This window comes from Vibrio sp. B1ASS3 (assembly GCF_905175355.1).
GTDB lineage: Bacteria > Pseudomonadota > Gammaproteobacteria > Enterobacterales > Vibrionaceae > Vibrio > Vibrio owensii.
In genome coordinates, this window is the sequence record NZ_HG992742.1 from 1 (window position 1) to 57671 (window position 57671).

The window sequence follows — 57671 nt, forward strand, 5'->3', positions numbered from 1 at the left end:
TTAAGCGGTAAAGCGTGCCAGATTCTCCTTCAACCACACCTCTGCGGCGTCTTCAGGTACATCATGGCTGAGTACATCAATCTTCAAGCAGTCAGTGATAGGCGTTGCACCAATGTCTTCTAACAGGTCATAAGCATGCTGGCCTGCAGCGCAGAATGTATCGTAGCTTGAATCTCCAATCGCAATCACTGCGAACTTCACATCGGCCATCTTAGGTGGTGTGTTTTGTAACGCAGCAATAAAAGGTTGGATATTATCTGGGTATTCGCCCGCGCCGTGAGTTGAAGTGATTACTAGCCAAGTGCCTTGGTTCTCGATCGATGACAATTCTGGTTGGTTGTGGATCGTCGTTTCTAAACCGTTTTCATTGAGCAGATCACTCAGGTGATCACCTACGTATTCTGCGCCACCTAACGTACTGCCTGTAATAATGTGGATCATGTGTCTTCCTTTATTGAGCCATACTCACGCCTTGGGTAACCACAGTGCGTCAGTACAAAAAGAAACGCGGCGTTAAACTTATGCTTAACACCGCGCGTTTTGATTATTTACCGATACAGAATGAGGAGAAGATTCTGCCGAGGAGGTCATCAGAGCTGAACTCGCCAGTAATCTCATTCAAGTGCTGCTGAGTAATACGCAGCTCTTCTGCCAAGATTTCCCCCGCCATATAGCCTTCAAGCTGTTCTTGGCCGATTTGAAGATGCTGAGCCGCACGTTCTAGCGCATCTAGGTGACGACGACGAGCCATAAAGCCGCCTTCGGTATTGCCTGAGAAGCCCATGCACTCTTTTAAGTGAGTACGCAAAGCATCCACACCTGCGCCTGTTTTTGCTGAGAGGCGAATCAGTGTCGGATCGTTTACATGGCAGATCCCCATATCTTCGCCCGTTTGATCCGCTTTGTTGCGGATCACCGTCATGCCAATACTGTTTGGCAAGCGATCAACGAAGTCTGGCCAAATGTCTTTTGGATCCGTTGCGTCGGTTGTGGTGCCATCAACCATAAACAGAACACGGTCTGCTTGGGCAATTTCATCCCATGCACGCTCGATACCGATTTTCTCTACTTCATCAGAAGCATCACGCAGACCTGCGGTATCGATGATGTGTAAAGGCATGCCATCGATATGGATGTGTTCACGCAATACGTCACGCGTAGTACCGGCGATATCCGTAACGATAGCGGATTCTTTGCCGGATAGAGCGTTCAATAGGCTTGATTTACCTGCATTAGGACGGCCTGCAATCACGACTTTCATGCCTTCACGCATGATCGCGCCTTGGTTGGCTTCTTTACGTACTGCATCGAGGTTATCGATGATAGCTTGTAGGTCACCAGACACTTTACCATCGGCCAAAAAGTCGATTTCTTCTTCTGGAAAGTCAATAGCCGCTTCCACGTAGATACGCAAGTGGATCAGAGATTCCACCAGCGTTTGGATGCGTTGTGAGAACTGGCCTTGTAGTGATTGCAGTGCTGATTTTGCTGCTTCTTCTGAGCTGGCATCAATCAGGTCGGCAATTGCTTCTGCTTGAGTTAGGTCCATCTTGTCGTTTAGGAAGGCGCGTTCTGAGAACTCACCAGGTCGAGCGGCACGTACGCCGTCGATACCTAAGATACGCTTAATCAGCATATCCATTACCACAGGGCCACCGTGGCCTTGCAGTTCAAGTACGTCTTCGCCTGTAAACGAATGTGGGTTAGGGAAGTACAGGGCAATGCCTTGGTCTAGCACGGTGCCATCTTCCGCTTGAAATGGCAGATACTCTGCGTAGCGAGGCTTTAGCGTCTTACCTGTGACTTCTAGTGCCACTTGATTGGCCTTAGGGCCAGAAACACGAATAATGCCGACACCACCACGACCGGGTGCGGTAGCCTGAGCGACAATCGTATCTGTAGTCATAATCTTGCCTTTTGAGCTGGGCTATAGGGTTTACACCCCTAGGGAGCCAGAACCAATTAATTAGCTGAATTGTAATCAGCCAAAAACAAAAAGGCGACCTTTTGGCCGCCTTTCTTATGCTTTTCTATCAAGGTTACTTAGTGTGTAAGCCTTTTTTCTCCAGCGCTTTGTAAATCAAAGTTTGCTGGATAAGCGTAACGATGTTCGACACCAACCAGTATAGAACTAGGCCTGATGGGAAGAACAAGAAGAAGAAGGTAAACATAACCGGCATAAAGGTCATGATCTTCTGCTGCATTGGATCCGTTACTGTTGTTGGGCTCATCTTCTGGATTAGGAACATTGACGCACCCATCAGTAGAGGCAGGATGTAGTAAGGGTCCTGCGCTGAAAGGTCATGAATCCAACCGAAGAATGGAGAGTGACGTAGCTCAACCGATTCCATTAGTGCCCAGTAAAGCGCGATGAAGATAGGCATCTGTAGGATAAGAGGTAGACAGCCACCCAGTGGGTTCACTTTCTCTTTCTTGTACAGTTCCATCATTTCTTGGCTCATACGCTGACGGTCATCACCGATGCGCTCACGCATTGCTTGCAGCTTAGGCTGTAGCATGCGCATTTTCGCCATAGACGTGTATTGCGCTTTCGTTAGTGGGTACATTGCACCACGAACGATGAAGGTCAAACAGATGATTGCCACACCCCAGTTACCCACAAAACTTTGGATGAAAGCAAGCAGTGAGTGAAGTGGTTTAGCGATGAACCATAGCCAGCCGTAATCCACTACTAGGTCTAGGTTTGGTGCCACAGCTGCCATTTCGTTTTGTAGCTTAGGACCAACCCATAGTGTTGCTTCAAACTTCGCTTGGTCACCCGTTGCGATAGTTTTGTTTGGCATACGTACGCCGATGTCACCTAGGTTACCAATCACGCGAGTGTACAGGTTAGTACCTGGTTCGTTGCGTGGGATCCAAGCTGCAGCGAAGTAGTGTTGGATCATTGCTGCCCAACCTTGGCCATCTGCTAGGTTGATAGACAGGTTACGATCCTGCATATCTTCAAAGCTGTATTTCTTGTAACGAACGTCTTCTGTTGAGTAAGCACCGCCACGGTAAGTTGGCATTGTGATGCTACCACCAGCGTCCATTAGGTTTTGACGCAAGTGAGCGTACATACCAAATGTTGCGTTGTTACCAGAGTTGTTCACAACATCGTATTCTACGTTCAGCGCGTAGCTGCCACGTTTGAATACGTAAGTCTTGATGTATTCGATACCGTTTGCAGTGAATGTCATTGGAACGCGTAGTTCGTCTTGACCGTCAGCTAGAGTAAAGCTGTCTGCGCTCACGTTGTAGTGAGGACGGTTAGTGCTGCTAAGGTCGATACCTTGAGGACCCACTAGACCGCTTTGTGCGATGAACTGGTGGCCTTTAGTGTCTTTTAGCAGAACGAATGGGTCTGATGAATCAAGTTCAGCAGCGTATTTGTTCAGGTCGGCATGTACCACATCGCCACCAACGGTGTCGATCGACAGAGTTAAAACATCAGTCGTTACTGTGATAGTTTTTGCAGAAGCTTGCTGTTGGCCAGGAACTGGGTCCAAGTCATCAGCAAAAGATGGTGCAGGTAGAGTACTGCTTGATTGAGCCTGTTCAACCGCTTGAGGTGCTGGATTCTTTGCTACTTGCCATTGTTGAAACAGCAAGAAAGAAACCAGTGCCAGAGCGATAAGCAGGATATTACGTTGAGAATCCATCGTTAGTTATCTCTGTCTTGTTTTTGGACTGGTGGAACGGGGTCATACCCCCCTTCATTCAAAGGGTGGCATTTTAATAGACGTTTGCCTGATAACCAACATCCTTTTACAAAACCGTGAGCTCTCAAAGCTTCTAGCGCGTAAGTGGAACAAGTTGGAGTGAACCGGCAACGAGGACCAATCAGAGGGCTGATAAACCAGCGATATAGATTAATGAGCCCAATGGCTATCCACGTGAAGGGCGAGACAGGCGATGCCATAGCTTATCAAACAACTTAAATAATTCCTCATTGCTTAAATCTTGCGCGCTTTTCTTTGCAATCACAACAAAATCTTTATTTGGAAGTTGATGTTGATTGTTACGAAAGCTTTCACGAGCCAAACGCTTAAAGCGGTTACGACCAACAGCAGTTTTGATTTGCTTTTTCGGAACAGCTAAACCTAATCGAGGATGAGAAAGTTTGTTATTGCGTGCAATGATGGTGAAATGAGGCGAGCCAGCTCGATGAGCTTGCTGGAAGACGTTTTGATAATGCTCGGGAGTTAACAAGCGTAACTCCCGATTAAACGCGTACGTGTTCAAAATAAACTAGCGATTATTTTGATAGGCGCGCACGGCCTTTTGCACGACGTGCGTTGATAACTTTACGACCGTTCTTAGTTGCCATGCGAGCACGGAAGCCGTGAGTACGCTTGCGCTTTAGAACTGTAGGTTGAAAAGTGCGTTTCATGATAATTACCTTTACTGATCAGTAGTTTTAGGTTCTTGTTAAACCCGGCGTGGGCATTTTGCTTTCTTTATATAAAGAAGCTCTTTATTAAAGAAGAACAACCGACGCCTCTCAACAAAGAGGCGGAATTGTAATCACACTCACATAATGTGTCAATGACTCATGAGTACGAAATTCCGGCCGGGCGATTATACGTAGTGTGAGTAAAATCTCAAGGATCGATTGATCTTGATGCTTGATCTTTACTCTATTCCAACTTGGTTAAGGAATTTTTTCAAACGAGGATCTTGTGGATTGTCGAAGATATCTTGTGGAGAACCTTGTTCAACGATGTTGCCTTCGGCCATAAAGATCACTCTATCCGCCACTTCTTTGGCAAATTGCATCTCGTGCGTGACCACTAACATGGTTTGATGTTGATTGGCTAACTTCTTCATTAATGAGAGAACTTCTCCAACCCATTCAGGATCCAATGCAGAAGTTGGCTCATCAAAAAGCAGCAGTTCCGGTTGCAGTGCCATCGCTCGGCCGATACCCACACGTTGTTGTTGGCCACCAGACAGAGCCGCTGGATAACTTTCTCCTTTATCGCCAAGACCGATGTCATCCAGAATTTCTTGAGCACGCTTGAGAGCGTCTTCTTTTTTCCAACCGCGTACCGTGATCAAGCCTTCTGCGATGTTCTGACGCGCATTCATATGAGCAAATAGGGCATAGTTTTGGAAAACAAACCCAGTTCGGCGGCGTAGAGCTAATACTTCGGCTTTGGTATGTTTTTGTGTATCGACGGAGATGTCATCGATGGTAATGCGACCTTCATCGGCTTGCTCTAAGAAGTTAACAGTACGTAGAAGTGTCGATTTACCCGTACCGCTTGAACCAATGATAACGATGATCTCACCTTGTTTGATATCGAGATCAATACCTTTGAGGACTTCTGTTTCGCCAAAGCGTTTGTGGATATTTTCTAATTTGATCATCGTACGTACGCCTTATTCAATTTCGCTTCTGCCCAAATTTGTACTCGAGTCAGAATCACCACCACACCCCAGTAGATAAGAGCGACGGCAAGGAAAGCTTCGAAGAAGCGGAAGCTAGAAGAGGCTTCCATTTGCGCTTTAGCCATGATTTCAGCCACACCCAGCGTGAAGGCGAGGGAAGTGGACTTAATCATATCGATGAAATAGTTCATTAAAGAAGGCAGTGCGACTCGCGTTGCTTGTGGCAAAATTACCCGACGCATCGCTTGAGGTGTTGTCATCCCCACTGACAAGCTCGCTTCCATCTGGCTGCGATCAATACCAATGATGGCGGCGCGAATACTTTCTGCCATATAAGCAGCAAAGTGGAGCGTTAAGCCAATCACTGCCGCGGAAAAGGCATCAATGCCCACCATGAATGGGAAGATTTGCGGTAAGCCGTAGTAGAGCAAAAACAGTTGTACCAAAAGTGGAGTACCACGGAAGAAGCTGATGTAAAGTTGGCTCAATTGGTCGAGAACTGGCAGCTTAAATACGCGAATGTTCGCTAAAATAACGGCTAGAATCAGTGAAAAGACCAATCCCCATGTGGCCATTTCCATGGTTGTGCCAAGATACTTGAGCAGTATCGGCAACAGTTCCAACATGTAATTAAAATCAAATCCCATACGACTTACCTTGAGAAAAGAAAAGGTGGAATACGAAGTTCCACCTTGTCATTGAGTTAAAAAGGACGCGAGATAAAGCTCTGCGTCCTAAAAGAAGAGAAGTTTTACTTAGTGATGTCGGCACCAAACCATTTCACAGAAATCTTCTCTACTGTTCCGTCGGCACGCATCTCTTCAAGTGCTTTATTCACTTCTGCCTGTAGCTTACGACCTTTTTCGTTATCAACGAATGGCCAAGCGTTTTGAATCGTTTCAAATGGTTCACCCGCAAGTTGTAGCGGTAGACCGGTTTTCTTAATCAGTTCTAATGCAGACAGACGGTCCATAACGAACGCATCAGCACGGCCTAGCGCTACATCGTGCTCAATACCAGTATCGTAAGTCTTGATGTTGATCTTGCCGTCTTTGTCGTAGCTGCGAAGCAACTGCTCAAAGTTAGAGCCTAGGTTAACCGCAACGGTTTTGCCTGCTAGATCTTCTACACCTTGGATGCTGTCGTTGCCTTTACGTACGGTAATTTGCGCACCGTCTACTACGTATGGGTCAGCAAATAGGTATTTCGCCTTACGTGCGTCTGTCATGGTGATCTGGTTTGAGATGGTATCAATACGGCCCGTTTCAAGAAGGCCAAACAAACCAGAAAAGTTCGCTGTAACGTATTCGATCTTGTAATCGTTACGTTTACCGATCTCATCCCACATATCCACTTCAAAGCCTTGCAGCTTATCTTGCTTCACAAAGGTGAATGGGAAGTAACGGCCAGACATGCCTACTTTTACTTCAGTAGCGGCTTGAACGGTCGCGGCAGACAAAGCGATGGCTGCAACAGCAACCTTAATCCAGTTTTTCATAATACATCTCCATACTTTTATGGTTGGAAATACTACTGTCAGTTAGCTCAATTAAAGAAATAACCAAGTGCAATAACCTAGACCTCATAGTAATAAGATCTTATTTGGTATAGATAGTAGCCAAGATATAGGGATAAATGATGAAAAAACGATCGGAAAGAGCAGAAATGACGATCGAAAAAAATCGATGAACCGAAATTCATTCACAGAGTTATCACCAATTGCTCGATCTAGCTGATTTTGCCCAAATGTGGATCAATGTGTGGGCAAATTTGGGGCAAGATGTGTTGATCTCGCTTAGTTGGGCGAAATAATTGTGAATAACTTAGATCTTATTCACTGGATCGTCGATCAATTGCTGGCGATCTTGGTTATCAACAGGTAAAATTGCCAGTCTTTTCCGATAATTCAAATACTCAGTGGGGGCACCGTGTCATCTTCGCTTTGGTTGCAATGTTTGCAGCAGCTTCAAGAAGAGCTACCAGCTACAGAATTCAGCATGTGGGTTCGTCCGTTACAAGCGGAGCTCAATGACAATACTCTCACTCTGTTCGCTCCAAACCGCTTTGTTTTGGATTGGGTTCGCGACAAGTACCTGAACAGCATCAATCGTCTACTGCAGGAATACTGCGGTAACGACGTTCCTAGCTTACGCTTTGAAGTGGGTAGTCGCCCAGTTGCAGCTCCTAAGCCGGCACCGACACGCACGCCAGCTGATGTGGCCGCTGAATCTTCAGCACCTGCGCAATTGCAAGCTCGTAAGCCTGTGCATAAAACGTGGGATGACGACGCTCAAGCGATCGCGAACATCAATCATCGTTCAAACGTGAACCCAAAGCACAAGTTCAACAACTTCGTGGAAGGTAAGTCGAACCAACTCGGTTTGGCTGCAGCACGTCAGGTTTCAGATAATCCGGGCGCAGCCTACAACCCGTTGTTCCTTTACGGTGGCACGGGTTTAGGTAAAACGCACTTGTTGCATGCTGTGGGCAACGCGATTGTGGATAACAAGCCAAACGCGAAAGTGGTGTACATGCACTCTGAGCGTTTTGTTCAAGACATGGTAAAAGCACTGCAAAACAATGCGATTGAAGAATTCAAACGTTACTACCGCAGTGTTGATGCGCTTCTTATCGATGACATTCAGTTCTTTGCTAATAAAGAGCGTTCACAGGAAGAATTCTTCCATACCTTCAATGCGTTATTGGAAGGCAACCAACAGATCATTCTTACTTCAGACCGTTATCCAAAAGAGATCAGCGGTGTGGAAGATCGTCTAAAATCACGTTTTGGTTGGGGTCTAACGGTTGCGATCGAGCCGCCTGAATTAGAAACCCGCGTAGCGATCTTGATGAAGAAAGCGGAAGACCACCAAATTCACCTAGCGGATGAAGTGGCGTTCTTTATTGCGAAGCGTCTACGTTCTAACGTTCGTGAACTGGAAGGTGCGCTGAACCGCGTTATTGCAAACGCCAACTTCACAGGTCGCCCAATTACGATTGATTTTGTTCGTGAAGCGCTGCGCGATCTGCTTGCTCTACAAGAGAAGCTTGTAACGATCGACAACATTCAAAAGACGGTCGCGGAATACTACAAGATTAAAGTGGCGGACTTGCTGTCTAAACGCCGCTCTCGCTCGGTTGCTCGTCCTCGCCAATTGGCGATGGCGCTGGCAAAAGAGCTGACCAACCACAGCTTGCCTGAAATTGGTGATGCATTTGGTGGTCGTGACCACACCACGGTGCTGCATGCATGTCGCAAGATTGAGCAGCTGCGTGAAGAGAGCCACGATATTAAGGAAGATTACTCTAACTTGATTCGCACCCTGTCTTCGTAATCGGTTAGAATGACAGTATTCTAAGCAAATCATTAATTGAGCTGACAGCGTAAAGAGCCAAGCATGAAATTTACCATTGAACGTAGTCATTTAATCAAACCGCTACAACAGGTTTCGGGTGCACTAGGTGGCCGACCAACCCTACCAATTCTTGGTAACCTACTGATTAAAGTAGAAGAGAACGTGTTATCCATGACCGCAACCGATTTGGAAGTGGAATTGGTGAGCAAAGTGGCTCTAGAAGGGGATTTTGAAGCGGGCAGCATTACCGTTCCTTCTCGTAAATTTCTTGATATCTGCCGTGGTCTACCAGATGACTCTATCATCACCTTCGTACTAGAAGGCGATCGCGTACAAGTTCGTTCAGGCCGCAGCCGTTTCTCACTGGCGACGCTTCCAGCGAACGATTTCCCGAACATTGAAGATTGGCAAAGCGAAGTTGAAGTATCACTGACTCAGTCTGAGCTACGTACGCTGATTGAAAAAACACAATTCTCGATGGCGAACCAAGACGTTCGTTACTACCTAAACGGCATGTTGTTTGAAATCGACGGTACGACGCTACGCAGCGTGGCAACCGATGGTCACCGTATGGCAGTGTCTCAAACACAATTGGGTGCCGACTTTGCACAGAAGCAAATCATCGTGCCACGTAAAGGTGTACAAGAGTTGGTGAAACTGATGGACGCGCCAGAACAACCTGTTGTGCTACAGATTGGCAGTTCAAATGTACGTGCAGAAGTAAATAACTTTGTCTTCACATCTAAGCTTGTTGATGGTCGTTTCCCTGATTATCGCCGCGTAATGCCACAAAGTACGACCAAAACACTAGAAGCAAGCTGCGATGAATTACGCCAAGCGTTTTCTCGTGCAGCGATTCTTTCTAATGAAAAGTTCCGTGGTGTTCGTGTGAACCTTGCCGGCAGTGAAATGCGTATTACTGCAAATAACCCTGAGCAAGAAGAAGCGGAAGAAATGCTAGACGTGACCTTCGAAGGTGACGCTATTGAGATTGGCTTCAACGTAAGTTATGTGCTGGACGTACTTAACACCCTACGTTGCGATAATGTGCGTATATCGATGTCAGATGCCAACGCCAGTGCGTTGATTGAAAATGCAGACTGCGACAGTGCCATGTACGTGGTGATGCCAATTCGTCTGTAAGTCATCTGAATGCCACTTTCTCGCCTCATCATTCAGCAGTTTCGAAACATTAAAGCCTGTGATATTAACCTATCAGCAGGCTTTAACTTTCTTATTGGACCGAATGGCAGCGGCAAAACCAGCGTCCTAGAAGCGATTTATTTGCTCGGACATGGCCGCTCTTTCAAGAGCTCATTGACTGGCCGAGTTATCCAAAATGAGTGCGATGAACTGTTTGTTCATGGTCGTTTTTTGAACTCGGATCAATTTGAGCTACCTATTGGCATTAATAAGCAGCGTGATGGCTCAACAGAGGTTAAAATAGGCGGTCAATCTGGGCAAAAATTGGCGCAACTTGCACAAGTTTTGCCTTTGCAGTTGATACACCCAGAAGGGTTTGATCTCCTTACGGATGGTCCAAAGCATCGTCGTGCATTTATTGATTGGGGCGTGTTTCATACTGAGCCAGCTTTCTATGATGCATGGGGGCGCTTTAAGCGTCTCAACAAGCAACGCAATGCTCTACTTAAAACTGCCAGAAGTTATCGCGAACTCAGTTACTGGGATCAGGAAATGGCACGTTTGGCAGAAAATATCAGCCAATGGCGAGCGCATTACATCGAACAGATGAAAACCGTAGCGGAAACCATCTGTCAGACATTTTTGCCAGAATTTGAGATCCAATTAAAGTATTATCGTGGATGGGACAAAGATACCCCTTATCATGAGATACTAGAAAAAAATTTCGAGCGTGATCAGTCGTTGGGCTACACCTTTAGTGGTCCGAATAAGGCTGATCTGCGCATTAAAGTGAACGGAACGCCTGTTGAGGACGTTTTGTCACGCGGTCAATTAAAACTCATGGTGTGTGCATTGCGTGTAGCGCAGGGACAACACCTTACCGAAATGACCGGAAAACAATGTATTTACCTAATTGACGACTTTGCGTCGGAATTAGACAGCCAACGTCGCAAGCGTCTTGCTGACTGCTTGAAAGAGACGGGCGCACAAGTATTTGTAAGCTCTATCACTGAAAGCCAAATCGCCGATATGTTGGACGATACGGGCAAATTGTTTCATGTGGAACATGGCAGGATAGAGTCAAACTAGAAGAGAGAAACTCATGTCTGAAAATTACGATTCATCGAGTATTAAGGTACTGAAGGGTCTGGATGCGGTACGTAAGCGTCCAGGTATGTACATCGGCGACACGGACGACGGCACTGGTCTTCACCACATGGTCTTCGAAGTGGTGGATAACTCAATTGATGAAGCGTTGGCAGGTCACTGTAAAGACATCGTTGTGACAATTCATGAGGACAACTCGGTTTTAGTTACGGATGATGGTCGTGGCATTCCAACAGAAATGCACCCAGAAGAAAAAGTATCAGCAGCAGAAGTTATCATGACGGTACTTCACGCTGGTGGTAAGTTCGACGATAACTCATACAAAGTATCGGGCGGTCTTCACGGCGTAGGTGTTTCAGTAGTAAACGCACTGTCTGAAAAAGTGGTTCTGACTATCCACCGCGGCGGTCATATCCATACGCAAACTTACCATCACGGTGAGCCTCAAGCGCCACTAGCAGTAATTGGTGATACTGACCAAACGGGTACACAGATCCGCTTCTGGCCAAGCGCTGAAACCTTCACAAATATCGAGTTCCATTACGATATCCTAGCAAAACGTCTGCGTGAGCTTTCTTTCCTAAACTCAGGTGTTTCTATCAAGCTGGTTGATGAGCGTGAAGCAGACAAGAGTGACCACTTCATGTTTGAAGGTGGTATTCAAGCGTTCGTTGAGCACCTAAACACCAACAAAACTCCAATCATTGAGAAAATCTTCCACTTCGATTTTGAACGTGAAGATGGCATTGCTGTTGAAGTAGCAATGCAATGGAACGACGGCTTCCAAGAGAACATCTACTGTTTCACTAACAACATCCCGCAACGCGATGGTGGTACTCACCTTGCTGGTTTCCGTGCTGCGCTGACACGTACGCTGAATACCTTTATGGATAAAGAAGGTTTCTCCAAGAAAGCGAAAACGGCAACATCTGGTGATGACGCTCGTGAAGGTCTAACTGCGGTTGTTTCAGTTAAAGTGCCAGACCCTAAGTTCTCTAGCCAAACTAAAGACAAACTGGTTTCTTCTGAAGTGAAGTCAGCGGTTGAATCAGCAATGGGTGAGAAGCTGTCTGAGTTCCTGATTGAGAACCCGACGGAAGCGAAGATGGTTTGTTCGAAAATCATCGATGCAGCTCGTGCTCGTGAAGCAGCGCGTAAAGCTCGTGAAATGACTCGTCGTAAAGGCGCACTAGACCTAGCTGGTCTACCTGGCAAACTTGCAGACTGTCAGGAAAAAGATCCAGCACTCTCTGAACTATACATAGTGGAGGGTGATTCGGCAGGCGGCTCCGCAAAACAAGGCCGTAACCGTAAGAACCAAGCAATCCTACCGCTAAAAGGTAAGATTCTTAACGTAGAAAAAGCACGCTTCGACAAGATGCTTTCTTCTCAAGAAGTAGCAACACTGATCACTGCACTAGGCTGTGGTATCGGTCGTGACGAGTACAACCCGGACAAACTGCGTTACCACAACATCATCATCATGACCGATGCTGACGTCGATGGTTCGCACATCCGTACGCTACTGTTGACCTTCTTCTACCGTCAAATGCCAGAGCTTATTGAGCGTGGCTACGTGTACATCGCTCAGCCACCACTTTACAAAGTGAAGAAAGGTAAGCAAGAGCAGTACATCAAAGATGAAGACGCGATGAACCAATACCAAGTTGCTTTGGCTCTTGATAACGCGTCACTACACGTAAACGCAGAAGCGCCAGCATTGGCAGGTGAAGCGTTAGAGAAGCTAGTTCAGCAATACAACGCAGGTATCAAACTGGCGGATCGTATGAGCCGTCGTTACCCAAGCGCGCTAGTTCATGAGCTAATCTACACGCCGCGTCTAACGGCAGAGCAATGTCACGATGCAGCAGCAGTAGAAGCGTGGACAAAACAGCTAGTTGAACAGCTAAACGCGAAAGAAGTAGGCGCAAGCCAATACAGCTTCGAAGTTGAGCAACACGAAGAGCTAGGTCTAAACCTACCTAAGATCATCGTACGTACTCACGGTGTGACGCACAACTACGCACTAAGCATCGACCTACTGAACTCGAAAGAGTACGGCAAGCTAGCGGATCTATCTGAAGCGCTAGACGGTCTGCTAGAAGAAGGCGCTTACATCAAGCGTGGTGAGCGTACTCAGCCAGTATCAAGCTTTGCATCGGCACTTGAGTGGCTAATCAAAGAGTCGCGTCGTGGTCTAAGCCTACAGCGCTACAAAGGTCTAGGTGAGATGAACCCAGATCAGCTTTGGGAAACCACAATGGACCCTGAGACACGTCGCATGATGCAAGTAACCATTGAAGATGCGGTAGGCGCAGACCAATTGTTCACAACGCTAATGGGTGACCAAGTTGAGCCGCGTCGTAACTTCATCGAAGAGAACGCGCTGAAAGTAGCAAACCTAGACGTTTAGTATCTTTGATACTTTGCTCTTTCGTTTAATTTCTGTGTCAGAGGTGCTCACATACCTTCGTATGCTCCGCGCCTCTTCCTTGAACTAAAACGAAATAGCTTCGTCTCAAAAAACTAAATTTTTAAAGGACTACCAGAAATGGTGGTCCTTTTTTGTTTCCGATGTTTTCATTATTTTTCAATTGTCTGGAGCGTCATCCTCAAGAGGGAGGAACGACCGAGTTGGGGATCTCTAAAAGCGTATAGAAAATTTTTTAATTCGATCCCTTGAAACTAATTTGCTCCAACCACATATCTATTGTTGAAGAGGAAAGCTGTCTTGCTCAACAAGAGAAGAACAGCGCCTCTGGAATCGCTAAACGAGATCGCTCAGGAGAGGATACTCAGTATTAGCACACAACTTTACCCTAGATTCGACTTCATGTCCCCGCACCTAAAGAGTAGGTCAGAGGAATGAATCATCGGATCCCTTAGCTCGGCGCTTTCTTGCATAAATGCGCCACGTGGATGACCTTCATCTGGGCTAAGACTATTGCTTAAAAGAGGATAGATTATGCGTAATGTAGATTTCTCACCACTATACCGTAATGCAATTGGCTTCGACCGTCTGTTTAACCTGATGGAAGCAAGCTCTGCGAAGAACACTTCTGGCGGTTACCCTCCATACAACATCGAGCAAAAAGACGAGCACAACTACCGTATTACTATGGCAGTCGCTGGTTTTGCTGAAGATCAGCTCGATTTGACTCAAAACGAAAACATGTTGATTGTGAAGGGCGAGCGTAAAGCCGAAGAAGGTAAAAACTACGTTTACCAAGGTATTGCGGAGCGCGATTTTGAACGTAAATTCCAACTTGCGGATTACGTAAAAGTCGTTGGTGCATCAATGGAAAACGGTCTACTTCATGTTGATTTAGTTCGTGAAATTCCAGAAGCGATGCAACCGCGTAAGATTGCTATCGGTGGTAACAACCTGATTGAAAACAGCTAATCAGCTAAAGACACTTCAGTTAACCACACGGTTATAGAATGAGAAAGAGCGCCTTCCATTATGGAAAAGGGCGCTCTTTTTAGTTTGGGGCTTTCAAAGCCGCAATTTCAAAGAGAAGCGGCTGTGTTCAATCGGTCTATTTACCTTCGCGGTAAGCCTTTTCCACTTCTTCTGCGATAATCGCAATGCCTTTTTGCATCATCTCATCATCTTGAACGTAGTTCATACGCAAGCATTGGTGTGCATGATCCCACTCGTCCTTCTGGCCAATAAAGAAGTATTCACCCGGAACAATCAAGACCCCACGCGCTTTCAAGCGTTGGTACAGTTCCATTGTCGTAATTGGCAGTTCATCAAACCATAGCCACAAGAAGATAGCGCCTTCTGGTTTGTGAATACGGAAGCGCTCATCGGTAATCGCTTCTTGGAGCAGTTCAACTGCACGTTGAGACTTCTGCTTGTAGAATGGCTTAATCACCTCAGAGCTCAGTTTAAGCAGGTCGCCTTTGCCAATGATGTGGTTTGCTAGCGCTGGACCAACACTGCCCGGTGCTAGGCTGATGATGCCGTTCATATTGGTCAACGCTTGAGTGATTTCCTCACTCGCAATCACAATGCCACAACGCACGCCCGGCAAGCCAAGTTTAGATAGGCTCATGCACAGGATGGTGTTTTCATTCCAGAATGGCTCGACATCTTCAAAGATGATATTTGGGAACGGCAGACCGTAGGCGTTATCAATGATCAGCGGAATGTTGTTCTCACGTGCTAGCTTGTCCAGCTTACGTACTTCTTCGTCTGTCAGTACGTTACCCGTTGGGTTGGTTGGGCGAGACGCGCAGATTGCCGCAACAGAGTCATCGACTTTTAGCTGCTCAAAATCGACGTGGTATTTAAACAGACCGTTATCTAACAGCTCGATCTCTGGGTGGTAAGAGACAAAAATATCTTCATCAATGCCCGCGTCGCCATAACCGATGTACTCAGGCGCGATAGGCAGTAGCACTTTCTTGTGCGAACCGTCTGGCTGTTTACCTGCCAACAAGTTGAACAAGTAGAAAAAGCCACTTTGGCTGCCGTTAGTTAGGCTGATGTTTTTCTCGGAAATATCCCAGCCGTAAGTTTCACGGAATAACTGAGTCAACGCTTTAACGAACGCGTCTTTGCCCTGCGGACCATCGTAGTTGGCGAGGGCGGCGACAAGCTCCCCACTGGCGAGCATTTCCTCACTGGCTTGGCGAAAGTAATCGAGCATGGCAGGAATGGCGGCAGGGTTACCTCCACCGAGCATGATGGCACCTGGTGTGCGCAGACCATCATTCAAATCGTCCATTAACTGCGTGATACCTGAATACTGATTAAATTTTTCACCAAACTTAGAGAACTGCATTTGTCGTTATACCTAATTCATTGTGATTGCTTTATGTGTCTTAACGCCAGTCTTTGACTGGTCAATAGGATAATCCTTGACCTTACCTTAATGTCTATACGACGCAAAGTGTGAATTAAGCCGAAAAAGAAAAAATCGGACCACAATGATTTTTGTTGTGATTAAGTAAACGTTTTCCTATGCGAAAACTGAATCCAACCTGAATGAAACCTCGCTATCTGTCAGAGCAGTGTCAGGTACCATCGTCTAGGTTTGCTCAAAATCTCCTCAATTCTTACTATCCCCTCCGTCATCTTTTTGACGTGTTAGAAAAATTGAGGAGTCAAAATGTTTACTAACCTATTTGTAAAAACACAACTGTTCATCGAATCATTCAAAAACGACGAGCGTGGCGTAACAGCAATTGAATACGCAATCCTAGGCGTGTGCATGTCTGCAATCGTACTAGCAGTATTTAACGATGCACTACGTGAATCTCTACAAGGTGCTATCGATACCATTTCAAGCAACATCACGGCTGCGAACTCTGCTCCCGCTGCTGGCTAATAGCTTGTTGGGAAAACTATGGTGGCTACTTCCCCTTGCCACCATGGCTTTTATAGCCAGTTATCAAGACATCAAATACCGAAAAATACCCAATGGAGTGGCGTTAAGTGTTGCTTTGCTGGGTGTTTTTTTTGTCTTGAATAAAGGGGAATACAGTCACGTTCTATCTTCAATGGCGATATTGGTGATGGGGGGCGTACTGTTTCAACTACGAATCCTCGCAGCGGGGGACAGTAAATTACTGGCGGCATTTGCACTGATGATTGCGCCGCAGTACTTGCCGTTGACGATTTGGTTGATTGTCACTTTGGGTGGAATGCTCGCTCTAACGCAGTGGCTCGTTAGCCAAATCGGTAATCATCCTGCTGGGACGGAAAGAGGTGTGCCTTATGGTGTGCCCATTTGTCTCGGAAGCCTGTTTGGCATCGCTGCATCTTTATAGGTGAACCATGAATTCAAAAGTCATTCTTGTTTTGGCGGCGATCGCCATTTCAGTCGGGCTTTATGGCGTGACTCAATCACAGCCACCCGCTCCGGTTGTTCAAACACAACATCCACAGAAAGAAGAGAAAAAATTTAAAGTCTGGACGTTAAAGCGCGACCTAAAACGAGGCGAAGCATTGCAGCGTCGAGACTTAGTGATTGAGTACTTAACCGAATCACAAGCGGCACAACAAGGGATTGATAGCGATATTAAGCTCGATTGGAGCAAGCGCCTAATTGCGGTTGAAGCTCTGAATCAAGGTGAATGGGTGACGCAAGAGGTGCTGACTTCGCCGGGAGAAAGTGATTACCTCTCGACCATGGCTAAGCCTGGTTACGCTCCGTTCAATATCACAGTGCCGGGTGATGATGTCGTAGGAGGAACGATTGCCGTTGGTGATTTGGTCGATATCTCAGTGATTTCCACCATGGATCAAAACCTCTCAGCAGACAACACCGTGTCGGATATTGAACACCTGACCATGACTCCGCTGATTGCTCAAGTTCCCGTACTGTACATGATCTCGAAGCAGCGCCTAGTTAGTACATTAACCGATCAGAAAACCACTGATGTCACTCTCGTTTTGCAAGTTACTAACCGTCAGTTGGCTAAGTTGTCGGTAGCAAAACGCATAGCAGAAATTACGGTACATAAATCGATTGGCGAGCAATTTGTGGATGAATTGCATGCGAACTCAAGCGATGTGATTCGCTTTGCTGATGAAAGGCAAACGACGAAAACCCAATCGATCAAAGAATATCGATTCAATTAGGAGGCAAGATGAAAACCATAACTCGATTTAGCATCTATTGCTTAATGCTTGTTTCCACGGCTTTACAGGCTCAGGGCATAACGACGCTTTCGGCTGGTGGCGCGAGAACCTTATCGTTTAAAGCTGAAGTTGATTCGGTGTTTGTTTCTAATCAAAAAGTGGCGGACTACCAAGTTATCGATACTCACAAGGTGGTGTTACTGGGTAAATCAGAAGGTGAAGCATCGTTCATTGTGTTTGACCGTGATGGTTCTGAGCTTATCAACCAAACCCTGATTGTCAGCAAAAGCTACCGCAATATTGAGCAGCAAATTCAAGTGCAGTATCCATATTCTGATGTTCAAGTTAACGGTATTGGTAGCAACGTTGTACTGAGTGGCAGTGCCGTTTCAGACAATGAACGCGATAACATCTACACCTTGGTGGGTGAGTTGTTGGGTAAGTCTTTCACTAACCATGATTTTGAAATGCCAGAACTCGATAGCTCGACTGACGACCTTCAAGTGGACTTTATGTCTCGCCCTACCTATCAAGGTGTGGTGAACAACATTGAAGTTACTGCGACGAAGCAAGTCAACGTTAAGTTGACCATTGCAGAAGTCTCCCACAGCTTTATTCAAGACTTTGGTATCAAGATGGGCTCTGGTGGTGATGTTGGCATCTTTGTCGATCAGTTAACCAGCTTCAGTGCTGATGACATTGTTTCTGTTATCTCAGCTGTCGGTTCAGACAAGGTCGGCCAAGTACTGGCAGAGCCAAATCTGTCGGTGATTTCTGGAGAGCAAGCAAGCTTCTTAGTCGGTGGCGAAATGCCAGTAGTAACGGTGGTCGATGGGGCTAGCGATGTCGATTACAAAGAATTCGGTGTGCGATTAGACCTGATGGCGAAAGTACTGCGTGATGACAAAATTAAATTGGCATTGTCCCCCGAGGTGAGCTCTTTAGATAACACTTACACCAGTGAAGTGTTTGATTTGCCGGCTTTCAAAACCCGCCGAGCACAAACCACGGTTGAATTAGGTGATGGTCAAAGCTTTGTTCTGGGTGGCCTGCTTAATAGTGAAGAGCGCGAATCACTGACACGAATTCCTTTTATTGGTGACATTCCTGTTTTGGGGGCGCTGTTTCGCCACACAGGAACAGAACGTAACAAAACTGAGCTGATTATTGTGGCAACCGTCAACTTGGTGAAACCAGTGAAAGCCAATCAGATCCAGCTACCAACCATGGAAAAAACCGGCACGCTACGACGTTTCTTCGCGCTTGATGGCAGCTATGACAAAGCTCAAGACCAATGGGCTGGTGAAGTTCTTAATGCGGGAGGTTTCCGTCAATGAAAAACTGGATGTTAACTCTACTGGCTATCGCGTTACTGTCTGGTTGCGCTGATCATATTGTTGAACCTCGCGGGACCAGTATCGCACTCAAACCAACAGAATTTAGCTTTGCGGTACAAAGCCAGGATGAAGTCTACGCCATGAATAAGCTTGCTCAGTTTGTTCGCAAGTACCCGAATCAAACGGGCAGTAAATGGAAGATCACTAGCTATAACGCACAAGGTAAGAAGCTGGCACAGCAATACCGTAATACGTTGATTAAGCAAGGTATTACTGCCGAACAACTGGTAGTCGAATACAGTACTGAGCCTCACCGTTTTGATGTGCAGGTATCGGTGATTCAGCTTCAGGCTCAACTTGAAATATGTCACCAAGAAGTTATCGGTGATTACGGTTTGGGTCACCTAGGTTGTTATACCGATGGCAGCCGCTGGCAGTCGATGGTTAATCCGCAGAATGCGCTTTGATATTGAGGAACACTCATCATGTTTGATTTAGTAGATAAGTTGAGTAAAAGCACGCCGAATCACACTCAACAAAAAGAAAATAAGTGTGCGTTCTTATATCAAACCGCTGCGTGCAAAGACTTAGTCCATAAGGCGTTTCGCTTTGAAGGTTTGGTCGAGCCAATTACGGTGAACAACCAAGAAAAAAACTACCCGGAACTGCATGCGCACTCAAGTGTGGAAGTGGTGATTGTTGAACTAAATAAAAGCCAAAGCGTGGTTGAAGACGCAAAAAACATTGCCCATCAACTGCCTACCCATGTATCAGTTGTTGTGGTTGGTTGCGAAGATGCGATCTCAACCATTCGTGCGTTGAAGCAGCTTGGTTTCTATTACCTATTTTGGCCTGCAACCGACAAAGAAATCATGGAGTTTTACCATGGTGTACGTCGGAACCGTCAGCAGCAAAGTGGTGTAGCTTCGAATCGAAAAGCAAAACAAGTGGCTTTTCTTGGCGTTAAAGGCGGTGTTGGAACGTCTCTGATTGCCAGTGAAGTAGCACGCTCATTGGGGCGTCATCATAAAACGCCTACCTTGTTGGTTGATCACACCTATACCGGCAGCAATATCGATGTGCTTTTAGGTTTGCAGAAGTTCAGTAAACGTAGTGTACGCAAAGGTACTTTGGTATCGAGCATTGATGGTGATTTCGCCACTAGCTTAGTGCAACGTCTGGAACGAAACCTAGCTATTTTGGGTTTGGAGTCGGATGCGTTTACGCGTGCTGAGCTGCATGAATATACCCAAGCGCTCAAAGAGCAAGTGGTTAAGAGCCATTCATTTGTGATTGAAGATTATTCACATACCGTCACCACAAATGAAGAGTTCGATCGAGCGGTGGCTGAGATTGATACGTTAGTGGTTGTGTTTGATGCCACGGTGTCGTCGCTACGAGAGTTAAACCGTGTAGTGTCCGAGCTAGAAATGCGCTATCCCGAGCTGCCGCTTCTTACCGTGATGAACCAATCGCGCCCAGATAATGCGGCCTCAATCAGTATGTCTGATGTCAGCAAATATTTCGGTCGCAAAGCCGACTGCAAAATTGAGTTTGACCACAAAGCGAACCACTACCTACTTCAAGGCCATCAACTGATTGATACTAAATCAGAAATGCAACAAGGCTTGAGTGACTTAGTCGCACTGCTGGTGGGTGATAAGCCGCAACAAAAACGTTCTTGGGTACAAGAACTGTTTAATCGCTAAGGGAGTAGGGAATGCAACATTCAAAACAAACCTACATCCATCTGCGTGACCAAATTTTTAATGCCTTGGATGCATCAGCACTAGAAAGCTTATCGAAAAGTGACTTAGAACGTCAGTTAAGTAACGCGGTAGATATGTTGGTTGGTCGCGACCAGCTATCAGTTTCTTCACTGGCGAGAAGTGAATACGTTGTTAGCATGATCCATGAACTGGTTGGTCTAGGGCCGTTACAGGTTCTGATGGATGATGACACTATCACTGACATCATGATCAACGGCCACCAGCAAGTGTATGTCGAGCGCTTCGGTTTAGTGCAGCAAGCAGATGTGCACTTTCTTGATGAAAAGCAACTGGCGGATATCGCCAAGCGTATTGCTAGTCGTGTTGGTCGTCGTGTTGATGAGTCGTCACCAACCTGTGATGCGCGTTTAGAAGATGGCAGCCGTGTGAATATTGTTCTACCTCCAATTGCTATAGATGGTACAGCGATATCGATTCGTAAGTTTCGGCATAAAAGTATTGGTTTTGATGACTTAATCGAGTTTGGTGCTTTGAGCCCTGAAATGGCGAAGTTACTGCAATTAGCAGCGCGCTGTCGTCTGAATATTCTTGTCGCCGGTGGTACAGGTTCAGGCAAAACGACGTTATTGAATGCCCTGTCGCAATACATCTCGCAAGGTGAACGAGTGGTGACGATTGAAGATACCGCTGAGCTGAGACTGCTTCAGCCTCATGTGGTTCGCATGGAAACTCGAACAGCAGGCATCGAAGGTACCGGTGAAGTGAACTCACGCGACTTGATGATTAACTCGCTGCGTATGCGTCCAGATCGCATCATCGTTGGTGAATGTCGTGGTGCTGAAGCGTTTGAAATGTTGCAGGCGATGAACACCGGCCACGATGGTTCAATGTCAACGCTGCATGCTAACAGCCCACGAGATGCCCTTGCTCGAGTTGAGTCTATGGTCATGATGGCAACCAATAACTTGCCACTAGAGGCGATACGTCGCTCTTTAGTGAGTGCGGTCGATCTGATTGTACAGGTTAACAGACTCCATGATGGCTCTCGTAAAGTCATGAGCATTACTGAGGTGCTCGGCATGGAGGGGAAAAATGTCGTGTTGGAAGAGTTATTCAGTTTCCAATCAAACCCTTATAACAACGATGGAAAAATCACTGGCCGCTATGAAACAACAGGGGTGATGAATCGCTCAGTGTTGTTCGAAAAAGCACGTTTCTATGGAGTGGACAAAGAGCTTGCTGACACCATCAGCGCTATCGAAGCAGTGGGGTAAGCCATGTATTGGTTCATTTTAATCGGTGGTGTTGCGCTGATTATTGTCGCCTTAATGGGCGAAAAAAATAAACGTCTTGATAGTTACCTAACTCAATACCAACAGCGTAACCGTGTAGAAACAAACTTGACTCGTCAAGCGGTGAACTTTGCCAGTTTGTCAGACAGAAGCTTACGCCAAGGCTTAAAAACGCGTTGGGATAATTTAAAGCGCCAACTGGGCCGTTTAGCTCTGCTTAAAATAACGCTCTACACCATGTTGGTCATGGTGCTGGCTCTAGTAGTGAATAGCACATTCACTCGCTTTGCGGTTTATGAGTTATTGCCCTTTGCGGTGCTATTTGGCTGGTGGTTTGGTTATCAATGGCTACAGAAGCGTGAGCAAAAGCAGTTTGATGAAACCTTTCCGGATGCATTGAATATGCTGGCAAGCGCCATCAGTGCGGGAGAGAGCATTGGCCGCGGCATCATGTACGTGGGTGACAATCTCGAGGGTGAAGTGGGACGTGAATTCAAGTTGATGGGTGAGCGTTTAAAGATGGGTGAGTCGATTGATGACGTGTTTCGTAAAGCTTGCCTACGCTTCCCAAACCCAAATTTCCATTTCTTTGTTATCACGTTGCGCGCCAATATGCAGCGCGGTGGTCAGTTGAAAGAAATCATGACGCGTTTGAATCGTCAGATGTTTGAAGCTCGAGCGGTGGAGAGAAAGAAATTTGCGTTGACGTCAGAGGCTCGTATTTCAGCAAAAATCGTTTCGGCGACGCCGTTTTTCTTTCTGTTTTTTGCAGTTTTTAAGTCCTGAGAACTTCGAGTTCGTGATGTTTAACCCCGAAGGTCGTCCGCTGCTTTATTACTTAGTAATTAGCGAAGCGATTGGTATGGCGATCATTTGGGCACTAATGAAGAGAGTGAAGTAATGATGACACAAGCGACGTTTTGGCTGTTTTTCTCTCTCGTTGGTGTCAGTTTCGGCGTACTTCTGCTCGTCTACTGGGTGCTAAACCACTTCGGCTATCAACGCCGAGTGGCAAGAATCGTTCGCCAACACAAAGGTGATCAACAAGAAGAGTCTCGACTAGAGTCGATACTGTCTCCGTTATCGAACTTAGTAGAGAAACGAGATGCGAGTTTGTCACAGCGCTTACACCTAGCTGGGATTGATAACCCCAGTGTCGCCGCTTGGTTTGCACCATTGAAGTATTCGGCCTTGCTGCTTGGTGAATTGCTGATTGCCGTGTTGGTCTTCACGTTAGATATCGCAACTAACTATTGGATTGCTCTTGCTGCCTCTTGGGCTATAGCAGCCATCTTATTGCCAGATATGTGGTTGGAGATGCGTAAGGTCAACCGTCAACGACGTATCAGTCGCAGTTTGCCGTATTTAATCGATCTCATGGCGATATGTGTTCAGACCGGCATGTCAATTGAAGCGTCGTTGAAATACTTGGCGATAGAGATTCAAAGTTTTAACCCTGAGTTGGGCAAGTTATTGGATAACACCAATCAGCGTGCCCGAATTGTGGGCATGGAGCGTGCGCTACAAGAGTTGTATCAGCAAGTGCCATCGTCTGAGATGCGCAGTTTTATGCTGACGCTAACTCAAAGCATGCAGCACGGCTCATCCATCTACACCATGTTGACGACATTGTCCGGCGATATTCGTGAAGTGCAGATGTTGGAGCTTGAAGAGCAAATAGGGAAGTTGGCGGCCAAGATGTCGATTCCGTTGATTGTTTTCATCTTGATTCCACTTGTTTTTGTTATCACCGCTCCTGGGGTGATGAGGATGATGTCCCATGTTTAAAAAAATTCTGATTTGTTTGTTACCAGCAATGCTCGCAGCGTGCAGTTCTACCCAGCAAGCGTGGCAACAGCAAGACTCCAAAGAAGCCATTTACCAGAAAACTAACAACCACACTCAATTGGTGGCTTTGTATAAACAACAACTTCAACAAAGCGATGATGCGCAAGTGCGTGAGAAACTGGCACAGAGTTATTTGATGTTAGGTGATGCCGAATCTGCGTTGTTCTACATCAAGCCTCTAACCGAACAGTCAACAGTGAGTGTCGATACCTTGCTAATCCAGGCGCAGGCTTATGGTGAGTTGGCGCAATACCCTGCGGCGATCAGCAGTGCAAAAGCGGCATTGGAAATCGAACAGAGCAATGCGGAAGCAGAAAATTTACTGGGAACTTATTACGGCTATAACTACCAATATGACTTGGCTCGTCGCTATTTTGAGCGTTCACGCGAACACTTCTTTGATGGGGTAACGGTCAACAACAATCTTGCGGTACTTGATATTGCTGAGGGTCAGTACAAACAAGCGATTCAGCGCTTACTGCCACTGTATAAAAATGGTCAGGCAGATGAACAAGTGATGGCAAACCTGACACTGAGCATGGCAAAGGAAGGCCAGTATGAGTTTGTAAAACAACTACTGAGTGAGAAGTACAGCAACCATCAAATAGACAGTATTTACCGTGCTCTACGCAGTTATGACCCATTAAAAGCACAACAGAAAGTACAAGTGTTATCCGGAGCTAATCGTGAAAGCTAAGCAACGTGGCGTTGCCAGTATTGAGTTTGCGATAGGGTTCTTCGCTTTTTGGTTAATGTGCATGGCGTGGGTTGAAATGAGCTATATGTCTTACATTTCAGCCGTTAATGATCTCGCGATTTCTGAAATCTCACGCATCGCTAAAAAGCGCAATGACGATTACATGCAAACGGTTCAAGCGGTGTTGAATCGAGAAGGCAGCATTTGGAATACCGCGGTAGATGTTGAGCGTTTTCGTGTTTCTATCCAATACCTCGACAACATCGAATCACTCACGGCCTACACCGAGCAGTGCGAGTTAGCTCCGGAGCAAGCCAGTAAAGAGTGTGGTGATGCGGAGAATGCGGCGCTCGCTGTGTACCACATCGATTACAACTTCCAACCTATCTTCAGCTACTTCCTTGGCTTACAAGGCACCATGAGCCGAGAGATGGTGGTGGTACAAGAATATGAGCGATCTCAATTTGGTATCTAATTATCGCCAAGGGCGACAGAAACAACGTGGCACCTTCAGTATTGAGTTTGCCATTGTCGGTATTTTCTTCAGCTTATTATTGGCCTTCAGTGGTGATGTGATTATTAAGCTGTCGGTAAAAGGGAAGTTGGACCGATTGACCTATTCGCTAGTTAATGTGGTGAAAGAGCGCACTCAACTTTATGGTGCGGATTATGAGCTTTCAAAAGAAGAAGCCGATGATGTCGATACCATCACTCGCCACTCATTGGAACGCACGTTTGGTAACTTTCAAGTCAGTCAGTATGGCTTACAAGTTGAAGAGTTAAGCTTTGCCGCAGTGGATAAACCCAATCCAGTGATCATCGAAAAACGTGGTGCGATAGATTGCCAAGTGGGGGAGCACATCAGTTCGTTGGGCTCCTTATCTGTGGTGAGTAATCGAGGTCGCCAAATGCCGCTGTATCGTGTTTCTGTTTGCTATGAAACCGACAACTGGATTGGCAGTTTGCTGGGTGTTGAGTTCACGCGGGTTGAATCTGATGCTGTCGTGATCGGGAGGTAACATGCCACATAGTATTCAAAAGTACTCTAGTTTGAAAAAGCAAAGCGGTCATGTCGGTATGTTATTCGCCATGATTATACCTATCCTGTTTGGTGTTTTCATGCTGGGCTCCGATGGGGCGAGAGCATTGCAGACCAAAGCCCGCTTAGAAGAAGCAGCAGAAGCGGCGGTGCTGGCGGTTTCTGCGGAAGATTCCGAAAATCACACGTTGGCACAGAACTATATTGAGCATTATGTGTATGACGTTGATGGAATTGAAAATTTAAAAGTGCAGCGTTTGTCCTGTGATGAGATGCCAGATTGCCAGGCTGGGCTATCAAAGGGGCAAGCGCGTTACTTTGAGTATCGTGTCGCGGGGGAAACTCGCCATAAATCTTGGTTTCCTGGTCAGGGGGTGATGGTTGGTTTTGGAGAAACTTTCGATGTTACTGGAAGCTCTAAAGCACGACGTTATCAAGGTCAGCCTGTCGACATTACCTTTATCGTCGACTTTTCTGGTTCGATGAATGAAAACTGGAGCGGTGGTAAGAAAACCAAAATCGAAGATCTCAAAGACATCATCGAAAAAGTAACCGATGAATTAGAGCAATACAATGTATTAAACGTTGAGCACCCACATCGAGTTGCTATCACGGGATTCAACCGCCGCACTATCAATACAGGTAATAACAACAAGCTGATTATTCGCGATCAGCGTATCACTAAGTATGACGCGGATGGTTGGGACAAAGACGATACGTTTTATCCGCAAAAGACCATTAATAACCAATTTGTGGTTAAGGGAGCAGCGAAGCGCATCCCAAATGAAGATGATTTAGCGGAGTTCTATGACATTTTCTATACCACGGACTTTAATAGCTTTACTCGTCAGGTGAATAGCTTTAAAGCCTCCGGTGGTACGGCCTCGCTGCAAGGCATTATTCGAGCAGGGCAAATCGTCACTCAACTAGCAAAGAACCCCAAGCAGTTGATCATTATTTTGTCCGATGGTGAAGATTTTAATCACTATGCTGGGCAAACCGAAGAACTCGTTGATCGCGGTATGTGTTCGAACATCCTCAATATGATTAATGGTGGAAAAGTGACGGCAGATGGAGCCAGTGATTCGATAGAGGTCATTAATGGCGTGAGCCAAGGCATGAAAACACCAGAGGGCGAACAGATGAGTGCCAGTATGTCGGTGATTGGTTTTGATTATGAATTGAATGCCAATGTGGGCTTACGTAATTGTGTTGGGGCGGACAACGTCTACAAAGCAGAAAATACCGATGACATATTGAATCAAATCTTATCACTGATCACCGAAGAAGTCGGTCACCTAACCTTGTAGAGAGCAATACAATGAACAAGTTAATTCTGGCATTAGCCGTGAGCTTATCTATGCCATCATTCGCACAAGATAACACTAATCAAGCGCTGTATTACTATTGCCAGCAAGGGCAGAATCAGTATCAAGAATCGATGTCTCTCGGGCATCAAACGGAAGTGAAATACCATCAAGGTCCGTTTATGCAGATTACCGTTAATGGTGAACAGAGTGCTCTTGAACCTATATTACTGTCTCAGTTGGAACAAACTGGCATCGATAAATCCTGTGCAACCTACCTATTGAGCCGTGCACAACTAACTGAGAATCAGCAGGGCGAACTTGCTGCCCGAGTGCTGTTTGAGTTTGATGAAGCGAGCTTAAACACTCAATCGAAGTTCATTCTCACTCAGTTGAATCAGCAACTGAAGCAGAGACCTCAATCTTCATTACTGGTGGTTGGGAATACGGATGCTAAGGGCAGTAATGGATATAACCTAACGCTTGGTCTAAAGCGTGCGAACTCTGTGGCTCAATATCTTGAAGGGCATGATGAAGTAGCGTCTTCTTCGCGCTCTGATGGCGAAACGCACCCAGTGAGTAGTAATGCAAATACTCATGGGCGCGAGTTAAATCGCCGTGTTGATATTAACGTACCAACGCAAGGCTAACGGTAAGGTAACAGTATCTTTAAGCTCGCACCCATGGATGGGTCGCTTGGTGTTTCAAACCAAATAGCGCCTTTGTAACTGTGTACAATCTCATCACACAACGCCAAACCCAATCCTGTTCCCGGATTTTGCTCATCAGCACGCACACCGCGTTTAAATAAAGTCTCGCTTATCGACTCATCCACGGCAGGGCCGTCGTTGTTAAAGGTAATGATAATCCCTTCCTCGGTGTTGTTGATGAACACATCGATCCGCTTTTTAGCATAGCGATACGCATTCTCCAATACGTTACCAAATACTTCCATCACGTCCGCTTTACTCATCGGCAGAGTCTGATCATTATTGATAAACTGTTCGACGCGAATACCTTTATCCATGTGGACTTTATCAAACATCAGCAGCAAGCTATTGAGGATAGGTTTGATTGGAGTGGCATTCTCTACAATCCCTTTCACGCCCAATGATGCACGCTTAAGTTGGCCTTGAATCACATCATCCATCTCTAATAACTGTTGGTTGATGTCGTGAATTTTACCTTCTTCAATATCGTCTAATAAGGCTTGCGATACTGCGACTCGTGTTTTCAAACTATGTGCGAGATCGTTTAATGCTCGGCGATAGCGCTGTTCGTTTTCTTTTTGCTGGAACATCAGTTCATTGAGGGCCTGCGTAATTGAAGTCAGATCTTCAGGGTAATCTCGTTCGAGTCTTTCTTGTTTGCCATGCTTGATGCTTTCAAGCTCCTTCTCTAGACGAGATATTGGAGCAAAGCTGGCTTTGTAGATAAGAATAATGAGCCCAGTCAGTATGATGAAAGCACCAAAAAGTCCGAAAATGACGTGATACTTTAATTGTTTGAGTGGGGCGACTTCATCCTCTACCCGTTTGGTGAAAATAAGCCGACCATTTGGATTGTACTCAGTTTTGTGAAGTTTAATCGTGTGCACAACGAAGGCTGCACCACTGGGTTTCTCAACGAGCTGAATCGAGTTTATTGGATAGTTCATATCCTCGCAGAAGTTATCGATTTTGGGTGGAGTAATCCCCATGGATTTGAGGTGTTTATTGCGCTTCTCAATATTAATCGATGTCCACAGTTGCTGGTTGTTTTCATCACACATGATGACTTGCGTTGTGGTTTTGCGCTCAGTGTAAACTCGCTCCCACTCAGAAAGTGGGGGGAAAATGTTCGAAGAAACGATCTTATTTATGGTGGGAGGTACATCAAATAGGATTTCAGCGGAGTATCGCTCGATCAATTGATGCTTTTTGTAATTGTAGTAGAACCAACTCGATACTAATAATGAGCTTAGAACCAGCAAAATGGCACCAGCAAAAATGTTTCGACGAAAGCGAGTTCGATACAACCTTCTCATTGGCTACTTTGCCTCTAGCTCAAAGCGATAGCCTTGGCCACGAATAGTACTAATTATTTTGTTGTCAGTATGCACAGCAAGCTTTTTGCGTAAACGTGAGATGATCACTTCGATATTGTTCAGTTGTACGCTCTCTCCGGCATCGTAGAGTGAGTCAGCAATCTGTTCTTTGGAGATAACTTTCTGGCGGTGACGGATAAGATACTCAAAGATTTGATATTCCAACGCGGTGAGATCCAGTACGTTGTCTGCATAGCTTATGCTTTTCGCTTGAGTATCTAATGCTACTTCACCTGCCCTGATGGTACTGGTGGAGAAGCCTTGATAACGACGGACAAGCGCTTCTAAGCGAGCCATTAACTCTTCAAACTGAAACGGCTTGGTGAGGTAGTCATCAGCACCAGAGTTCAGCCCTTCTACTTTATCTTGCCAATCGCCACGAGCGGTCAATATTAGGATTGGTACATTAATCTCTTTGCGGCGGATCTGCTTTATTAAGGTGATACCATCAAAATCAGGTAAGCCAAGGTCAATGATCATGGCATCCGCATTGGGGTGTTTTTGAATGGTTTGCAGGCAAGCGGATGCGGTTTTATCGGCATACACCGTATTGCCACGATCTTTGAGCTGCGAAGCTAATGGTGATTGAGAATTTCGTTGTCTTCGACCAGTACGACTAACATGAACAACCTAATCAATGGATTTCATAATTGGATTAACCTTAGCATTCAACAAAAAAAAGGGAAGCCATGCCTCCCTTTAAACCTTGTTAATTCACCACATTCTTGTTGCTGAGCAAGTTACTCACCGGTGTAAACAATCAGCACCTTGTCGTCTTGGTATTGGCGTTCAAATGCGTAGTAACCTTCTTGGTTACGAGTGATGTGCTTACCTTGAGCAACCGCTGGGTGGCGTTTACGGAATTCGCCCAACTTTTGCCAATGTTGCAGTAGATCTTCTCGCTCGCCATGAATCTTATCCCATGGCATATCTGAGCGTGTGCCTTGGTGGGCGTCTGAACCAGTAATGCCAAAATCACGAGCTATCTCATCACCGTAATAGATCTGTACTGCACCGGGAGCCAGCATCAGAGCATTTGCTGCACGTGCTTGGTCATCAAAGCTGCGGCTGCGCGCTGACCAAAACAGTTGTGTATCGTGTGAAGACAAGTAGCTCAACACGTTGAACTCAGGATCGGTATTGATGCGCTCTGCATAGCGGCGGTAATCATTATCAAGTTGAGCGAAACACTTCAGCGCTTTTGGTGCTACATCAGATTGGAACTCGAAGTTGATGATGGAATCGAAGCCGTTATCGAAATACGGGCTCTTCACTACGCTGTGTGCCCACACTTCACCTGTCATCCAGAAAGGTAGGTCATCCAAGGCTTTGTCCGGGTTGTTTTGCTTCCACTGAGCAAGCGCCTGAGTGGTGCTGGCTTTCAACTCTGCCCACGCTTCCATTTCAACGTGTTTAGCGGTGTCGACACGGAAGCCATCAATGCCATAGTCGCGCACCCAATCGGATAACCAGGTAATCAGATGCTCACGTGGGGTTTGTAGCTCATCTTGCGCATTGGTGTTTTTATTGCGGAAGAAGTTTGGTAATCCGGTTTTCTGAGTCGATTCGGTTTTGAGATCCGGTAGGTAGTTCAAAGACATGGTGATGTCGTTGTAGCCCGGAGCATCGTAGTCACCAATGTCGGTGCGGATCCAATCTTTGCCCCACCATTTATCCCACGCTTCGCTATCACCGTATTTGATGTAGTCGTTGAAGCTATGCCAGCTTTGCCCTGATTTTGGCTGCCAGTCGGTCCATTTTTCACCGAGGACTTCTTTGGCTTCTTGGGCATCAAGGTAAAGCTGACCAAATCCGAATTCCTGCATGTCTGCTAATGTCGCATAACCTGTGTGGTTCATGACGACATCCCAAATTACGCGGATGCCTTTCTTGTGGGCGGTATCGACGAAGGTTCTGAGTTCATCTTCGGTACCCATGTTGGCATCAAGCTTGGTCCAATCTTGGTGGTAGTAGCCGTGATAGCCGTAGTGCTTAAAGTCGCCTTTATCGCCGCCGCCAACCCAGCCGTGGATTTGTTCCAGTGGCGAGGTTATCCAGATAGCATTCACACCAAGTGATTCGATGTAATCGAGTTTTTTCGTTAGACCCGCTAAGTCACCACCGTGGAAGGTGCCAATCTCGTATTTTCCATCTTTGCTGCGACCGTAGCTGTTGTCGTTGTCTGGGTTGCCATTGTAGAAGCGGTCGGTCATGACGAAGTACACCGTCGCGTTATCCCAGCTGAAAGGTTTATCGGCTTGCTGTTCAACTTCTTCTAGCAGCAATAGACCTTGGCTCATAGGACCCGGTTGCATGGTGACGGTGCCATTGGCGACTGTGGCTTCTTGTCCGGTTAAGGCATCACGAACGACAGTGCCATCATTAAAGGTTTGAGCAACGTTGATGGTTTTTGGCGCGTCAGTTGCGACAGGGCAAGAGTAGGTGATGTCCTGAGTCTGTTTTGGTTTGATTTTTACCGTCAGCTCGTTGGTGGTTGGATTGAGCGTAAATTGATAGGTATTGGCTTTGAAGATGCGCAGCGGCATTTGTGCATCAGTGGCGCAGTTATCCATTTTTAATGGACGATTGAACTTGATGCGATCTTCTTCTGTTAGAGCAAAGCTACTGCCACAAGTTTGCTTGCTGTCAGCAATGGTAAAGGTATAACTGCCTTTTTCGAGTCTTTGCTCGGCGACAAGTAAGCCTTGTGAGTTTTCCTCAAAAACAGCGGTGTCATCACCAACGCTTAATACGATGGCATTTTCTGGAATCTGGCTGCAGGCGCTCAGTAGACCGATAGAGAGTGCGAGAATTGTTTTTTTCATTGTGTCCTTCCCCCGAATAAACAGTCCAGTTATAGCAAAACTGTGCCTCTACAATCGAGCTCTACACCAACAAGTTAAACGCGTCTCACCCTACAAATTTTAGTCTTGTTCACAAAATGAATAATAAGCGTCACCTTCATCGGTTTGAAGGCAACAAAAAAGGGAAGCATCTGCTTCCCTTTTACTTATTTCTTAATTACTTCTAAGAGTAATGAATTACTTTTGAAGCAAAGAAATGTCCGCGATCTGTAGGAACAGGTTACGCAGGTTGTTCAGTAGTGTCAGACGGTTCTTCTTAAGTGCTTCGTCGTCTGCCATTACCATTACGTTATCAAAGAATGCATCAACTGGTTCACGTAGGTCAGCTAGCTTGCTTAGGGCTTCTTGGTAGTTACCTGTAGCAAATGCTGGCTCTAGCGCTTCCGTCATTACTTCAACGCTTTCTGCTAGTGCTTTCTCTGCGTCTTCTTGTAGAAGTGCTAGGTCGATGTCTGCTGCTAGTTCGCCGTCGAATTTCGCTAGGATGTTACCTACACGTTTGTTCGCTGCTGCTAGAGACTCTGCTGCTTCTAGTTCACGGAAGTGAGAAACCGCTTTAACTCGTTGGTCGAAGTCTGCTGGTTTCGTCGGACGACGCGCTAGAACCGCTTGGATGATGTCTACGCTGAAGCCTTCGTCTTGGTACCAAGCACGGAAACGACCAAGCATGAACTCGATAACGTCTTGTTCAACGTTGTCGTTGGTTAGGCGGTCGCCAAACAGTGACTTCGCTTTCGCTACTAGGTCAACAAGATCTAGGTTGTAGCCGTATTCAACGATGATACGTAGTACACCTAGAGATGCGCGGCGTAGTGCGAATGGGTCGCTGCCTTTAGGCGCTTGACCAATACCGAAGATACCTACGATAGTGTCTAGCTTGTCTGCCATTGCAACTGCAGTTGAAACGCCGTTTGATGGCAGTTCATCACCTGCGAAACGAGGCATGTATTGCTCGTTCAGTGCTACTGCAACTTCTTCTGCTTCACCGTCGTGGCGAGCGTAGTGCATACCCATAACACCTTGAGTATCCGTGAATTCGAATACCATTGAGGTCATTAGGTCACATTTTGCTAGTAGACCAGCACGCTTTGATTTCTCAACGTCAGCACCGATTTGCTCAGCAATGTAGCCAGCAAGTTCTGTGATGCGGTCTGTTTTGTCTTTGATCGTACCCAGTTGCTTTTGGAAGATCGCTTGCTCTAGTTCAGGCAGACGGTCGATAAGCGGACGCTTACGGTCTGTGTTGAAGAAGAACTCTGCGTCAGCAAGACGAGGGCGAACTACTTTCTCGTTACCTTCGATTACGTAACGAGGCTCTTTTGATTCGATGTTCGATACGAAGATGAAGTTAGGTAGTAGCTTCTTGTTTTCGTCGTAAACAGGGAAGTATTTTTGATCACCTTTCATGGTGTAAACTAAGGCTTCAGAAGGCACTTTTAGGAACTCTTCTTCAAACTTCGCTGTTAGTACCACTGGCCATTCAACTAGAGACGTTACTTCTTCTACTAGGTCATCTTCTAGGTCAGCGATACCGCCAACCGCTGCTGCCGCTTTTTGTGCGTCAGCTAGGATGATTGCTTTACGCGCTTCGTAATCTGCCATTACTTTACCGCGCTCTTCTAAGATCGCAGGGTATTGTTCAGCAGAATCGATAGTGAACTCTTGCTCACCCATGAAGCGGTGACCACGGATAGTGCGGTCAGAAGCGACACCAAGGATCTCGCCTTCGATTAGGTCGCTGCCCATTAGCATGGTTAGCGTCTTAACTGGACGGATAAATTGAGTCGTTTTGTTACCCCAACGCATTGGTTTTGCGATAGGTAGGTTTGCTAGTGCTTTCGCTGCAAGTTCAACTACGATCTCAGACGTTGGCTGACCTTTCACTTCTTGTTTGAACAGTAGCCATTCACCCTTGTCTGTAACCATGCGCTCTGCTTGGTCAACCGTGATGCCACAACCGCGTGCCCAGCCTTGAGCCGCTTTTGTTGGGTTGCCTTCCGCGTCAAACGCTGCAGAAACCGCAGGGCCACGCTTCTCAACAACTTTGTCAGACTGGCTGTCTGCTAGTGCTGCCACTTTAAGTGCAAGACGACGAGGTGCTGCGAACCATTTCACGCCTTCGTGAGCAAGCTCAGCGCCTTTTAGTTCTGCTTCGAAGTTTGCTGCGAATGCTTCAGCTAGAGTGCGAAGTTGCGTTGGTGGTAGCTCTTCTGTACCTAGCTCGATTAGAAATTCTTTTGCCATGTTACTCTACCCCTTACGCTTGTTCTTTCTTACACATTGGGAAGCCTAGAGCTTCACGCGATGCGTAGTATGCTTCTGCAACTGCTTTAGTCAGGTTGCGGATGCGTAGGATGTAACGTTGGCGTTCAGTTACTGAGATCGCTTTACGCGCGTCTAGTAGGTTGAATGCGTGACCGGCTTTTAGGATGCGCTCGTAAGCAGGTAGTGGCAGTGGCTTTTCAAGCTCAAGCAGCTCTTTACACTCTTTCTCGCACTGTTCGAAGAAGCCAAATAGGAATTCAACGTCTGCGTGCTCGAAGTTGTAAGTTGATTGCTCTACTTCGTTTTGGTGGAAGATGTCACCATAAGTCACTTTGCTGCCGTCTGGTGCGATGTTCCAAACTAGGTCGTAAACAGAGTCTACTTCTTGGATGTACATTGCTAGACGTTCGATACCGTAAGTGATCTCACCAGTTACTGGCTTACACTCAAGACCACCAACTTGCTGGAAGTAAGTAAACTGAGTCACTTCCATGCCGTTTAGCCAAACTTCCCAGCCTAGACCCCATGCGCCTAGTGTTGGGTTTTCCCAGTTGTCTTCTACGAAACGGATGTCGTGAACAAGTGGGTCGACACCAAGAACCTCTAGAGAACCTAGGTACAACTCTTGGATATTGTCTGGCGATGGTTTTAGCGCTACTTGGAATTGGTAGTAGTGCTGAAGACGGTTAGGGTTTTCACCGTAACGGCCATCAGTAGGACGACGTGAAGGTTGTACGTAAGCTGTAGACATTGGCTCTGGGCCAAGTGCTCGTAGACAGGTCATTGGGTGAGAGGTACCCGCACCAACTTCCATATCTAGTGGTTGAACAATGGTACAACCATTTTGAGCCCAATAATCCTGCAGCGCGAGGATCATTCCCTGGAAGGTTTTGATATCGTATTTTTGCATAAGTCAGGTTCGCGCGATTCTCTTATTACTCGTGAATTCGTCTCTTTTTTGTTGGGTTTTCTTGCCTCAACAATAGCGATTCAAAGTAATTACGGTTGAATAAATTAACAATCAAGTATACCCAGATATTGAGCATGGGAGTAGAGCTAATCTTGATTAATTCGTGGGCAATTTTCTCCTTTAATGGATTTTTACCGCTTTATCTGCTGAATTTTTCCTAAAAGGGAGTTTTCACTGGCTTTCACTCTTGAGGTGATGAGGAAACATGGCTAGAATTGCGCCTGTCTTTGGGGAGTAGCTTACTCGATGAAATGTCTGTTTCATCCAGTTCGTTCGTCAACATAATTGGTGCAAAATCACCATGGCGTTCGAGACTCATCAGCCCGATGAGTTTAGCAAGACCTTAGACAAATCATCATGAACCGGGGTGGGGCGTGAGATTTGTCTTAGGTTAAAAATAATTATCCCGCCCCAATGAGCATGTTGTGAGCGTTTTAGCTATTTCAATTACTACTGTAGCGTTAGCAGAAATTGGCGATAAGACCCAATTGCTATCTCTATTACTTGCCAGTCGTTACCGCAAGCCAATCCCTATTATTGCAGCAATCTTTTTGGCAACCATTGCCAACCACGCTTTGGCTGCATGGTTAGGTGTGGTAGTGGCCGATTATCTTTCGCCTGAAGTTCTCAAATGGGTGCTGGTGGTCAGTTTTGTCGCCATGGCGGCTTGGGTGTTGATCCCAGATAAACTGGATGACGACGAGCAGATCTCCAACCGTGGTCCATTCATTGCCAGCTTTATTGCTTTCTTTGTTGCGGAGATTGGCGACAAGACTCAGATTGCGACTTCTATCTTGGGTGCGCAATACGCAGATGCATTGAGTTGGGTGATTCTTGGCACTACGATCGGTATGCTGCTGGCGAATGTACCTGTGGTCCTGATTGGTAAGTTGTCGGCTGATAAGATGCCTTTAGGATTGATTCGTAAAGTGACCGCATTCCTGTTTATCGCGCTAGCTATTGGAGCGGTATTGTTCTGATTTGTTGCACGTTAAATGGTGTGAATTATCAATAACTAGTGAAGTAATACACAACTTCAAACTCTGACTCAAAATCGTTCAAGACCGTGACGGATGACATATTAGTGTCATACTTGTCATGGTAATTTAATGGTGTGAATGATAGCGAGAGGGCAAAGGTATGCTTACACGTTACATGGGGATGACCCCAAAGAGTCAGAGTTATTTATTCACCTTTGGTTTGGCGCTTTGCTTACTAGCAATGGTGCTGACTGATATGTGGCTGCCAATTGTAGCAGGGTCCTTTATTCTTACTGGTTTAACGGTAGAAGCGTGGATTCGGGTGGCTCATATCATTCCGATGCATGAGGAAATGCGTGCAATGCGGAAGCAATTGAACAAGCTACAATCTGAAGTTCGCACACTAGAATACGATGAATAAACAAACGGCAGCCTATTGGGCTGCCGTTTTTGATCTTGCTGAGATTATTCCAAACCTTTCTTAATTAGGTACTGGTATGGAAGCTGCTCTGTTTGTGCCGCAATCAACTGGTGATCCATAAATCGGCAGAAGCTCGGGATATCTCGAGTAGTGGATGGGTCGTCCGCTTTAACCAGCAACACCTCACCATCTTGCATGTTTCGAATTGTCTTCCTGACCATCATCACTGGCTCTGGGCAGCGTAATCCTTCCGCCTCTAATGTCTTGGTCGCCAGTTCAGGATTAAAACTCATAATGTGATTCTCGTAACTAACTGAGCGGTGAATTTTACTTTCGTTGAAAAAATATTCAATAACCACTTGGCAAACCGAATTTTTTGATTTACCTTAAATTAACAATTTGGTAACAACTGGTAAGGGGACACGATGTTAACAGCGTTAGACAGACTAACCATCTATTCGGTTTTGTGTTTCATCTCGTTCTGCGCATTAGTACTCAGAACACCAGCTGAAACCTCATTGCTGCCTCTTGTAGGCATGAGTGCAACGATTATTGGGATTTGGATTGAGATGCACAAATGGTCAGGTGCATCTGAGCAAGAAAATTAGCGCTTCTTGCTGTAATCGGAACCTATTGATATACCGCTCACCAAGTTTAACGACACTTCATTCCGACACTATCCCCATTTTTCTTGGGCTTCCCCGCTGAAAGGCGGGATTTTTTTTGCCTGAAGAGTACAATTTACCTAAATCCCCTACATGGTAAGTGGCAAATCGTGGAATTAGAAGACATCTATCGTCGAGATCTGAACTTATTGGTCGCATTACGTGTGTTGATCGAAGAGAGCAGTGTCAGTAAAGCAGCAACGCGTCTCAATTTAAGCCAATCGGCAATGAGTCGTGTGCTAGGGCGTTTACGCGATCTGCTTGGTGATCCGTTGTTTACGCGTCAAGGTCAGCACTTGATCCCAACTCAAAAAGCGTTAGAAATTGATCGTTCTTTGGGTGAGCCTTTGGAGTCACTACGCCAATTACTTTCTCCACGTGAGTTTGATCCACGCAGTTGCGATCAGACGTTTAATATCGCCACGACTGACTACGCGATGCAAACCATTCTGCCCTTCGCTCTGCCACGTATTTATCAAGAAGCACCGAACGTGTCGTTTAACTTCTTGCCATTGCAACACGACCGCTTGTCTGATCAATTAACATATGAAGGCGCGGACTTAGCGATTTGTCGCCCTACAGGTCCTGTGGAGCCACTACGCAGTGAAGTGTTAGGACGAGTCGGTGTGCTATGTATGCTCTCCAAGCAACATCCATTAGCCGACAAAGAGATGAGTCTAGATGATTACCTCAGTCATCCGCATGCCATGATTGCCATCAGTGATGGGGTTAAGGCGCTGATTGAGCAAGCGTTGGTGGAGAAGCCGCAACGTCAGATGGTATTGCGCGCTTATCACTTGGAAGCGGCGCTGGCGATTGTCGATACTCTGCCCATTATTATTACTGTACCTGCCGATTTAGCGTACTTGGTTGCTGATCGTTATGACTTGGTGGTGAAGCCATTACCATTCCAATTCACACCATTTGAATATTCGATGATTTGGCATGCACGTTGCGAGCACTCTCCCGCTCAAGAGTGGTTGCGAGCAGTGGTTCGTGAAGAATGTAGTCGTCTTATTGCCAAGCGCATCGAAGATATGGGGTTGGACTGATTTTTCCAATAATCGAAATAGCAAAAAGCCGGGCAATGACCCTGTCTCTTATACACAAATCCCTAAGCTTGTAGCTTAGGGATCTTTTTTTGAACTCTTTCAAGTGTGTGCGATCTGATCACTTAAGAATCCTTACTGAAACACTAAGATGACACACTCAGACGCTAAACTTTGGGCGCAAGAACAATTTGGACAAGCACAACTTAAAGATCCTCGAAGAACACAACGCCTCATCAGTTTAGCGACTTCCATTGCTAATCAACCAGGAGTCTCCGTGGCTAAACTTCCTTTTTCTCCCGCCGATATGGAAGGGGCATATCGCTTTATCCGCAATGAAAACATCGATGCAAAAGACATCGCTGAAGCAGGTTTTCAATCAACGGTATCTCGAGCTAACGAGCATGAGGAATTACTCGCGCTTGAAGATACAACAACGCTCTGTTTTCCTCATCGAAGTATAAAAGATGAACTCGGGCACACGAATCAAGGCGACAGAATTCGAGCTCTCCATGTACATTCGACGTTACTTTTTGCACCACAAAGTCAGACCATTGTTGGTCTTATAGAGCAACAACGATGGAGCCGAGATATTACTAAGCGTGGGCAAAAGCACCAACACGCGACTCGTCCTTACGAGGAGAAAGAGAGTTACAAATGGGAGCAAGCTTCTCGCCGTGTCGTTGAGCGCCTAGGGGATAAGATGTTAGATGTTATCTCGGTCTGTGACCGAGAAGCAGACCTATTCGAATACTTAACTTATAAACGTCAACATCAGCAGCGCTTTGTCGTTCGCTCAATGCAAAGTCGTTGTCTAGAAGAACACGCTCAAAAGCTTTACGACTATGCGCAAGCGTTACCAAGTGTCGAGACAAAGGAGCTTACCATCCCCCAAAAAGGAGGGAGAAAAGCGAGAGATGTAAAGCTTGACGTTAAATATGGTCAGGTGACATTAAAGGCTCCGGCAAACAAAAAAGAGCACGCAGGCATACCTGTTTATTATGTTGGTTGCCTTGAGCAAGGGGCATCAAAAGACAAGTTAGCATGGCACCTCTTGACGTCGGAGCCAATAAACAACGTTGAAGACGCCATGAGAATTATCGGTTATTACGAGCGTCGATGGCTGATTGAAGACTTCCATAAAGTCTGGAAAAGTGAAGGTACGGATGTGGAGTCACTAAGACTCCAAAGTAAAGGTAACTTAGAGAGGTTAAGTGTCATCTATGCCTTTGTTGCGACTCGTTTATTGGCGTTACGTTTCATTAAAGAAGTTGATGAGCTATCAACAGAAAGTTGTGAAAAGGCCTTGGGCACAAAAGCTTGGAAGCTGCTGTGGTTGAAACTAGAAAGCAAGACATTACCTAAAGAAGTACCCGATATGAGCTGGGCGTACAGAAATCTTGCTAAATTAGGCGGTTGGAAAGATACCAAGAGGACGGGCAGAGCTTCAATAAAGGCACTATGGGAAGGATGGTTTAAACTGCAAACCATCCTTGAAGGCTACGAGCTCGCAATGTCTCTTGATCACTAGACTTGTGATCAAGAGACAGGGCAATGACCCGGCTTTGTTTATTCTATCGAAGGGTTAACGCTTATAGTTTGATAACCACACGACCAGTTACTTGGCCGTTTGTGATGTCTTCAGCGTATTTTGGTGCTTCTGCTAGTTCTACCTCGGTACAAGCTTGTTCGAAGTAGCTGTCTGGTAGTAGTTCAACCAATTTTTCCCACGCTGCAGTACGTTTTTCAAATGGGCATGAAACAGAATCCACACCTTGTAGACGAACGTTACGTAGGATGAACGGCATCACTGTCGTCGGTAGATCGAAGCCACCGGCAAGACCACAAGCTGCAACTGCACTGTTGTAATCCATTTGTGCCAATACTTTTGCTAGTACTTTGCTGCCCACTGTATCAACCGCACCTGCCCATACTTGCTTTTCAAGCGGACGTGCTGGCTCTTCAAATTCAACGCGGTCGATGATGCGACTAGCACCAAGTTTTTCTAGTAGTGGGCCGTTTTTCTCTACGCGACCTGTCACTGCAGCAACTTTGTAGCCAAGCTGTGCTAGAAGCGTTACTGCTACTGAGCCTACACCGCCACTTGCGCCAGTTACTAGGATTTCGCCGTTTTCAGGTTTGATGCTTGCATCAAGCAGTGCTTGAACACATAGCATGCCAGTGAAGCCGGCAGTACCCACCATCATTGCTTTCTTGCTGTCTAGACCTTTTGGTAGTGGTACTAGCCAATCCGCTTTTAGACGAGCACGTTGAGACATACCACCCCAATGGTTTTCACCTACACCCCAACCAGTAAGAACAACTTTGTCGCCTGCTTGGTAGCGGTCGTCTTCTGAGCTTACTACCGTACCTGCTAGGTCAATACCCGGCACCATCGGGAAGTTACGGATGATTTTACCTTTACCTGTAATTGCAAGACCGTCTTTGTAGTTCAACGATGAGTAATCAACGTCAATCAGAACGTCGCCTTCAGGCAGTTGTGTTTCATCGATTTGCTCGATGCTAGCGATAGTACGTTTGTCTTCTTGATTTAGAACTAGAGCATTAAACATAAGGTTCTCCGATTGTGCGGTAGCGTGACTCTGGGTCACATGCAGCAAGATATCAACTGCTGCTAAGTGTATGTCTTCTTTGTCTATGAATAAAATGAAACTTGAGCATTCAATGTATGCTTTTTGTGCATGTAAGCAATATTTGGCGTAAAACAAAGGGCGACATCAGATGCCGCCCTTAAGTGTAATACTAAAAATTTTCAGTATTGGTTCATTTGCTCGTGATTGTTGGATTGATCACTACAACCTAGCGTTTTTCAAACAAACTATGGTCGTTCAAATACCGTCGCAATACCCTGACCTAAACCGATACACATGGTTGCCAGGCCGTATTTCGCGTCTTTCGCTTCCAGTAGGTTAATCAGAGTCGTCGAGATACGTGAGCCAGAACAACCAAGTGGGTGACCCAATGCAATCGCACCACCGTTAAGGTTGACCTTCTCATCCATAACATCAAGCAGACCCAAGTCTTTAGCACATGGTAGAGACTGCGCAGCAAATGCTTCGTTTAGCTCAACCACATCCATGTCTTCAATTGAAAGGCCAGCACGCTTGAGCGCTTTTTGCGTCGCAGGTACAGGACCGTAACCCATGATTGAAGGATCGCAGCCCGCAATGGCCATACCTTTAATGCGTGCACGAATCTTCAAGCCAAGTTCATTGGCTTTCTCTTCGCTCATGATCAGCATTGCTGATGCGCCATCAGACAACGCTGACGATGTGCCGGCTGTTACTGTGCCGTTTGCTGGGTCGAAAACAGGACGAAGTTGAGATAGACCTTCAACGGATGTTTCAGGGCGAATCACTTCATCGTAATCTAGAGTGAACAGCGTGCCGTCAGCCGCATGACCTTCAATTGGTAGGATTTCGTTTTTAAAACGACCCTCTATGGTTGCAGCATGTGCACGAGCATGAGAACGCGCAGCAAACTCGTCTTGTTGCTCACGGCTAATGCCATGCAGCTTACCAAGCATTTCTGCTGTTAAGCCCATCATGCCTGCTGCTTTTGCAACTGTCTTTGACATGCCAGGGTTGAAGTCCACGCCGTGGTTCATTGGTACGTGTCCCATGTGCTCAACACCACCAATTAGGCAGATTTCAGCGTCACCCGTCATGATGGCACGTGTACCGTCGTGAAGCGCTTGCATGGATGAACCACACAGGCGGTTCACCGTCACGGCGCCAATCTCAATTGGTAGGCCAGCAAGCAGCGCTGCATTACGAGCAACGTTAAAGCCTTGCTCTAGTGTTTGTTGTACACAGCCCCAGTAGATATCTTCAATCTCGCTTGGGTTTACTTGTGGGTTACGCGCAAGAATACCTTTCATTAGGCGTGCGGATAGATCTTCTGCTCGCGTATGACGGAAAGCACCACCTTTAGAGCGACCCATTGGAGTACGTAGACAATCGACTACGACAACATTTCTTGTTTGATTAGTCATTTTAGAATCCCTCCTTAGATAGAACCTTGCTGTTGTGCACCGTAAAAGCTTTCACCTTTCGCCGCCATATCAATCAGCATCTGTGGTACTTGGTACATAGCACCAAGCTCTGAGTATTGTTTTGCCATTGCAACAAACTCAGCAATACCTACGCTATCTAGGTAGCGGAATACGCCGCCGCGGAATGGAGGGAAACCAAGACCGTAAACCAGTGCCATATCCGCTTCTTGTGGAGTGGCAATGATGCCTTCTTGTAGACACAGTACCACTTCGTTGATCATTGGAATCATCATACGTTGAATGATGGTTTGTTCGTCAAAGTCCTGCTTATCGGCACAAACGTCGGCGAGTACCGGCAAGATTTCTTCAGAGAAGGTTTTCTTCGGCTTACCTTTTCTGTCAATGGTGTAGCTGTAGAAGCCATTACCATTTTTCTGGCCGTATTTATCTGCTTCGAACAGCGCATCTATCGCGTCACGACCTTGTTTGCCCATACGCTCAGGGAAACCTTGCGCCATAACGGCTTGTGCGTGGTGAGCAGTATCAATACCAACGACATCGAGCAAGTATGCAGGTCCCATCGGCCAGCCAAACTTACGCTCCATGATTTTGTCGATTTTCGTAAAGTCAGCACCATCACGAAGTAGCATGCTGAAGCCGCCAAAGTATGGGAACAATACGCGGTTTACAAAGAACCCTGGGCAGTCATTGACGACAATTGGTGATTTGCCCATTTTCGCTGCGTAGGCAACAACACGATTGATGGTTTCATCAGAGGTATGTTCACCACGGATGATCTCAACAAGAGGCATGCGGTGCACTGGGTTGAAGAAGTGCATGCCACAGAAGTTTTCTGGGCGTTTTAGCGATTTCGCTAATAGATTGATAGGAATCGTCGAGGTATTTGAGGTGATAACGGTGTCGTCACCGACATGCGATTCGACTTCACTCAAAACTGCTGCTTTTACTTTCGGGTTTTCTACTACGGCTTCAACAATCACGTCTGATTCTTCGATGCCTGCGTAATGTAGGCTTGGTGTGATAGACGCTAAAATGCCAGCCATCTTAAAGCCATCAATGCGACCACGAGATAAGCGTTTATTCAGCAGTTTAGAGGCTTCAGTCATGCCTAAATCGAGTGAAGGTTGCGCGATGTCTTTCATTAACACCGGTACGCCTTTTAATGCAGATTGGTAGGCGATGCCGCCGCCCATAATGCCCGCACCAAGCACAGCCGCACGTTGCGTGTCTTTACTCGCTGACTTAGCTGATTTTTTCGCAAGCCCTTTAATGTATTGGTCGTTAAGGAACAAGCCAACCAGTGATTTTGCTTCTTCAGACTTAGCCAGCTTTACGAAGTGCTTACGCTCAATGTCGAGTGCTTCGTTACGAGCAAAGCGCGCGCCTTCTTCAATAGTAATAACGGCTGTCATTGGTGCAGGGTAGTGAGGGCCAGCCTTTTGTGCCACTAGACCCTTCGCCATGGTAAAGCTCATCATTGATTCAAGCTTACTTAGCGTTAGAGGTGATGTTTTTTGATTGCGACGCGCTTGCCAATCTAGTTTTTCGTTGATTGCTGATGTCAGTGTTTGTAGTGCTGACTCGTAAAGTGCGTCGCTATCGACAACCGCATCCAGAAGACCAATCTTTAACGCTTCATCCGCACGACACGCTTTACCTTGCGTGATCACTTCCATTGCACTGTCGGCACCAATAACACGTGGCAGACGCACACAACCACCAAAGCCCGGCATGATACCCAGTTTCGTTTCTGGTAGACCGATGCTGGTGGTCTTGTCACCAATTCGCATGTCAGTGGCAAGCACACACTCACAACCGCCACCTAACGTGTGACCTTTTAGTACCGAGATAGTCGGGACAGGCAAGTCTTCCAGCTTGTTGAAGATGCTGTTAGCAAATTGCAGCCACTGATCGAGCTCAGCGTCTGTCTTGGCAAAAAGACCTAAGAATTCGGTGATATCTGCGCCAACAATGAACGCGTCTTTATCTGAGGTGAGCATCAAGCCCTTCAGTCCTTGGTGCGCTTTTAGTGCATCAAGGGCTTTGTCGAGAGACTCTAGTGTTGCTAGGTCGAGCTTGTTAACGGATTTTGGAGAGCAGAAGCTTAGTTCTGCAATACCATCTTGTACTTCCTTTACCTGTAGGGTTTCGGCTTGGTAAATCATTGTCTATCTCCATGACATACAATCTTGGATTGTCTGTATACCAATTTGATGCGGGCTGAGCGCCTGTAGGGCAGCAAATCGATATAGAGGAAAGTCGTTTTATTTATTGTTCTGGTTAGACCAGTGAAGTTAGTTTGGACTTCGGATTGGTTAATTTCAATACATTTTTTAAACAAGTGTTTAACATTGTGCGCTAAGGCAGATCTTATGCGACTCACAATTACCTCTCGTGATAGACTCTGAACAAAGAGAAAAGTGACCTAATCCTATGAATGACCTGCCTTATCTGATTCCTGCTCAGCCTGCTCAATTTGAAGAAGAGATCAAAAAGAGTGTCTTTATTACTTACTTAGCACACACGCCAAGTGTGGAAGCGGCGAAAGCATTCGTTGAGCAGATCAAAACCAAGCATGCTGATGCAAGACACAACTGCTGGGGATTTGTTGCTGGTCGACCAGAAGATTCGATGAAGTGGGGCTTTAGTGATGATGGGGAACCTTCAGGGACGGCAGGTAAACCGATCCTTGCTCAGCTGTCTGGCTCCGGAGTTGGAGAGATTACAGCTGTAGTGACTCGATATTCTGGCGGCATTAAGCTTGGTACAGGTGGTTTGGTCAAAGCTTATGGTGGCGGCGTGCAACAAGCGCTCAAGCTGCTTCAAACAATTGAGAAAAAAATAACCACAAAACTCAGACTAGAGTTAGACTATGGGTTTATGCCTATCGCACAGTCGCTTATGCCCCAGTTTGGTGCGGTTGAAGTGGATGCTGAATACAGCGATCAGGTGGTATTAGTGGTGGAAATTGAGCTACGTGAAGTGAGCGCGTTTACCCAAGCTATCATCAACAAAAGTGGTGCAAAGGCAATTGTCACCCCACTAGACGGACAATAATGAAAAATAGGAAGCCACAGGGACAGCTTCGCTAGTCAATCAATCCATGCAATTTCGTTCAATTATTCGAATCGTCGGGCTATTGCTCGCACTTTTTAGTGTCACAATGCTCGCGCCTGCGCTGGTTGCGCTTATCTATCGAGATGGTGCGGGTGTACCTTTTGTCACGACTTTCTTCGTACTTCTTGTATGCGGTGGGATCTGTTGGTTCCCAAACCGCAGGCACAAACACGAGCTTAAAGCGCGGGATGGCTTCCTTATTGTTGTTCTTTTCTGGACTGTACTTGGCAGTGCTGGCTCTATCCCTTTTCTGATCTCAGATAACCCCAATGTATCTGTGACTGATGCTTTTTTTGAGTCCTTTTCTGCTTTAACGACAACAGGTGCGACGGTGATCGTCGGGCTCGACGAGTTGCCAAAAGCAATCTTATTCTATCGCCAGCTCCTGCAATGGTTTGGTGGTATGGGTATCATCGTGTTGGCGGTAGCCATTCTTCCTGTTCTTGGTATCGGTGGTATGCAGCTGTATCGAGCCGAAATACCAGGACCAGTAAAAGACACCAAGATGACCCCACGCATTGCTGAGACGGCAAAAGCACTGTGGTACATCTACTTGAGTTTGACTATCGCATGTGCCGTGGCATTTTGGTTGGCAGGTATGACGCCATTTGATGCTATTAGCCATAGCTTCTCAACCATTGCTATCGGTGGCTTCTCTACGCACGATGCCAGCATGGGCTATTTCGATAGCTATGCCATCAACATGATTACCGTTGTTTTCTTGTTAATCTCGGCATGTAACTATTCTTTGCACTTCGCCGCGTTTGCGTCTGGCGGCGTGCACCCTAAATACTATTGGAAAGATCCAGAGTTCCGCGCGTTCATCTTTATACAAGTTGTTTTGTTCTTGGTGTGCTTCTTATTATTGTTGAATCACCATTCTTACGACTCAACCTATGATGCATTCGATCAAGCGCTTTTTCAGACCGTGTCCATCTCAACCACGGCTGGCTTTACCACAACCGGCTTTGCTGATTGGCCATTATTCTTACCAGTGCTGTTGTTGTTCTCTTCTTTTATAGGTGGTTGTGCTGGTTCGACTGGCGGCGGCATGAAAGTGATCCGTATTCTGCTACTGACCTTACAAGGTGCGCGTGAGCTGAAGCGTTTGGTGCACCCTCGTGCCGTATACACCATCAAAGTGGGTGGCAGTGCGTTACCGCAAAGAGTCGTTGATGCGGTTTGGGGATTCTTCTCTGCTTACGCTTTGGTGTTCGTGGTTTGTATGTTGGGCTTGATTGCTACTGGGATGGACGAGCTAAGCGCGTTCTCTGCGGTTGCAGCAACGCTCAACAACTTAGGTCCAGGCTTGGGTGAAGTTGCGCTTCACTTTGGCGATGTGAACGATAAAGCAAAATGGGTATTGATTGTTTCTATGCTGTTTGGACGTTTGGAAATCTTTACCTTACTTATTCTACTTACGCCGACGTTTTGGCGTAGCTAAGGGGAAATCGTGGCAAAAGCATTATTTCTATATTCCTCCCGTGAAGGGCAGACAAAAAAAAATTCTCCACTATATAGATGAGAAGCTAACAGACTTCGAATGCGAGCTGGTGGATTTACATAATGTTGGGACGATTGATTTTAGCCAATACGACAGGGTATTGATTGGAGCGTCTATTCGTTATGGCCATCTCAATAAGAAGCTGTACCAGTTTATTGGCCGAAACCTCAATCAGCTTGAACAAAGTAAAGTGGCATTTTTCTGCGTAAATCTAACCGCTCGTAAAGAAGACCAAGGAAAGGATACGCCAGAAGGCAGCGCTTACATTCGCAAGTTCCTAATGAAGTCGCCTTGGAAACCAACCTTAATTGGTGTTTTTGCTGGTGCTCTTTATTACCCACGTTACGGATGGTTCGACAAAACGATGATTAAGTTCATTATGTCGATGACAGGTGGTGAAACCGATACGACCAAAGAAGTGGAATACACCAATTGGGAAAAAGTGGCTCTTTTCGCAGATAAATTCAAAGAACTGTAGAAATAACGTGCTCTTTTGACCGCTTTTGACGCAAATTTATCCGAACGATAAAAAAATCAAAAAAAACGAGAAAAAGGGCTTGCCAATGTGATCGCAATCTCTATAATGCCACCTCGCTGACACGGCAACGCTTCGAAAGAAACGAAAGCCAAGTTAGCAAGCCAATTAGCCAAGCGGAAACGCTTGAAAAAAGTTTGAAAAAAGTGATTGACACTAAACTTTAACTCGCTAAAATGGCCGTCCGATTTGAGCAAAGCTCAATAGGAAAGCTCTTTAACAATATAGACCTATCAATCTGTGTGGGCACTCGTTGATGATAATCCAATTAGATATTTCTTTCTTAACGGAAAGCGGTATCAAATTAGGTTTCAATGAAACGAAGTGACCATTGAATCGAAAGATTCAGCACAGTCAATTCAAACATTACTTATGTAATGTTCAGTATTCATTGAGCCGACAAAATCTTAAATTGAAGAGTTTGATCATGGCTCAGATTGAACGCTGGCGGCAGGCCTAACACATGCAAGTCGAGCGGAAACGAGTTATCTGAACCTTCGGGGAACGATAACGGCGTCGAGCGGCGGACGGGTGAGTAATGCCTAGGAAATTGCCCTGATGTGGGGGATAACCATTGGAAACGATGGCTAATACCGCATAATGCCTACGGGCCAAAGAGGGGGACCTTCGGGCCTCTCGCGTCAGGATATGCCTAGGTGGGATTAGCTAGTTGGTGAGGTAATGGCTCACCAAGGCGACGATCCCTAGCTGGTCTGAGAGGATGATCAGCCACACTGGAACTGAGACACGGTCCAGACTCCTACGGGAGGCAGCAGTGGGGAATATTGCACAATGGGCGCAAGCCTGATGCAGCCATGCCGCGTGTGTGAAGAAGGCCTTCGGGTTGTAAAGCACTTTCAGTCGTGAGGAAGGTGGTAGTGTTAATAGCACTATCATTTGACGTTAGCGACAGAAGAAGCACCGGCTAACTCCGTGCCAGCAGCCGCGGTAATACGGAGGGTGCGAGCGTTAATCGGAATTACTGGGCGTAAAGCGCATGCAGGTGGTTTGTTAAGTCAGATGTGAAAGCCCGGGGCTCAACCTCGGAATAGCATTTGAAACTGGCAGACTAGAGTACTGTAGAGGGGGGTAGAATTTCAGGTGTAGCGGTGAAATGCGTAGAGATCTGAAGGAATACCGGTGGCGAAGGCGGCCCCCTGGACAGATACTGACACTCAGATGCGAAAGCGTGGGGAGCAAACAGGATTAGATACCCTGGTAGTCCACGCCGTAAACGATGTCTACTTGGAGGTTGTGGCCTTGAGCCGTGGCTTTCGGAGCTAACGCGTTAAGTAGACCGCCTGGGGAGTACGGTCGCAAGATTAAAACTCAAATGAATTGACGGGGGCCCGCACAAGCGGTGGAGCATGTGGTTTAATTCGATGCAACGCGAAGAACCTTACCTACTCTTGACATCCAGAGAACTTTCCAGAGATGGATTGGTGCCTTCGGGAACTCTGAGACAGGTGCTGCATGGCTGTCGTCAGCTCGTGTTGTGAAATGTTGGGTTAAGTCCCGCAACGAGCGCAACCCTTATCCTTGTTTGCCAGCGAGTAATGTCGGGAACTCCAGGGAGACTGCCGGTGATAAACCGGAGGAAGGTGGGGACGACGTCAAGTCATCATGGCCCTTACGAGTAGGGCTACACACGTGCTACAATGGCGCATACAGAGGGCAGCAAGCTAGCGATAGTGAGCGAATCCCAAAAAGTGCGTCGTAGTCCGGATTGGAGTCTGCAACTCGACTCCATGAAGTCGGAATCGCTAGTAATCGTGGATCAGAATGCCACGGTGAATACGTTCCCGGGCCTTGTACACACCGCCCGTCACACCATGGGAGTGGGCTGCAAAAGAAGTAGGTAGTTTAACCTTCGGGAGGACGCTTACCACTTTGTGGTTCATGACTGGGGTGAAGTCGTAACAAGGTAGCGCTAGGGGAACCTGGCGCTGGATCACCTCCTTAAACGATGATTACTCACGATGAGTGTCCACACAGATTGATACGGTTTATAAGTAAAAGAGACGAAGATATCCCAATATCTTCAATCCAGTGTCCCGTTCGTCTAGAGGCCTAGGACACCGCCCTTTCACGGCGGTAACAGGGGTTCGACTCCCCTACGGGATACCATTGGGTCGTTAGCTCAGTTGGTAGAGCAGTTGACTTTTAATCAATTGGTCGCAGGTTCGAATCCTGCACGACCCACCATTCTTTAAGAATGACTCTCAAGATGGGGCTATAGCTCAGCTGGGAGAGCGCCTGCCTTGCACGCAGGAGGTCTGCGGTTCGATCCCGCATAGCTCCACCATTCTTGACGTCTACCACAAGACGAAAAACTTATGTGGGCGATTAGCTCAGTTGGGAGAGCACCTGCCTTACAAGCAGGGGGTCACTGGTTCGAGCCCGGTATCGCCCACCATCTTTAAGCATTCTCTCTTGAGAGTTTTTAAAAATGGTTACTTCATAAGAAGTGATTAGCTCTTTAACAATTTGGAAAGCTGACAAAACAAACTTTTAAGTTTGTTTGTAAAGTTCTCAATGTTTGTCTTTATGACAAACACCAAAAAACACATTCAAGTGTTCTTGGGAATATCACTTTTACAGTGATTATTCGAAATTGAGTCCGGCAAAATCGAAATGTCTCTCGCTCATTCAAATAATGAGAGACAACTTTGGTGATTTGAACATCAACTCGAAACTCCTTCGGGTTGTATGGTTAAGTGACTAAGCGTACACGGTGGATGCCTTGGCAGTCAGAGGCGATGAAGGACGTATTAACTTGCGATAAGCCCAGATTAGGTAGTAAAAACCATTTGAGTCTGGGATTTCCGAATGGGGAAACCCACTTACATAAGTAAGTATCGCTGCGTGAATACATAGCGCAGCGAGGCGAACCGGGGGAACTGAAACATCTAAGTACCCCGAGGAAAAGAAATCAACCGAGATTCCGAAAGTAGCGGCGAGCGAAATTGGACTAGCCCTTAAGCTTTTTATGCGTCAGGTGAAACTTCTGGAAAGTTGTGCGATACAGGGTGATAGCCCCGTAACCGGCAACGCATATAAAGTGAAATCGAGTAGGGCGGGACACGTGATATCCTGTCTGAATATGGGGGGACCATCCTCCAAGGCTAAATACTACTGACTGACCGATAGTGAACCAGTACCGTGAGGGAAAGGCGAAAAGAACCCCTGTGAGGGGAGTGAAATAGAACCTGAAACCGTGTACGTACAAGCAGTAGGAGCACCTTCGTGGTGTGACTGCGTACCTTTTGTATAATGGGTCAGCGACTTATATTCAGTGGCAAGGTTAACCATCTAGGGGAGCCGTAGCGAAAGCGAGTGTTAACTGCGCGACTCAGTCGCTGGATATAGACCCGAAACCAGGTGATCTAGCCATGGGCAGGTTGAAGATTGAGTAACATCAATTGGAGGACCGAACCGACTAATGTTGAAAAATTAGCGGATGACTTGTGGCTAGGGGTGAAAGGCCAATCAAACCTGGAGATAGCTGGTTCTCCCCGAAAGCTATTTAGGTAGCGCCTCGGACGAATACTACTGGGGGTAGAGCACTGTTAAGGCTAGGGGGTCATCCCGACTTACCAACCCTTTGCAAACTCCGAATACCAGTAAGTACTATCCGGGAGACACACGGCGGGTGCTAACGTCCGTCGTGGAGAGGGAAACAACCCAGACCGCCAGCTAAGGTCCCAAATTACTACTAAGTGGGAAACGATGTGGGAAGGCTCAGACAGCCAGGATGTTGGCTTAGAAGCAGCCATCATTTAAAGAAAGCGTAATAGCTCACTGGTCGAGTCGGCCTGCGCGGAAGATGTAACGGGGCTAAGTAGTAAACCGAAGCTGCGGCAATGCACTTTGTGCATTGGGTAGGGGAGCGTTCTGTAAGCGGTTGAAGGTGTGTGGTAACGCATGCTGGACGTATCAGAAGTGCGAATGCTGACATGAGTAACGATAAAGGGGGTGAAAAACCTCCTCGCCGGAAGACCAAGGGTTCCTGTCCAACGTTAATCGGGGCAGGGTAAGTCGACCCCTAAGGCGAGGCCGAAAGGCGTAGTCGATGGGAAACGGGTTAATATTCCCGTACTTCTTACAATTGCGATGGGGGGACGGAGAAGGCTAGGTGGGCCTGGCGACGGTTGTCCAGGTTCAAGTGCGTAGGCTGAGAAATTAGGTAAATCCGGTTTCTCTTAAGGCTGAGACACGACGTCGAGCTACTACGGTAGTGAAGTCATTGATGCCATGCTTCCAGGAAAAGCCTCTAAGCTTCAGATTGTAAGGAATCGTACCCCAAACCGACACAGGTGGTCGGGTAGAGAATACCAAGGCGCTTGAGAGAACTCGGGTGAAGGAACTAGGCAAAATGGTACCGTAACTTCGGGAGAAGGTACGCTCTTGATGGTGAAGTCCCTTGCGGATGGAGCTGACGAGAGTCGCAGATACCAGGTGGCTGCAACTGTTTATTAAAAACACAGCACTGTGCAAAATCGTAAGATGACGTATACGGTGTGACGCCTGCCCGGTGCCGGAAGGTTAATTGATGGGGTTAGACTTCGGTCGAAGCTCTTGATCGAAGCCCCGGTAAACGGCGGCCGTAACTATAACGGTCCTAAGGTAGCGAAATTCCTTGTCGGGTAAGTTCCGACCTGCACGAATGGCGTAATGATGGCCACGCTGTCTCCACCCGAGACTCAGTGAAATTGAAATCGCTGTGAAGATGCAGTGTACCCGCGGCTAGACGGAAAGACCCCGTGAACCTTTACTACAGCTTGGCACTGAACATTGACCCTACATGTGTAGGATAGGTGGGAGGCTTTGAAGCAAGTACGCCAGTATTTGTGGAGCCGTCCTTGAAATACCACCCTTGTAGTGTTGATGTTCTAACGTCGACCCCTAATCGGGGTTGCGGACAGTGCCTGGTGGGTAGTTTGACTGGGGCGGTCTCCTCCCAAAGAGTAACGGAGGAGCACGAAGGTGGGCTAATCACGGTTGGACATCGTGAGGTTAGTGCAATGGCATAAGCCCGCTTGACTGCGAGAATGACAATTCGAGCAGGTGCGAAAGCAGGTCATAGTGATCCGGTGGTTCTGAATGGAAGGGCCATCGCTCAACGGATAAAAGGTACTCCGGGGATAACAGGCTGATACCGCCCAAGAGTTCATATCGACGGCGGTGTTTGGCACCTCGATGTCGGCTCATCACATCCTGGGGCTGAAGTCGGTCCCAAGGGTATGGCTGTTCGCCATTTAAAGTGGTACGCGAGCTGGGTTTAGAACGTCGTGAGACAGTTCGGTCCCTATCTGCCGTGGGCGTTGGAAGATTGAAGGGGGCTGCTCCTAGTACGAGAGGACCGGAGTGGACGAACCTCTGGTGTTCGGGTTGTGTCGCCAGACGCATTGCCCGGTAGCTAAGTTCGGAATCGATAACCGCTGAAAGCATCTAAGCGGGAAGCGAGCCCTGAGATGAGTCTTCCCTGATACTTTAAGTATCCTAAAGGGTTGTTCGAGACTAGAACGTTGATAGGCAGGGTGTGTAAGCGTTGTGAGGCGTTGAGCTAACCTGTACTAATTGCCCGTGAGGCTTAACCATACAACACCCAAGGGGTTTTGATGGACTCAATGCAAGAACATTGAATGTGTAAATAGAACTTAAAACAGCTTTCCGAATTAAAGAATTTGCTTGGCGACCATAGCGATTTGGACCCACCTGACTTCCATTCCGAACTCAGAAGTGAAACGAATTAGCGTCGATGGTAGTGTGGGGCTTCCCCATGTGAGAGTAGGACATCGCCAGGCTTTAAATTTAGACTTAAATGTCTAACCAGTGCGGAGCGGTAGTTCAGTTGGTTAGAATACCGGCCTGTCACGCCGGGGGTCGCGGGTTCGAGTCCCGTCCGCTCCGCCACTTATTTAGAAAGCCTTGCTAGAAATAGCAAGGCTTTCGTCGTTTCTAGAGCCTTGCTATTTCTACTTGCTCTAGCCTTATTTACCATTAAGCTCCCTCCTTCTTAAACCGATCTCTTTTACTTGCTTGCTATATGTGTGTAGGTGCTTACTATCTTGTTAGTGACCATTAAATATAGGTCTTCATTTATAACCTCTGAATCTAAGCATTATGACTGCACATCTTTAAAAGATAACTGAGAATCATTATTAGTATTTAGTTACACTCACATCAATTGGAATAATGAGTGACTAAATACATGGATATATCTCGTCGACGCTTTCTTCAATCTTCCTTAGCGATCTCTACGCTTACCGTTCTGCCTGCATGTTCTCTATCTAAGAGCACTAACAAACAAGGTCAGCATATATATGATATCACTGCAGAGCCTTCTACTGCTGAATTGGTACCAGGGTTTACCACGGATGTACTTGCGTTTAATGGCTCGATTCCAGCGCCTACGATTCGTTGTCGCCAAGGCGAGAAAGTTATTATTCGGTTTACTAACAAGCTTTCAGAGCCGACTACAATCCACTGGCATGGCTTGCGAATCCCTATTGAAATGGATGGTGTCCCTTTCTTGAGCCAGTCTCCTATCATGCCAGGTGAAACATTCGTTTATGAATTTACACCGCCAGATGCGGGCACATTTTGGTATCACCCACACATGAATAGTGTTAAGCAACTTGGTATGGGCTTAGTCGGGCTAATCATCGTTGAAGAAGCTGAGCCTGTTCAGTTTGATGAAGAGCATGAAGTCGTCCTCAAGCATTGGCATTTAGATAAGCAAGGTCAGTGGAAGAACCTTATGGTGCCGCGCTTGAGTGCACGTATGGGAACGCCAGGAGAGTGGAGTAGCGTCAATGGTGTTCATGAACCTGTTTATGCGTTGAAGCAGAATGCAACAACGCGACTAAGAATTGCTAATGTCGATAACACTATTACTTACCCGATCGCTATAGAAGGTGCAGAGGCTTGGGTTATTGCTATAGATGGTAATCCTGTTAAAACGCCTTATAAGCTCACTCAGCACAAAATTGGTCCGGGAATGAGGTTAGATGTCGGATTGATTGCTCCGAAGGCTGGAGAACGTGTTTATGTGCGTCAAATGAAAGGACGTTTCCCATTTCCTTTGTGTGAGTTTGATATTGTTGAGTCTGACCTGCCGAGTAATCAGAAACTGCCTTTATTGCCTCTCAACCCTGTGCCAGATCTTGATTTGGAAAATGCGGAACAAATTGATTATGTGTTTGAATGGGAGGGGGCGGTCACTCCTGCCGATAAATCGGGCAAAGCGATACCTAAGTTTTGGCTGATGAACAAACGAGCTTGGGAGGGAATGAGTAAAGATAATATTCCAGCGCCGCTTTCAACGCTGGAGCTCGGAAAAACCTATATCTTCAACCTTAAGAACGTCACCCAATATCACCATCCTATTCACCTTCATGGGCACACGTTTACTGTTCTTGAGTTAGATGGCAAAAAACTCGATGAACCGTTTCATACCGATACGGTCTTGCTTGGAAAAAACGGCAGTGCGAAAGCGGCATTTGTTGCAGATAACCTAGGACGTTGGATGTACCATTGTCATGTGATCGAACACATGAAGACGGGGTTGATGGGTTATATTGAAGTAAAGTGACTCCTGTAACTTTTTAAATCTTGATAAGTTTTAAGCGCTATACTTTGCTGAATTCTAAGATTGTATAATCACTATTACCGTAAATTTGATTACAATGTCGCCATTAACTTTTCTGGGGGAATTATGGGACAACTATCCGTTTTGGGTTTTATTGCATTGGGTGGTGCATTTGGTGCATGTTCTCGTTACTTAATTTCTGAACTTTGTGTGATGCTACTCGGACGTGGCTTTCCGTACGGTACCTTGACCGTGAACGTGGTTGGCTCATTTATTATGGGTCTACTGATTGCTGCGTTTGAAACTGAGTTGATGGTCACTGACCCATGGCGTCAAATCATCGGTCTTGGCTTTTTGGGCGCATTAACCACATTCTCTACTTTCTCGATGGATAACGTGTTGCTTATGCAGCAGGGCGCTTTCTTTAAGATGGGATTGAACGTACTACTGAATGTCGTGTTAAGCATTTCAGCTGCGTGGATTGGTTTCCAATTATTGATGCGTAGCTAGCAAAAATACTCAAATCTTAATCAGGTCGGCTTGGTTTAACCAAGCCGTTTTTATATACTGATTTTACTTGTCGGAGTGCCATAAGGCTGAGACCGTTAATTCGGGATCCGTTGAACCTGATCAGATTAGAATCTGCGAAGGGAACAAGAGAAGATATCTACACCAGAGCTCTATCTGGTCGACCTATCAAATAGTCGAATGTTGCTATAGACGAAGAGCACTCGCTCAACTTGTCTTTAATTCGATTCCTCTTGTCGCATCTATCCGCCAAGCATTTTTATCCCATTACTTTTTATCTAAGTATAACAAAGCAAGGAAAAATGCTATGTCGAGTCGCAAGCAAGCGAGACTGGAAGCAAAACAGTTCATTGATACACTCTCGGTACAACCGTACCCAAATTCAAGCAAAGTCTACGTAGAGGGTTCACGCCCTGATATTCGTGTGCCAATGCGTGAAATATCACTCGCTGATAGCCTTATTGGAGGTACAAAAGAAGCGCCTATTTTCGAGCCTAATGAGCCAGTACGCGTTTACGATACTTCGGGTGTATACACAGACCCAGAACACACCATAGACCTCTACAACGGCTTACCTAAGCTGAGAGAAGGGTGGATTGAAGAGCGTGCCGATACTGAACTACTTGATGAAGTAAGCTCGGTATACACCAAAGAGCGCTTAGAAGACGAAACGCTAGACGATCTTCGTTACGGTAATCTACCACGTATTCGACGTGCTAAAGGTGGGCAGTGTGTGACTCAGTTACACTATGCTCGCAAAGGCATTATTACCCCAGAAATGGAGTACATCGCCCTGCGTGAAAATATGGGGCGTGCTCAATACCGTGATGAAGTGCTGAATCAACAACATCCGGGTCAAAGCTTCGGAGCGAATCTTCCAAAAGACATTACCGCTGAGTTTGTGCGTAAAGAAGTCGCCGAAGGTCGCGCTATTATCCCCTCTAATATCAACCACCCAGAATCCGAACCAATGATCATTGGGCGTAACTTTTTGGTCAAAGTGAACGCCAACATCGGTAACTCATCGGTCACTTCTTCGATTGAGGAAGAAGTAGAAAAGTTAGTATGGGCAACGCGCTGGGGTGGCGATACCGTTATGGATCTCTCTACTGGACGCAATATTCACGAAACTCGTGAGTGGATTCTACGTAACAGTCCGGTTCCGATCGGTACCGTACCTATGTATCAAGCGCTTGAGAAAGTGAATGGTGTTGCGGAAAACCTTAACTGGGAAGTGATGCGCGATACTCTGATCGAGCAAGCAGAGCAGGGTGTTGACTACTTCACTATCCATGCCGGTTTACTACTTCGTTATGTGCCAATGACTGCAAAACGCGTTACTGGCATCGTCTCTCGTGGTGGTTCTATCATCGCGAAATGGTGTTTAGCGCATCACCAAGAAAGCTTCTTATACACCCATTTCCGAGAGATCTGTGAAATCTGTGCTAAGTACGATGTCGCACTATCTCTTGGTGATGGTCTGCGTCCTGGCTCGGTTGCTGATGCTAACGATGAAGCGCAATTTGCAGAGCTTCGTACTCTTGGCGAATTGACCAAGGTTGCGTGGGAATACGACGTACAGGTGATTATTGAAGGCCCTGGTCATGTTCCAATGCATATGATCAAAGAGAACATGGAAGAGCAGTTAGAGCACTGTCATGAGGCTCCTTTCTATACCCTTGGTCCGCTGACGACAGACGTTGCTCCTGGTTACGACCATATTACTTCAGGCATCGGCGCTGCCATGATTGGTTGGTATGGCTGTGCAATGCTTTGCTACGTAACTCCTAAAGAGCATCTTGGCTTACCAAACAAAGAAGACGTGAAAGTAGGCATGATCACTTACAAGCTTGCTGCGCACGCCGCTGATTTAGCGAAAGGGCACCCTGGCGCTCAAGTTCGTGATAATGCGCTTTCTAAAGCTCGCTTCGAGTTCCGTTGGGAAGATCAATTTAACTTGTCGCTCGACCCAGATACTGCTCGTGCTTTCCATGATGAAACCTTGCCTCAAGAGTCCGGCAAAGTTGCTCACTTCTGTTCCATGTGTGGACCAAAGTTCTGCTCGATGAAGATCTCGCAAGAGGTACGAGAGTATGCGAAAGACACTGAGCAAGTTGCTGCGGACCAAGCTATCTCGATCAAAATGCTGGATGATCCTCTTGAGGGGATGCGTCAGAAATCGCAAGAATTTAGAGATACAGGTTCTGAACTA

General features: G+C 46.5%; 46 protein-coding genes, 5 tRNA genes, 3 rRNA genes, 3 pseudogenes and 1 riboswitch (1 of these 58 running past the window's edge). Of the genes and pseudogenes, 38 read left to right on the forward strand and 19 right to left on the reverse strand.

Features of this window, described 5'->3' with window-relative positions; genetic code table 11:
• From mioC to KJB05_RS00045, 9 genes are all read right to left on the reverse strand, one after another.
• Nucleotides 1-441 carry an FMN-binding protein MioC gene (gene mioC, locus KJB05_RS00005; RefSeq protein ID WP_005440825.1) on the reverse strand — a complete coding sequence of 147 codons (441 nt, stop codon included), beginning with the start codon at nucleotides 439-441 and terminating at the stop codon, nucleotides 1-3.
• A gap of 103 nt (nucleotides 442-544) precedes the next feature.
• Nucleotides 545-1906 carry a tRNA uridine-5-carboxymethylaminomethyl(34) synthesis GTPase MnmE gene (gene mnmE / locus KJB05_RS00010; RefSeq protein ID WP_208444980.1) on the reverse strand — a complete coding sequence of 454 codons (1362 nt, stop codon included), beginning with the start codon at nucleotides 1904-1906 and terminating at the stop codon, nucleotides 545-547.
• A 133-nt stretch (nucleotides 1907-2039) separates the two neighbouring features.
• Nucleotides 2040-3662, reverse strand: coding sequence for a membrane protein insertase YidC (gene yidC, locus KJB05_RS00015; protein WP_005440828.1), 1623 nt, complete (start codon nucleotides 3660-3662; stop codon nucleotides 2040-2042).
• Nucleotides 3663-3664: 2 nt separating this feature from the next.
• The gene (yidD, locus tag KJB05_RS00020; RefSeq protein WP_078608021.1) at nucleotides 3665-3922 is read right to left on the reverse strand and encodes a membrane protein insertion efficiency factor YidD; all 258 of its coding nucleotides are present in this window, start codon (nucleotides 3920-3922) and stop codon (nucleotides 3665-3667) included.
• The gene (rnpA, locus tag KJB05_RS00025) at nucleotides 3889-4212 is read right to left on the reverse strand and encodes a ribonuclease P protein component (RefSeq protein ID WP_009699098.1); all 324 of its coding nucleotides are present in this window, start codon (nucleotides 4210-4212) and stop codon (nucleotides 3889-3891) included. The genes yidD and rnpA overlap by 34 nt, the downstream gene beginning before the upstream one ends.
• A gap of 46 nt (nucleotides 4213-4258) precedes the next feature.
• Nucleotides 4259-4393 (reverse strand): 50S ribosomal protein L34, encoded by a 135-nt coding sequence (gene rpmH / locus KJB05_RS00030; protein WP_005378825.1) that lies wholly within the window; start codon nucleotides 4391-4393, stop codon nucleotides 4259-4261.
• 242 nt (nucleotides 4394-4635) lie between these two features.
• Nucleotides 4636-5373 (reverse strand): amino acid ABC transporter ATP-binding protein, encoded by a 738-nt coding sequence (locus tag KJB05_RS00035; RefSeq protein ID WP_005440831.1) that lies wholly within the window; start codon nucleotides 5371-5373, stop codon nucleotides 4636-4638.
• Nucleotides 5370-6041 (reverse strand): amino acid ABC transporter permease, encoded by a 672-nt coding sequence (locus KJB05_RS00040; protein WP_005440833.1) that lies wholly within the window; start codon nucleotides 6039-6041, stop codon nucleotides 5370-5372. Before KJB05_RS00040 ends, KJB05_RS00035 begins: the two co-directional genes overlap by 4 nt.
• Nucleotides 6042-6145: 104 nt before the next feature.
• Nucleotides 6146-6892 (reverse strand): amino acid ABC transporter substrate-binding protein, encoded by a 747-nt coding sequence (locus tag KJB05_RS00045; RefSeq protein ID WP_005440835.1) that lies wholly within the window; start codon nucleotides 6890-6892, stop codon nucleotides 6146-6148.
• A gap of 430 nt (nucleotides 6893-7322) precedes the next feature.
• Between KJB05_RS00045 and dnaA the strand changes: the two genes are divergently transcribed.
• The 5 genes from dnaA (at nucleotide 7323) to KJB05_RS00070 (ending at nucleotide 14403) form a co-directional block, all read left to right on the forward strand.
• Nucleotides 7323-8729: a chromosomal replication initiator protein DnaA gene (gene dnaA / locus KJB05_RS00050; RefSeq protein ID WP_005440837.1), complete on the forward strand. Its 1407-nt coding sequence runs from the start codon at nucleotides 7323-7325 to the stop codon at nucleotides 8727-8729.
• 63 nt (nucleotides 8730-8792) lie between these two features.
• Nucleotides 8793-9893 carry a DNA polymerase III subunit beta gene (gene dnaN / locus KJB05_RS00055; RefSeq protein WP_208444981.1) on the forward strand — a complete coding sequence of 367 codons (1101 nt, stop codon included), beginning with the start codon at nucleotides 8793-8795 and terminating at the stop codon, nucleotides 9891-9893.
• A gap of 9 nt (nucleotides 9894-9902) precedes the next feature.
• On the forward strand, nucleotides 9903-10982 hold the full coding sequence (gene recF, locus KJB05_RS00060) for a DNA replication/repair protein RecF (RefSeq protein ID WP_208444982.1): 1080 nt from the start codon (nucleotides 9903-9905) through the stop codon (nucleotides 10980-10982).
• A 13-nt stretch (nucleotides 10983-10995) separates the two neighbouring features.
• The gene (gene gyrB / locus KJB05_RS00065) at nucleotides 10996-13413 is read left to right on the forward strand and encodes a DNA topoisomerase (ATP-hydrolyzing) subunit B (protein WP_208444983.1); all 2418 of its coding nucleotides are present in this window, start codon (nucleotides 10996-10998) and stop codon (nucleotides 13411-13413) included.
• 552 nt (nucleotides 13414-13965) lie between these two features.
• On the forward strand, nucleotides 13966-14403 hold the full coding sequence (locus tag KJB05_RS00070) for an Hsp20 family protein (protein WP_005440850.1): 438 nt from the start codon (nucleotides 13966-13968) through the stop codon (nucleotides 14401-14403).
• 136 nt (nucleotides 14404-14539) lie between these two features.
• Here the strand turns inward: KJB05_RS00070 and KJB05_RS00075 are convergent, their stop codons facing one another.
• Nucleotides 14540-15793 carry a valine--pyruvate transaminase gene (locus KJB05_RS00075; protein ID WP_208444984.1) on the reverse strand — a complete coding sequence of 418 codons (1254 nt, stop codon included), beginning with the start codon at nucleotides 15791-15793 and terminating at the stop codon, nucleotides 14540-14542.
• A gap of 327 nt (nucleotides 15794-16120) precedes the next feature.
• Here KJB05_RS00075 and KJB05_RS00080 point away from each other — a divergent pair, with 327 nt between their 5' ends.
• The 14 genes and pseudogenes from KJB05_RS00080 to KJB05_RS00145 all read left to right on the forward strand — a co-directional run bounded on the left by KJB05_RS00080 (nucleotide 16121) and on the right by KJB05_RS00145 (nucleotide 27495).
• Nucleotides 16121-16339, forward strand: a complete 219-nt coding sequence (locus KJB05_RS00080) for a Flp family type IVb pilin (protein ID WP_009708042.1) — start codon at nucleotides 16121-16123, stop codon at nucleotides 16337-16339.
• A gap of 43 nt (nucleotides 16340-16382) precedes the next feature.
• Complete coding sequence (locus KJB05_RS00085; protein ID WP_208444998.1) at nucleotides 16383-16781, forward strand: A24 family peptidase; 399 nt, start codon at nucleotides 16383-16385, stop codon at nucleotides 16779-16781.
• A gap of 7 nt (nucleotides 16782-16788) precedes the next feature.
• Nucleotides 16789-17595: a Flp pilus assembly protein CpaB gene (gene cpaB, locus KJB05_RS00090; protein ID WP_208444985.1), complete on the forward strand. Its 807-nt coding sequence runs from the start codon at nucleotides 16789-16791 to the stop codon at nucleotides 17593-17595.
• Between the two features lie 8 nt (nucleotides 17596-17603).
• Complete coding sequence (locus KJB05_RS00095; protein WP_208444986.1) at nucleotides 17604-18932, forward strand: pilus assembly protein N-terminal domain-containing protein; 1329 nt, start codon at nucleotides 17604-17606, stop codon at nucleotides 18930-18932.
• Nucleotides 18929-19399, forward strand: coding sequence for a hypothetical protein (locus KJB05_RS00100; RefSeq protein ID WP_208444987.1), 471 nt, complete (start codon nucleotides 18929-18931; stop codon nucleotides 19397-19399). The genes KJB05_RS00095 and KJB05_RS00100 overlap by 4 nt, the downstream gene beginning before the upstream one ends.
• A gap of 18 nt (nucleotides 19400-19417) precedes the next feature.
• Nucleotides 19418-20641, forward strand: a complete 1224-nt coding sequence (locus KJB05_RS00105; RefSeq protein WP_208444988.1) for an ATPase — start codon at nucleotides 19418-19420, stop codon at nucleotides 20639-20641.
• An 11-nt stretch (nucleotides 20642-20652) separates the two neighbouring features.
• Nucleotides 20653-21936: a CpaF family protein gene (locus KJB05_RS00110; protein ID WP_208444989.1), complete on the forward strand. Its 1284-nt coding sequence runs from the start codon at nucleotides 20653-20655 to the stop codon at nucleotides 21934-21936.
• Between the two features lie 3 nt (nucleotides 21937-21939).
• Nucleotides 21940-22855 (forward strand): annotated as a pseudogene (locus tag KJB05_RS00115) (type II secretion system F family protein).
• The gene (locus tag KJB05_RS00120; RefSeq protein ID WP_208444991.1) at nucleotides 22855-23742 is read left to right on the forward strand and encodes a type II secretion system F family protein; all 888 of its coding nucleotides are present in this window, start codon (nucleotides 22855-22857) and stop codon (nucleotides 23740-23742) included. The pseudogene KJB05_RS00115 and the gene KJB05_RS00120 overlap by 1 nt, the downstream one beginning before the upstream one ends.
• Nucleotides 23735-24499 carry a secretion protein gene (locus KJB05_RS00125; RefSeq protein ID WP_208444992.1) on the forward strand — a complete coding sequence of 255 codons (765 nt, stop codon included), beginning with the start codon at nucleotides 23735-23737 and terminating at the stop codon, nucleotides 24497-24499. The genes KJB05_RS00120 and KJB05_RS00125 overlap by 8 nt, the downstream gene beginning before the upstream one ends.
• Nucleotides 24489-24974: a pilus assembly protein gene (locus KJB05_RS00130; RefSeq protein WP_208444993.1), complete on the forward strand. Its 486-nt coding sequence runs from the start codon at nucleotides 24489-24491 to the stop codon at nucleotides 24972-24974. The genes KJB05_RS00125 and KJB05_RS00130 overlap by 11 nt, the downstream gene beginning before the upstream one ends.
• Complete coding sequence (gene tadF / locus KJB05_RS00135) at nucleotides 24949-25518, forward strand: tight adherence pilus pseudopilin TadF (RefSeq protein ID WP_045380178.1); 570 nt, start codon at nucleotides 24949-24951, stop codon at nucleotides 25516-25518. Before KJB05_RS00130 ends, tadF begins: the two co-directional genes overlap by 26 nt.
• Before the next feature lies 1 nt (nucleotide 25519).
• A complete protein-coding gene (locus tag KJB05_RS00140) occupies nucleotides 25520-26848 on the forward strand; it encodes a pilus assembly protein TadG-related protein (protein WP_208444994.1) in 1329 nt (442 codons plus the stop codon).
• A gap of 11 nt (nucleotides 26849-26859) precedes the next feature.
• Complete coding sequence (locus tag KJB05_RS00145; RefSeq protein WP_208444995.1) at nucleotides 26860-27495, forward strand: OmpA family protein; 636 nt, start codon at nucleotides 26860-26862, stop codon at nucleotides 27493-27495.
• Here KJB05_RS00145 and KJB05_RS00150 read toward each other — a convergent pair.
• From KJB05_RS00150 to glyQ, 5 genes and pseudogenes are all read right to left on the reverse strand, one after another.
• Nucleotides 27492-28871, reverse strand: coding sequence for an ATP-binding protein (locus tag KJB05_RS00150; protein WP_208444996.1), 1380 nt, complete (start codon nucleotides 28869-28871; stop codon nucleotides 27492-27494). The two genes, KJB05_RS00145 and KJB05_RS00150, sit on opposite strands and share 4 nt — an antisense overlap.
• 3 nt (nucleotides 28872-28874) lie before the next feature.
• Nucleotides 28875-29554: pseudogene (locus KJB05_RS00155) on the reverse strand (response regulator transcription factor).
• Nucleotides 29555-29671: 117 nt separating this feature from the next.
• Nucleotides 29672-31756: an alpha-amylase gene (locus tag KJB05_RS00160; protein ID WP_208444997.1), complete on the reverse strand. Its 2085-nt coding sequence runs from the start codon at nucleotides 31754-31756 to the stop codon at nucleotides 29672-29674.
• Between the two features lie 216 nt (nucleotides 31757-31972).
• Nucleotides 31973-34039, reverse strand: coding sequence for a glycine--tRNA ligase subunit beta (gene glyS, locus KJB05_RS00165; RefSeq protein ID WP_005378875.1), 2067 nt, complete (start codon nucleotides 34037-34039; stop codon nucleotides 31973-31975).
• Between the two features lie 13 nt (nucleotides 34040-34052).
• Entirely contained in the window at nucleotides 34053-34970 is a 918-nt protein-coding gene (gene glyQ, locus KJB05_RS00170; protein WP_005440855.1) for a glycine--tRNA ligase subunit alpha, read from the reverse strand.
• Between the two features lie 485 nt (nucleotides 34971-35455).
• Between glyQ and KJB05_RS00175 the strand changes: the two genes are divergently transcribed.
• Together KJB05_RS00175 and KJB05_RS00180 are read left to right on the forward strand one after the other, a co-directional pair.
• The gene (locus tag KJB05_RS00175; protein ID WP_045398802.1) at nucleotides 35456-36010 is read left to right on the forward strand and encodes a TMEM165/GDT1 family protein; all 555 of its coding nucleotides are present in this window, start codon (nucleotides 35456-35458) and stop codon (nucleotides 36008-36010) included.
• A 160-nt stretch (nucleotides 36011-36170) separates the two neighbouring features.
• Nucleotides 36171-36431, forward strand: coding sequence for a hypothetical protein (locus KJB05_RS00180; RefSeq protein ID WP_009708061.1), 261 nt, complete (start codon nucleotides 36171-36173; stop codon nucleotides 36429-36431).
• 44 nt (nucleotides 36432-36475) lie between these two features.
• Here KJB05_RS00180 and tusA read toward each other — a convergent pair whose 3' ends face one another.
• Nucleotides 36476-36724, reverse strand: a complete 249-nt coding sequence (gene tusA, locus KJB05_RS00185; RefSeq protein WP_005426051.1) for a sulfurtransferase TusA — start codon at nucleotides 36722-36724, stop codon at nucleotides 36476-36478.
• 132 nt (nucleotides 36725-36856) lie between these two features.
• On the opposite strand from tusA, the gene KJB05_RS00190 reads away from it, so the two are divergent.
• The 3 genes from KJB05_RS00190 (at nucleotide 36857) to KJB05_RS00200 (ending at nucleotide 39676) form a co-directional block, all read left to right on the forward strand.
• A complete protein-coding gene (locus KJB05_RS00190) occupies nucleotides 36857-37039 on the forward strand; it encodes a hypothetical protein (RefSeq protein WP_009708062.1) in 183 nt (60 codons plus the stop codon).
• 167 nt (nucleotides 37040-37206) lie between these two features.
• A complete protein-coding gene (locus KJB05_RS00195) occupies nucleotides 37207-38148 on the forward strand; it encodes a LysR family transcriptional regulator (RefSeq protein ID WP_009708063.1) in 942 nt (313 codons plus the stop codon).
• 148 nt (nucleotides 38149-38296) lie between these two features.
• On the forward strand, nucleotides 38297-39676 hold the full coding sequence (locus KJB05_RS00200; RefSeq protein ID WP_213053078.1) for an IS4 family transposase: 1380 nt from the start codon (nucleotides 38297-38299) through the stop codon (nucleotides 39674-39676).
• A 61-nt stretch (nucleotides 39677-39737) separates the two neighbouring features.
• Here the strand turns inward: KJB05_RS00200 and KJB05_RS00205 are convergent, their stop codons facing one another.
• The 3 genes from KJB05_RS00205 to fadB form a co-directional block, all read right to left on the reverse strand.
• Nucleotides 39738-40718: an MDR family oxidoreductase gene (locus tag KJB05_RS00205; protein WP_208446420.1), complete on the reverse strand. Its 981-nt coding sequence runs from the start codon at nucleotides 40716-40718 to the stop codon at nucleotides 39738-39740.
• A 266-nt stretch (nucleotides 40719-40984) separates the two neighbouring features.
• Nucleotides 40985-42160 carry an acetyl-CoA C-acyltransferase FadA gene (gene fadA, locus KJB05_RS00210; protein ID WP_208446421.1) on the reverse strand — a complete coding sequence of 392 codons (1176 nt, stop codon included), beginning with the start codon at nucleotides 42158-42160 and terminating at the stop codon, nucleotides 40985-40987.
• A gap of 14 nt (nucleotides 42161-42174) precedes the next feature.
• Entirely contained in the window at nucleotides 42175-44346 is a 2172-nt protein-coding gene (gene fadB, locus KJB05_RS00215; RefSeq protein WP_208446422.1) for a fatty acid oxidation complex subunit alpha FadB, read from the reverse strand.
• 268 nt (nucleotides 44347-44614) lie between these two features.
• On the opposite strand from fadB, the gene KJB05_RS00220 reads away from it, so the two are divergent.
• The 14 genes and pseudogenes from KJB05_RS00220 to thiC all read left to right on the forward strand — a co-directional run.
• Nucleotides 44615-45238: a YigZ family protein gene (locus tag KJB05_RS00220; protein ID WP_005440863.1), complete on the forward strand. Its 624-nt coding sequence runs from the start codon at nucleotides 44615-44617 to the stop codon at nucleotides 45236-45238.
• A 46-nt stretch (nucleotides 45239-45284) separates the two neighbouring features.
• Nucleotides 45285-46742 (forward strand): TrkH family potassium uptake protein, encoded by a 1458-nt coding sequence (locus tag KJB05_RS00225; protein ID WP_005440865.1) that lies wholly within the window; start codon nucleotides 45285-45287, stop codon nucleotides 46740-46742.
• A gap of 9 nt (nucleotides 46743-46751) precedes the next feature.
• Nucleotides 46752-47280 (forward strand): annotated as a pseudogene (gene hemG / locus KJB05_RS00230) (menaquinone-dependent protoporphyrinogen IX dehydrogenase).
• Nucleotides 47281-47746: 466 nt separating this feature from the next.
• Nucleotides 47747-49299, forward strand: a 16S ribosomal RNA gene (locus KJB05_RS00235).
• An 89-nt stretch (nucleotides 49300-49388) separates the two neighbouring features.
• Nucleotides 49389-49464, forward strand: a tRNA-Glu gene (locus KJB05_RS00240).
• 2 nt (nucleotides 49465-49466) lie between these two features.
• Nucleotides 49467-49542 (forward strand) — tRNA-Lys (locus tag KJB05_RS00245).
• Between the two features lie 24 nt (nucleotides 49543-49566).
• Nucleotides 49567-49642, forward strand: a tRNA-Ala gene (locus tag KJB05_RS00250).
• Between the two features lie 35 nt (nucleotides 49643-49677).
• Nucleotides 49678-49753 (forward strand) — tRNA-Val (locus KJB05_RS00255).
• Between the two features lie 295 nt (nucleotides 49754-50048).
• A 23S ribosomal RNA gene (locus KJB05_RS00260) occupies nucleotides 50049-52938 on the forward strand.
• Nucleotides 52939-53027: 89 nt separating this feature from the next.
• Nucleotides 53028-53144: ribosomal RNA gene (gene rrf / locus KJB05_RS00265) — 5S ribosomal RNA — on the forward strand.
• The 16S, 23S and 5S rRNA genes sit together here with 5 tRNA genes alongside, the layout of an rRNA operon.
• A 32-nt stretch (nucleotides 53145-53176) precedes the next feature.
• Nucleotides 53177-53253, forward strand: a tRNA-Asp gene (locus tag KJB05_RS00270).
• A 298-nt stretch (nucleotides 53254-53551) separates the two neighbouring features.
• On the forward strand, nucleotides 53552-54934 hold the full coding sequence (locus tag KJB05_RS00275) for a multicopper oxidase family protein (RefSeq protein WP_208445836.1): 1383 nt from the start codon (nucleotides 53552-53554) through the stop codon (nucleotides 54932-54934).
• 123 nt (nucleotides 54935-55057) lie between these two features.
• Nucleotides 55058-55441, forward strand: coding sequence for a fluoride efflux transporter CrcB (gene crcB, locus KJB05_RS00280; RefSeq protein WP_005430379.1), 384 nt, complete (start codon nucleotides 55058-55060; stop codon nucleotides 55439-55441).
• 61 nt (nucleotides 55442-55502) lie between these two features.
• Nucleotides 55503-55601, forward strand: a riboswitch (TPP riboswitch).
• A 165-nt stretch (nucleotides 55602-55766) separates the two neighbouring features.
• A protein-coding gene (gene thiC / locus KJB05_RS00285; protein ID WP_050921515.1) for a phosphomethylpyrimidine synthase ThiC crosses the window boundary here: on the forward strand, nucleotides 55767-57671 show its 5' portion. Its footprint extends 36 nt past the window's final position; 1905 of the gene's 1941 nt are visible here — the first part of the coding sequence; the start codon lies at nucleotides 55767-55769; its stop codon lies off the right edge, out of view.

What these genes read in the sequence shown, in the direction of transcription:
- KJB05_RS00070 (WP_005440850.1), top strand. Translation starts at nt 13,966, where the DNA reads ATGCGTAATGTAGATTTCTCACCACTATACCGTAATGCAATTGGCTTC.
- KJB05_RS00105 (WP_208444988.1), top strand. Translation starts at nt 19,418, where the DNA reads ATGTTTGATTTAGTAGATAAGTTGAGTAAAAGCACGCCGAATCACACT.
- fadB (WP_208446422.1), bottom strand. Translation starts at nt 44,346, where the DNA reads ATGATTTACCAAGCCGAAACCCTACAGGTAAAGGAAGTACAAGATGGT.
- KJB05_RS00075 (WP_208444984.1), bottom strand. Translation starts at nt 15,793, where the DNA reads ATGCAGTTCTCTAAGTTTGGTGAAAAATTTAATCAGTATTCAGGTATC.
- KJB05_RS00205 (WP_208446420.1), bottom strand. Translation starts at nt 40,718, where the DNA reads ATGTTTAATGCTCTAGTTCTAAATCAAGAAGACAAACGTACTATCGCT.
- KJB05_RS00150 (WP_208444996.1), bottom strand. Translation starts at nt 28,871, where the DNA reads ATGAGAAGGTTGTATCGAACTCGCTTTCGTCGAAACATTTTTGCTGGT.
- KJB05_RS00275 (WP_208445836.1), top strand. Translation starts at nt 53,552, where the DNA reads ATGGATATATCTCGTCGACGCTTTCTTCAATCTTCCTTAGCGATCTCT.
- KJB05_RS00190 (WP_009708062.1), top strand. Translation starts at nt 36,857, where the DNA reads ATGTTAACAGCGTTAGACAGACTAACCATCTATTCGGTTTTGTGTTTC.
- tusA (WP_005426051.1), bottom strand. Translation starts at nt 36,724, where the DNA reads ATGAGTTTTAATCCTGAACTGGCGACCAAGACATTAGAGGCGGAAGGA.
- KJB05_RS00095 (WP_208444986.1), top strand. Translation starts at nt 17,604, where the DNA reads ATGAAAACCATAACTCGATTTAGCATCTATTGCTTAATGCTTGTTTCC.
- yidD (WP_078608021.1), bottom strand. Translation starts at nt 3,922, where the DNA reads ATGGCATCGCCTGTCTCGCCCTTCACGTGGATAGCCATTGGGCTCATT.
- KJB05_RS00045 (WP_005440835.1), bottom strand. Translation starts at nt 6,892, where the DNA reads ATGAAAAACTGGATTAAGGTTGCTGTTGCAGCCATCGCTTTGTCTGCC.
- KJB05_RS00080 (WP_009708042.1), top strand. Translation starts at nt 16,121, where the DNA reads ATGTTTACTAACCTATTTGTAAAAACACAACTGTTCATCGAATCATTC.
- tadF (WP_045380178.1), top strand. Translation starts at nt 24,949, where the DNA reads ATGAGCGATCTCAATTTGGTATCTAATTATCGCCAAGGGCGACAGAAA.
- cpaB (WP_208444985.1), top strand. Translation starts at nt 16,789, where the DNA reads ATGAATTCAAAAGTCATTCTTGTTTTGGCGGCGATCGCCATTTCAGTC.
- KJB05_RS00085 (WP_208444998.1), top strand. Translation starts at nt 16,383, where the DNA reads ATGGCTTTTATAGCCAGTTATCAAGACATCAAATACCGAAAAATACCC.
- rpmH (WP_005378825.1), bottom strand. Translation starts at nt 4,393, where the DNA reads ATGAAACGCACTTTTCAACCTACAGTTCTAAAGCGCAAGCGTACTCAC.
- KJB05_RS00125 (WP_208444992.1), top strand. Translation starts at nt 23,735, where the DNA reads ATGTTTAAAAAAATTCTGATTTGTTTGTTACCAGCAATGCTCGCAGCG.
- recF (WP_208444982.1), top strand. Translation starts at nt 9,903, where the DNA reads ATGCCACTTTCTCGCCTCATCATTCAGCAGTTTCGAAACATTAAAGCC.
- glyQ (WP_005440855.1), bottom strand. Translation starts at nt 34,970, where the DNA reads ATGCAAAAATACGATATCAAAACCTTCCAGGGAATGATCCTCGCGCTG.
- KJB05_RS00220 (WP_005440863.1), top strand. Translation starts at nt 44,615, where the DNA reads ATGAATGACCTGCCTTATCTGATTCCTGCTCAGCCTGCTCAATTTGAA.
- KJB05_RS00140 (WP_208444994.1), top strand. Translation starts at nt 25,520, where the DNA reads ATGCCACATAGTATTCAAAAGTACTCTAGTTTGAAAAAGCAAAGCGGT.
- KJB05_RS00035 (WP_005440831.1), bottom strand. Translation starts at nt 5,373, where the DNA reads ATGATCAAATTAGAAAATATCCACAAACGCTTTGGCGAAACAGAAGTC.
- KJB05_RS00100 (WP_208444987.1), top strand. Translation starts at nt 18,929, where the DNA reads ATGAAAAACTGGATGTTAACTCTACTGGCTATCGCGTTACTGTCTGGT.
- dnaN (WP_208444981.1), top strand. Translation starts at nt 8,793, where the DNA reads ATGAAATTTACCATTGAACGTAGTCATTTAATCAAACCGCTACAACAG.
- mnmE (WP_208444980.1), bottom strand. Translation starts at nt 1,906, where the DNA reads ATGACTACAGATACGATTGTCGCTCAGGCTACCGCACCCGGTCGTGGT.
- KJB05_RS00225 (WP_005440865.1), top strand. Translation starts at nt 45,285, where the DNA reads ATGCAATTTCGTTCAATTATTCGAATCGTCGGGCTATTGCTCGCACTT.
- mioC (WP_005440825.1), bottom strand. Translation starts at nt 441, where the DNA reads ATGATCCACATTATTACAGGCAGTACGTTAGGTGGCGCAGAATACGTA.
- KJB05_RS00200 (WP_213053078.1), top strand. Translation starts at nt 38,297, where the DNA reads ATGACACACTCAGACGCTAAACTTTGGGCGCAAGAACAATTTGGACAA.
- glyS (WP_005378875.1), bottom strand. Translation starts at nt 34,039, where the DNA reads ATGGCAAAAGAATTTCTAATCGAGCTAGGTACAGAAGAGCTACCACCA.
- gyrB (WP_208444983.1), top strand. Translation starts at nt 10,996, where the DNA reads ATGTCTGAAAATTACGATTCATCGAGTATTAAGGTACTGAAGGGTCTG.
- KJB05_RS00145 (WP_208444995.1), top strand. Translation starts at nt 26,860, where the DNA reads ATGAACAAGTTAATTCTGGCATTAGCCGTGAGCTTATCTATGCCATCA.
- yidC (WP_005440828.1), bottom strand. Translation starts at nt 3,662, where the DNA reads ATGGATTCTCAACGTAATATCCTGCTTATCGCTCTGGCACTGGTTTCT.
- KJB05_RS00110 (WP_208444989.1), top strand. Translation starts at nt 20,653, where the DNA reads ATGCAACATTCAAAACAAACCTACATCCATCTGCGTGACCAAATTTTT.
- KJB05_RS00180 (WP_009708061.1), top strand. Translation starts at nt 36,171, where the DNA reads ATGCTTACACGTTACATGGGGATGACCCCAAAGAGTCAGAGTTATTTA.
- KJB05_RS00040 (WP_005440833.1), bottom strand. Translation starts at nt 6,041, where the DNA reads ATGGGATTTGATTTTAATTACATGTTGGAACTGTTGCCGATACTGCTC.
- KJB05_RS00120 (WP_208444991.1), top strand. Translation starts at nt 22,855, where the DNA reads ATGATGACACAAGCGACGTTTTGGCTGTTTTTCTCTCTCGTTGGTGTC.
- KJB05_RS00160 (WP_208444997.1), bottom strand. Translation starts at nt 31,756, where the DNA reads ATGAAAAAAACAATTCTCGCACTCTCTATCGGTCTACTGAGCGCCTGC.
- fadA (WP_208446421.1), bottom strand. Translation starts at nt 42,160, where the DNA reads ATGACTAATCAAACAAGAAATGTTGTCGTAGTCGATTGTCTACGTACT.
- crcB (WP_005430379.1), top strand. Translation starts at nt 55,058, where the DNA reads ATGGGACAACTATCCGTTTTGGGTTTTATTGCATTGGGTGGTGCATTT.